General features: G+C 70.4%; 51 protein-coding genes and 2 pseudogenes (2 of these 53 cut by a window edge). 27 read left to right on the top strand and 26 right to left on the bottom strand.

Translation table 11 applies throughout. From position 1 onward, the window contains the following. Positions 1–696: the final stretch of a maltokinase N-terminal cap-like domain-containing protein gene (locus tag AC07DS_RS38750; protein ID WP_479153220.1), read on the top strand. Its footprint begins 729 nt before the window's first position; 696 of the gene's 1425 nt are visible here — the last part of the coding sequence; its start codon lies beyond the left edge, outside the window; it ends in the stop codon at positions 694–696. Continuing rightward, a complete protein-coding gene (gene glgB / locus AC07DS_RS38745; RefSeq protein ID WP_479153218.1) occupies positions 693–3203 on the top strand; it encodes a 1,4-alpha-glucan branching enzyme in 2511 nt (836 codons plus the stop codon). The genes AC07DS_RS38750 and glgB overlap by 4 nt, the downstream gene beginning before the upstream one ends. A 9-nt stretch (positions 3204–3212) precedes the next feature. Here the strand turns inward: glgB and AC07DS_RS38740 are convergent, their stop codons facing one another. The 5 genes from AC07DS_RS38740 to AC07DS_RS38720 all read right to left on the bottom strand — a co-directional run bounded on the left by AC07DS_RS38740 (position 3213) and on the right by AC07DS_RS38720 (position 7658). Further along, positions 3213–3692, bottom strand: a complete 480-nt coding sequence (locus tag AC07DS_RS38740) for a CAP domain-containing protein (protein WP_479153217.1) — start codon at positions 3690–3692, stop codon at positions 3213–3215. A 239-nt stretch (positions 3693–3931) separates the two neighbouring features. Next, positions 3932–6166: a HelD family protein gene (locus AC07DS_RS38735; RefSeq protein WP_479153216.1), complete on the bottom strand. Its 2235-nt coding sequence runs from the start codon at positions 6164–6166 to the stop codon at positions 3932–3934. A 183-nt stretch (positions 6167–6349) separates the two neighbouring features. Then, the gene (gene trxA, locus AC07DS_RS38730) at positions 6350–6664 is read right to left on the bottom strand and encodes a thioredoxin (RefSeq protein WP_479153233.1); all 315 of its coding nucleotides are present in this window, start codon (positions 6662–6664) and stop codon (positions 6350–6352) included. A gap of 14 nt (positions 6665–6678) precedes the next feature. After that, positions 6679–7107, bottom strand: coding sequence for a MerR family transcriptional regulator (locus AC07DS_RS38725; protein WP_479153214.1), 429 nt, complete (start codon positions 7105–7107; stop codon positions 6679–6681). A 29-nt stretch (positions 7108–7136) separates the two neighbouring features. Continuing rightward, complete coding sequence (locus tag AC07DS_RS38720) at positions 7137–7658, bottom strand: Lrp/AsnC family transcriptional regulator (protein ID WP_479153212.1); 522 nt, start codon at positions 7656–7658, stop codon at positions 7137–7139. A gap of 45 nt (positions 7659–7703) precedes the next feature. Between AC07DS_RS38720 and AC07DS_RS38715 the strand changes: the two genes are divergently transcribed. Together AC07DS_RS38715 and AC07DS_RS38710 are read left to right on the top strand one after the other, a co-directional pair. Beyond that, positions 7704–8615: an NAD-dependent epimerase/dehydratase family protein gene (locus tag AC07DS_RS38715; RefSeq protein WP_479153210.1), complete on the top strand. Its 912-nt coding sequence runs from the start codon at positions 7704–7706 to the stop codon at positions 8613–8615. A gap of 1 nt (position 8616) precedes the next feature. Then, on the top strand, positions 8617–9510 hold the full coding sequence (locus tag AC07DS_RS38710) for an aldo/keto reductase (RefSeq protein ID WP_479153208.1): 894 nt from the start codon (positions 8617–8619) through the stop codon (positions 9508–9510). A gap of 21 nt (positions 9511–9531) precedes the next feature. Here the strand turns inward: AC07DS_RS38710 and AC07DS_RS38705 are convergent, their stop codons facing one another. Continuing rightward, positions 9532–10299 (bottom strand): DUF2127 domain-containing protein, encoded by a 768-nt coding sequence (locus AC07DS_RS38705; RefSeq protein WP_479153206.1) that lies wholly within the window; start codon positions 10297–10299, stop codon positions 9532–9534. Positions 10300–10399: 100 nt separating this feature from the next. After that, positions 10400–11070: pseudogene (locus tag AC07DS_RS38700) on the bottom strand (MFS transporter); the annotation flags it as partial. 21 nt (positions 11071–11091) lie between these two features. Between AC07DS_RS38700 and AC07DS_RS38695 the strand changes: the two are divergent. Beyond that, a complete protein-coding gene (locus AC07DS_RS38695; protein WP_479153204.1) occupies positions 11092–11253 on the top strand; it encodes a hypothetical protein in 162 nt (53 codons plus the stop codon). Between the two features lie 122 nt (positions 11254–11375). On the opposite strand, the gene AC07DS_RS38690 is transcribed toward AC07DS_RS38695, so the two are convergent. Next, positions 11376–12794, bottom strand: coding sequence for a cation:dicarboxylate symporter family transporter (locus AC07DS_RS38690; RefSeq protein WP_479153231.1), 1419 nt, complete (start codon positions 12792–12794; stop codon positions 11376–11378). 121 nt (positions 12795–12915) lie between these two features. On the opposite strand from AC07DS_RS38690, the gene AC07DS_RS38685 reads away from it, so the two are divergent. Then, on the top strand, positions 12916–14544 hold the full coding sequence (locus tag AC07DS_RS38685) for a sensor histidine kinase (protein WP_479153203.1): 1629 nt from the start codon (positions 12916–12918) through the stop codon (positions 14542–14544). Further along, on the top strand, positions 14541–15236 hold the full coding sequence (locus tag AC07DS_RS38680) for a response regulator (protein ID WP_479153201.1): 696 nt from the start codon (positions 14541–14543) through the stop codon (positions 15234–15236). Before AC07DS_RS38685 ends, AC07DS_RS38680 begins: the two co-directional genes overlap by 4 nt. Here AC07DS_RS38680 and AC07DS_RS38675 read toward each other — a convergent pair. Both AC07DS_RS38675 and AC07DS_RS38670 read right to left on the bottom strand, forming a co-directional pair. After that, on the bottom strand, positions 15118–17307 hold the full coding sequence (locus AC07DS_RS38675; RefSeq protein WP_479153200.1) for a tetratricopeptide repeat protein: 2190 nt from the start codon (positions 17305–17307) through the stop codon (positions 15118–15120). The genes AC07DS_RS38680 and AC07DS_RS38675 overlap by 119 nt on opposite strands. Next, positions 17304–17861 carry a hypothetical protein gene (locus AC07DS_RS38670; protein WP_479153198.1) on the bottom strand — a complete coding sequence of 186 codons (558 nt, stop codon included), beginning with the start codon at positions 17859–17861 and terminating at the stop codon, positions 17304–17306. The genes AC07DS_RS38675 and AC07DS_RS38670 overlap by 4 nt, the downstream gene beginning before the upstream one ends. 26 nt (positions 17862–17887) lie before the next feature. Between AC07DS_RS38670 and AC07DS_RS38665 the strand changes: the two genes are divergently transcribed. From AC07DS_RS38665 to AC07DS_RS38640, 6 genes are all read left to right on the top strand, one after another. Next, on the top strand, positions 17888–18736 hold the full coding sequence (locus AC07DS_RS38665) for a 5'-methylthioadenosine/S-adenosylhomocysteine nucleosidase family protein (protein ID WP_479153197.1): 849 nt from the start codon (positions 17888–17890) through the stop codon (positions 18734–18736). Positions 18737–18884: 148 nt separating this feature from the next. Beyond that, entirely contained in the window at positions 18885–20780 is a 1896-nt protein-coding gene (locus tag AC07DS_RS38660) for a tetratricopeptide repeat protein (RefSeq protein ID WP_479153229.1), read from the top strand. 70 nt (positions 20781–20850) lie between these two features. After that, positions 20851–22224 (top strand): extracellular solute-binding protein, encoded by a 1374-nt coding sequence (locus AC07DS_RS38655; RefSeq protein ID WP_479153195.1) that lies wholly within the window; start codon positions 20851–20853, stop codon positions 22222–22224. Beyond that, positions 22221–23084: a carbohydrate ABC transporter permease gene (locus AC07DS_RS38650; RefSeq protein WP_479153193.1), complete on the top strand. Its 864-nt coding sequence runs from the start codon at positions 22221–22223 to the stop codon at positions 23082–23084. The genes AC07DS_RS38655 and AC07DS_RS38650 overlap by 4 nt, the downstream gene beginning before the upstream one ends. 8 nt (positions 23085–23092) lie before the next feature. Further along, entirely contained in the window at positions 23093–23920 is an 828-nt protein-coding gene (locus AC07DS_RS38645; RefSeq protein ID WP_479153191.1) for a carbohydrate ABC transporter permease, read from the top strand. Between the two features lie 137 nt (positions 23921–24057). Then, entirely contained in the window at positions 24058–24765 is a 708-nt protein-coding gene (locus tag AC07DS_RS38640; protein ID WP_479153189.1) for a helix-turn-helix domain-containing protein, read from the top strand. Positions 24766–24801: 36 nt separating this feature from the next. Here the strand turns inward: AC07DS_RS38640 and AC07DS_RS38635 are convergent, their stop codons facing one another. Beyond that, on the bottom strand, positions 24802–25827 hold the full coding sequence (locus AC07DS_RS38635; protein ID WP_479153187.1) for an ATP-dependent 6-phosphofructokinase: 1026 nt from the start codon (positions 25825–25827) through the stop codon (positions 24802–24804). A gap of 231 nt (positions 25828–26058) precedes the next feature. Between AC07DS_RS38635 and pta the strand changes: the two genes are divergently transcribed. The 3 genes from pta (at position 26059) to pyk (ending at position 30917) form a co-directional block, all read left to right on the top strand. Further along, complete coding sequence (gene pta / locus AC07DS_RS38630) at positions 26059–28149, top strand: phosphate acetyltransferase (RefSeq protein ID WP_479153185.1); 2091 nt, start codon at positions 26059–26061, stop codon at positions 28147–28149. Continuing rightward, positions 28146–29357 (top strand): acetate kinase, encoded by a 1212-nt coding sequence (locus tag AC07DS_RS38625; RefSeq protein ID WP_479153184.1) that lies wholly within the window; start codon positions 28146–28148, stop codon positions 29355–29357. Before pta ends, AC07DS_RS38625 begins: the two co-directional genes overlap by 4 nt. A gap of 132 nt (positions 29358–29489) precedes the next feature. Continuing rightward, complete coding sequence (pyk, locus tag AC07DS_RS38620; protein ID WP_479153183.1) at positions 29490–30917, top strand: pyruvate kinase; 1428 nt, start codon at positions 29490–29492, stop codon at positions 30915–30917. 182 nt (positions 30918–31099) lie between these two features. Here pyk and AC07DS_RS38615 read toward each other — a convergent pair whose 3' ends face one another. The 4 genes from AC07DS_RS38615 to AC07DS_RS38600 form a co-directional block, all read right to left on the bottom strand. Further along, positions 31100–32452, bottom strand: a complete 1353-nt coding sequence (locus AC07DS_RS38615; RefSeq protein ID WP_479153182.1) for a hypothetical protein — start codon at positions 32450–32452, stop codon at positions 31100–31102. Further along, the gene (locus tag AC07DS_RS38610) at positions 32442–32993 is read right to left on the bottom strand and encodes a DUF6114 domain-containing protein (protein ID WP_479153181.1); all 552 of its coding nucleotides are present in this window, start codon (positions 32991–32993) and stop codon (positions 32442–32444) included. The genes AC07DS_RS38615 and AC07DS_RS38610 overlap by 11 nt, the downstream gene beginning before the upstream one ends. Positions 32994–33112: 119 nt before the next feature. Next, a complete protein-coding gene (locus AC07DS_RS38605; protein WP_479153180.1) occupies positions 33113–33760 on the bottom strand; it encodes a DUF6230 family protein in 648 nt (215 codons plus the stop codon). A gap of 621 nt (positions 33761–34381) precedes the next feature. Then, a complete protein-coding gene (locus AC07DS_RS38600; RefSeq protein ID WP_479153179.1) occupies positions 34382–35353 on the bottom strand; it encodes a tetratricopeptide repeat protein in 972 nt (323 codons plus the stop codon). Between the two features lie 210 nt (positions 35354–35563). Between AC07DS_RS38600 and AC07DS_RS38595 the strand changes: the two genes are divergently transcribed. After that, positions 35564–36181, top strand: a complete 618-nt coding sequence (locus AC07DS_RS38595; RefSeq protein ID WP_479153178.1) for a TetR/AcrR family transcriptional regulator — start codon at positions 35564–35566, stop codon at positions 36179–36181. A gap of 81 nt (positions 36182–36262) precedes the next feature. Here the strand turns inward: AC07DS_RS38595 and AC07DS_RS38590 are convergent, their stop codons facing one another. The 8 genes and pseudogenes from AC07DS_RS38590 to AC07DS_RS38555 all read right to left on the bottom strand — a co-directional run bounded on the left by AC07DS_RS38590 (position 36263) and on the right by AC07DS_RS38555 (position 41527). Then, positions 36263–37963, bottom strand: a complete 1701-nt coding sequence (locus AC07DS_RS38590; RefSeq protein WP_479153177.1) for an acyl-CoA mutase large subunit family protein — start codon at positions 37961–37963, stop codon at positions 36263–36265. Between the two features lie 96 nt (positions 37964–38059). Next, on the bottom strand, positions 38060–38398 hold the full coding sequence (locus AC07DS_RS38585; protein WP_479153176.1) for a DUF3817 domain-containing protein: 339 nt from the start codon (positions 38396–38398) through the stop codon (positions 38060–38062). Between the two features lie 43 nt (positions 38399–38441). After that, positions 38442–38951, bottom strand: coding sequence for a MarR family winged helix-turn-helix transcriptional regulator (locus AC07DS_RS38580; RefSeq protein ID WP_393469612.1), 510 nt, complete (start codon positions 38949–38951; stop codon positions 38442–38444). 150 nt (positions 38952–39101) lie between these two features. After that, positions 39102–39752, bottom strand: coding sequence for a TetR/AcrR family transcriptional regulator (locus AC07DS_RS38575; protein ID WP_479153175.1), 651 nt, complete (start codon positions 39750–39752; stop codon positions 39102–39104). A 23-nt stretch (positions 39753–39775) separates the two neighbouring features. After that, a pseudogene (locus AC07DS_RS38570) lies at positions 39776–39934 on the bottom strand (DUF4166 domain-containing protein); the annotation flags it as partial. 44 nt (positions 39935–39978) lie between these two features. Then, on the bottom strand, positions 39979–40737 hold the full coding sequence (locus AC07DS_RS38565) for a hypothetical protein (protein WP_479153174.1): 759 nt from the start codon (positions 40735–40737) through the stop codon (positions 39979–39981). A 149-nt stretch (positions 40738–40886) separates the two neighbouring features. Next, the gene (locus AC07DS_RS38560) at positions 40887–41180 is read right to left on the bottom strand and encodes an MTH1187 family thiamine-binding protein (protein ID WP_386578940.1); all 294 of its coding nucleotides are present in this window, start codon (positions 41178–41180) and stop codon (positions 40887–40889) included. Next, a complete protein-coding gene (locus AC07DS_RS38555) occupies positions 41177–41527 on the bottom strand; it encodes a DUF3817 domain-containing protein (protein WP_479153173.1) in 351 nt (116 codons plus the stop codon). Before AC07DS_RS38555 ends, AC07DS_RS38560 begins: the two co-directional genes overlap by 4 nt. 244 nt (positions 41528–41771) lie before the next feature. Between AC07DS_RS38555 and AC07DS_RS38550 the strand changes: the two genes are divergently transcribed. From AC07DS_RS38550 to AC07DS_RS38535, 4 genes are all read left to right on the top strand, one after another. Then, positions 41772–42365, top strand: a complete 594-nt coding sequence (locus tag AC07DS_RS38550; protein ID WP_479153227.1) for an AIM24 family protein — start codon at positions 41772–41774, stop codon at positions 42363–42365. Position 42366: 1 nt separating this feature from the next. Continuing rightward, a complete protein-coding gene (locus AC07DS_RS38545; RefSeq protein ID WP_479153172.1) occupies positions 42367–43017 on the top strand; it encodes an AIM24 family protein in 651 nt (216 codons plus the stop codon). A gap of 41 nt (positions 43018–43058) precedes the next feature. Beyond that, entirely contained in the window at positions 43059–43820 is a 762-nt protein-coding gene (locus AC07DS_RS38540) for an AIM24 family protein (protein ID WP_479153171.1), read from the top strand. Between the two features lie 92 nt (positions 43821–43912). Further along, a complete protein-coding gene (locus tag AC07DS_RS38535; protein WP_479153170.1) occupies positions 43913–44389 on the top strand; it encodes a MarR family winged helix-turn-helix transcriptional regulator in 477 nt (158 codons plus the stop codon). Positions 44390–44448: 59 nt separating this feature from the next. On the opposite strand, the gene AC07DS_RS38530 is transcribed toward AC07DS_RS38535, so the two are convergent. The 3 genes from AC07DS_RS38530 to AC07DS_RS38520 all read right to left on the bottom strand — a co-directional run bounded on the left by AC07DS_RS38530 (position 44449) and on the right by AC07DS_RS38520 (position 48076). Next, positions 44449–45678: an MFS transporter gene (locus AC07DS_RS38530; protein ID WP_479153169.1), complete on the bottom strand. Its 1230-nt coding sequence runs from the start codon at positions 45676–45678 to the stop codon at positions 44449–44451. 204 nt (positions 45679–45882) lie between these two features. Next, entirely contained in the window at positions 45883–46839 is a 957-nt protein-coding gene (gene meaB, locus AC07DS_RS38525; RefSeq protein WP_479153168.1) for a methylmalonyl Co-A mutase-associated GTPase MeaB, read from the bottom strand. A gap of 37 nt (positions 46840–46876) precedes the next feature. Next, the gene (locus tag AC07DS_RS38520; RefSeq protein ID WP_479153167.1) at positions 46877–48076 is read right to left on the bottom strand and encodes an acetyl-CoA C-acetyltransferase; all 1200 of its coding nucleotides are present in this window, start codon (positions 48074–48076) and stop codon (positions 46877–46879) included. 149 nt (positions 48077–48225) lie between these two features. Here AC07DS_RS38520 and mce point away from each other — a divergent pair, with 149 nt between their 5' ends. From mce to AC07DS_RS38490, 6 genes are all read left to right on the top strand, one after another. Then, positions 48226–48666 (top strand): methylmalonyl-CoA epimerase, encoded by a 441-nt coding sequence (gene mce / locus AC07DS_RS38515; protein ID WP_145883619.1) that lies wholly within the window; start codon positions 48226–48228, stop codon positions 48664–48666. 206 nt (positions 48667–48872) lie between these two features. After that, positions 48873–52721, top strand: coding sequence for a polarized growth protein Scy (gene scy, locus AC07DS_RS38510; protein WP_479153166.1), 3849 nt, complete (start codon positions 48873–48875; stop codon positions 52719–52721). A 183-nt stretch (positions 52722–52904) separates the two neighbouring features. Then, positions 52905–53840 carry a cellulose-binding protein gene (locus AC07DS_RS38505; RefSeq protein ID WP_479153164.1) on the top strand — a complete coding sequence of 312 codons (936 nt, stop codon included), beginning with the start codon at positions 52905–52907 and terminating at the stop codon, positions 53838–53840. Positions 53841–54138: 298 nt separating this feature from the next. Beyond that, a complete protein-coding gene (locus AC07DS_RS38500; protein WP_479153162.1) occupies positions 54139–55092 on the top strand; it encodes an ATP-binding cassette domain-containing protein in 954 nt (317 codons plus the stop codon). A 5-nt stretch (positions 55093–55097) separates the two neighbouring features. Continuing rightward, complete coding sequence (locus AC07DS_RS38495; RefSeq protein WP_479153159.1) at positions 55098–55871, top strand: ABC transporter permease; 774 nt, start codon at positions 55098–55100, stop codon at positions 55869–55871. A gap of 131 nt (positions 55872–56002) precedes the next feature. After that, positions 56003–56740: the 5' portion of an ABC transporter ATP-binding protein gene (locus AC07DS_RS38490; RefSeq protein ID WP_479153155.1), read on the top strand. 510 nt of this gene lie beyond the right edge of the window; the window shows 738 of its 1248 coding nt (coding positions 1–738); its start codon is at positions 56003–56005; the stop codon falls past the right edge of the window.

Genomic DNA, 56740 nt, shown 5'->3' with positions numbered 1-56740 from the left:
CTGGCACTGCGCGAGCTGGCCAAGGGCGAGGACTTCGCCGCCGAGGCCCGGGCCCTGGGCCGGGCCACCGCCGAGGTGCACACCGCCCTCGCCCATGCCCTGCCGACGGTCACCCTGGGCCATGCCCAGCTGCGGCTGCTGGTGGACGGCATGACCGAGCGGCTGACGGCCGCCGTCCAGGCGGTGCCGGCGCTCCGGCCGTACGAGCAGGGGCTGCGCTCCGCCTATGCGGCGCTGGACGACCTGGCCGCCGAGGGGCGCACCTGGACCGCCCAGCGCATCCACGGCGACCTGCATCTCGGCCAGTGTCTGCGCTCGCCGTCCGGCACCTGGTCGCTGATCGACTTCGAGGGCGAACCGGCCCGGCCGCTGGCCGAACGGCGCCTGCCGCAGCCGCCGGTGCGGGACATCGCCGGGATGCTGCGCTCCTTCGACTACGCCGCCCGCTCGGCCGGCCCGCCCGCACCGGGCTGGGCCGAGCGCTGCCGGGCCGCGTACTGCTCCGGTTACGCGGAGACGGCCGGCCGCGACCCTCGCACCGACCCCGTGCTGCTGCGGGCCTACGAGACCGACAAGGCCGTCTACGAAGTCGTCTACGAGGCCCGCCACCGCCCCGACTGGCTGCCCGTACCCCTTGCCGCGGTCCGCCGCCTCGCCACGTCCGACCCGACCCTCGCCCGGGAGACCCGTCCGTGACGTCCAAGAAGCCTGCCACCTCGAAGACCGACAAGTCCGGCACCAGCAAGGCCGAGCAGAGCAGAGAGGAGAAGAGCACGGCCGAGCAGGCCAGGGCCCCGAAGAAGGCCACAGCCAAGAAGGTCACGGCCAAGAAGACCGCAGCCAAGAAGACCGCAGCCAAAAAGGCCCCCGCCGGAAAGGGCACGGCCACAACGGGCACGGCCAAGAGGACCGGTGCCGCCGGGAAGTCCGGTTCTGCCGCGAAGAGCGGTTCCGCCGCCGTCCCTCGCGCCCGCAAGCCCGAACCGCCCGCCCGGGAGCGCCCTGCCGAGGTCGCCGTCTCCCCCGCGCTCGACGCCGGCGACCGCGAGCGGCTGCTGCACGGCGCCCACCACGACCCGCACTCCGTCCTCGGCGCCCATCCGGTCCCGGGCGGGATCGCCTTCCGCGCCTTCCGGCCCTACGCGCAGGCGGTCACCGTGGTCTCCGGCGACCTGCGGGCGGACCTGCACGACGACGGGGACGGCTTCTTCTCCGGGCTGCTCCCGCTCTCCGAGGTCCCCGCCCACCGGCTGCTGGTGACGTACGACGGCACCGTCCACGAGACCGAGGACGCCTACCGTTTCCTGCCCACGCTCGGCGAACTGGACCTGCACCTGATCGGCGAGGGCCGGCACGAGCGGCTGTGGCGGGTGCTCGGCGCGCACGTCCTGACCCACCAGGGCGTGACCGGGACCCGGTTCTCGGTGTGGGCACCGAACGCGCGGGGTGTGCGCGTAGCGGGGAACTTCAACTTCTGGGACGCCGGCGGGCACGCGATGCGCTCGCTCGGCTCCTCGGGGGTGTGGGAGCTGTTCGTGCCCGGCATCGGCGAGGGCGAGCTGTACAAGTTCGAGATCACCCGCCCGGACGGCTCGCGCACCCTGCGCGCCGATCCGCTGGCCCGCCGTACGGAGGTCCCGCCGGCCACCTCGTCGATCGTGCACGCCTTGCACCACGAGTGGGGCGACGCGGAGTGGCTGGCCCACCGCGCCGACACGCCCGTGCACGAGTCACCGTTGTCCGTGTACGAGGTCCATCTGGCCTCCTGGCGGCCCGGCCTGACGTACCGCCAGCTGGCCGAGCAACTCCCCGCCTACGTCACGGAGATGGGCTTCACGCACGTGGAGCTGATGCCGGTGGCCGAGCACCCCTTCGGCGGCTCCTGGGGCTACCAGGTCACCGGCTTCTACGCCCCGACGGCCCGGCTCGGCACCCCGGACGACTTCAAGTACCTGGTGGACCGGCTGCACCAGGCCGGCATCGGTGTCCTGATGGACTGGGTGCCGGCGCACTTCCCGCGCGACGACTGGGCGCTGGCCGAGTTCGACGGGCGCCCCCTGTACGAGCACCACGATCCGCTGCGGGCCGCGCACCCCGACTGGGGCACCCTGGAGTTCGACTTCGGCCGTCGCGAGGTGCGCAACTTCCTGGTGGCGAACGCCGTGTTCTGGTGCGAGGAGTTCCACATCGACGGGCTGCGGGTGGACGCCGTCGCCTCCATGCTCTACCTCGACTACTCGCGCGAGCCCGGCCAGTGGACGCCCAACGAGCACGGCGGCCGGGAGAACCTGGACGCGGTGGCCTTCCTGCAGGAGATGAACGCCACCGTCTACCGGCGCTGCCCCGGGGTGGTGACCATCGCGGAGGAGTCCACCGCCTGGGACGGGGTCACCCGCCCCACCCACCACAGGGGTCCGAGCGGCTTCGGCGGTCTGGGCTTCGGCCTGAAGTGGAACATGGGCTGGATGCACGACTCGCTCCAGTACATGAGCCACGACCCCGTCCACCGCAGGTACCACCACCACGAGATGACCTTCTCGATGGTGTACGCGTACAGCGAGAACTACGTGCTGCCGATCTCCCACGACGAGGTCGTGCACGGCAAGCGGTCCCTCGTCTCGAAGATGCCGGGCGACTGGTGGCAGCAGCGCGCCAACCATCGCGCCTACCTCGGCTTCATGTGGGCCCACCCCGGCAAGCAACTGCTCTTCATGGGGCAGGAGTTCGCCCAGGGTGCCGAGTGGTCCGAGGCGCACGGCCCGGACTGGTGGCTGCTCGACCCGTCGTACGGCGCGGAGGCGGACCACCGGGGCGTCCGGGACCTGGTCCGCGACCTGAACGCCGGCTACCGCGCCGCCCCGGCCCTGTGGCAGCGCGACACCGATCCGGCGGGCTTCCAGTGGATCACGGGCGACTCGGCGGACGACAACGTCTTCGCGTTCCTGCGTCGCTCCGCCGACGGGACCCCGCTGCTGGCGGTCTCCCACCTGGCCCCCGTGGTCCGCCACGACTACCGCATCGGCGTCCCCGAAGACGTCCCGGCCTGGCTGGAGGTCCTGAACACCGACGCGGCCCGTTACGGCGGCAGCGACGTGGTCCACCCCGACCCGGTCAAACCGGAGCCGCCGGGCGCCCATGGACGTCCGGCGAGCATCCGGCTCACCCTGCCTCCGCTGGCCACGGTGTGGCTGCGGCCGGCCTAGCGGCCCGCGTCACCCGGGCGACGCGAAGACCTGGACGGCGTAGTCACCGCTGACGGCGACGCCGGTGTCCTTGTAGCTGCAGTTGAGGATGTTGCCTTTGTGGCCCGAGCTGTTCATCCAGCCGTCGACGATCGTCTTGGCGTCCGTGGTGCCCCAGGACATGTTCTCCGCCGACGGTCCCGCGTTGTAGCCGGCGTTCTTGATGCGCTGGGTGTAGCTGGAGCCGTCGGAACCGGTGTGGTTGGTCAGGTGGTTCTTGCTCGCGTCGTCCGCGAACGTCTGGGCGGCCTTGGTCAGCTGTCCGTTCTCCTGCAGGGCGGGGCAGTTGGCCTTGGACCGCTCGGCATTGACCAGCTGCAGGATCTCGCCGGGCGAGGCGGCGGGGGCGAGGGTCACCGCGGCCCCGGCGCCGGCCGCTCCGGCGAACAGCAGGGGGGCCGCGCAGGCGGCGGCGCACAGACGGCGTATGAGTGTGGTCGTGGTCCGCATGGAAATGCCTTCGTTCGGAAGTGACGGCGAGAAATCCCCCCGGAACTCCGTGAGACGTGTGAAGGGTTCGCGCGGTGGCACGGACACGGCAAGCGAGCGCCCGCAGAACCCTGGGTCACCGGCGGTTCCTCGGATGGTGCCCGGCGCCTGCGCTCGTACCTCTCCACCGTACGCCCGTCACGGTGGACCCACGAGTCCGGCGGCCGGGGCACCACCTGTCACCTCCCGCTGCCTGCGCGTTACCCGAAGGCCTCGGCCAGCGCCTTCGGCAACCCCTTGGTGTGCACCACGCCCAGTCGCTGCGTGGCCCTGGTCAGGGCCACGTACAGGTCGCTGGTGCCGTACCGCCTGGGTTCGACCACCAGAACGGAGTCGAATTCGAGCCCCTTGGACTGACGCGGGTCGAGCAGGACGACCTTCCGCGTCAGGTCGGGTTCGGTACCCGCCGTGACGCCGTCCAGCCGGGCCGCCAGCCGGCGGTGCAGTTCGCGCGGGGCGATCACTGCCAACCGGCCCTCCACCGGGGTCAGTTCGGCGACTGCCTCGGCAACCGCGCCGGGCAGATCGTCGCCCGCGTCCCACACCCGGGGCCGTACCCCCGTGGAGCGGACCGAGCCCGGGGGCTCGAACTCCGGGTTCTCGGCGCGGACCACGGCCGCGGCCAGGTCCATGACCTCGGACGGGGTGCGGTAGTTGACGCCCAGCCGGGTGTGCTCCCAGCGGTCCTCGACATACGGCTCGAGGATGTCGGCCCAGGAGCCGACACCGGCCGGCTCCGCAGTCTGGGCCGGATCGCCGACCAGGGTCATCGAGCGGGTCGGGCTGCGCCGCATGAGCAGCCGCCACGCCATCGGCGACAGCTCCTGCGCCTCGTCGACGATGATGTGCCCGAACGCCCAGGTCCGGTCGGCCGCGGCCCGCTCGGCGGCGCTGCGGTGGTCCGCCTCCTCGTGGCGCTCGGCGAACCGCTCGGCGTCGATGATGTCGTGGGCGGACAGGACCTCGGAGGCTTCGGGGTCACCGTCCTCCTTGTCCTCGAACTCAAAGGTGCGGGAAGCGTAGGAGACGTCGAGCACGCCCTGCGCGTAGGCCACCTGTGTCTCCCGCTCGCGCTCCGCCCGCGCCCGCGCCCACCGCTCGTCCACGCCGAGCAGTTCGGCCGCCTCGTCCAGCAGCGGTACGTCCGCCACGGTCCATTCCCGGGTCACCGGCCGGCGGATGGCGGCCGCGTCGTCGTCGGAGACGTAGCCCACCGGGTCGGCCAGGAAGTCCGCGACCAGGCGCTGCGGCGTCAGACGCGGCCACAGCTGGTCGATGGCCGCCCAGACCTCGCGGTTCTCGGCCAGCTCGTCGCGGATCTGGGTGATGTCGGAGGCGTCCAGCAGGCTGCTGCCGTCGTACGGGTCGGTGCCCACGCGCTCGGCGTACAGCTCGGTGAGCGTGTTGAGGATGTGGCCCTCGAAGTACTCCCGGGCCACGTTGTGCGGCAGCTTGGCGGCGCGGGTGCGCTCGCGGGCGACCCTCACCAGGCCGTCGTCGAGCATCAGGATCTCGCGGTCGTGCTCGATCGCGATCACCGGATCGGGCAGCGACTGCCAGTCCTGTACGACCTCGGCGAGTACGGCCGCCATGTCGGCGCGGCCCTTCACCGCGGCCGCCTCCCGGCCGTCGGCCGCCGTCGCCCGCACGCCGGGGAACAGCTCACCGACCGTGGCCAGCAGCACTCCGGTCTCGCCGAGGGAGGGCAGCACCTCGCCGATGTAGCCGAGGAAGGCCGGGTTGGGTCCGACGATGAGGACCGCACGGCGGGCCAGCAGCTCCCGGTGTTCGTAGAGGAGGTACGCCGCCCGGTGCAGCGCCACCGCCGTCTTGCCGGTGCCGGGGCCGCCCTCGACGACCAGCACCCCGCGGTGCGGCGCCCGGATGATGCGGTCCTGGTCGGCCTGGATGGTCTGCACGATGTCGCCCATCCGGCCGGTGCGCGCCGAGTTGAGCGCGGCCAGCAGCACGGCGTCCCCGGTCGGGTCCTCGTGGCCGGTGCGGGTGGCGTCGCCGAGGTCCAGGATCTCGTCGTGCAGCGAGGTCACCGTCCGGTCCTCGGTGGCGATGTGCCGGCGGCGGCGCAGGCACATCGGGGTGTGACCGGTGGCCAGATAGAAGGGCCGGGCGACGTCGGCCCGCCAGTCGATGAGGACGGGGGTGTGTTCGGCGTCGTCCTCGCGCAGCCCGATCCGGCCGATGTGGTGGACCGTGCCGTCGGCCAGGTCGATCCGGCCGAAGCAGAGCGAGCCGTCGACGGCGTTCAGCGCGGCGAGCAGGCCCGAGCGCTCGGCGACCAGGATGTCCCGCTCCAGCCGGGCCTGCATGGGCTTGTCGCCCTGGGCGAGCGCGTCCGCGACCGAGGTCTCGGCCTCGCCGAGCAGCACGTCCACGCGCGCGTACAGTCCATCGATGAATTCCTGTTCGTGGCGCAATTCATCATCTGGAAATTCGGTGTTTGACAATTCCGCTCCCGCCCGGATATACTGTGCTCACTGAACTTCTCCGCGACCACTCCGAATTGAAGTCGCGAACCACTGAATATACGCACAGAAATCCCCCGAGCGCAATTACTCGGGGGATTTTTTCGTGACCGGTCCCGCTTTACCGCACAGGCGTCACAGCACGTCGGCCAGCTCCTCCAGCAGCCGCCGCTTGGGCCGGGCCCCCACCATCGACCGCACCGGCTCACCGTCCCGGAAGACCATGAGGGTCGGCGTGGACAGCACGCCGTAGGCGACCGTCGTCTGCGGATTGCGGTCCACGTCCAGCTGGACGATCTTCAGCCGGTCGCCCTCCTCGAAGGCGACGTCCTTCAGCACGGGCGCCAGCTGCCGGCACGGCCCGCACCAGTCGGCGGTGAACTGCACCAGCACCGGAAGGTCCGCGCCGATCACCTCCGCCTCGAAGTCCGCGTCCGTCACCTCGCCCAGTCCGCTCACCAAACTCACCGCGTCAGCCCTCCCAGTTCGCATGCCGGTTCCGGACCTCCCGGAACCCGCGCCTCGGCGGCCAGCTCGTCCCGGGCCTCCTCGGCCCGCCGCAACTGCCCCGCGACCTGCTCCCGCACCGCCGCCAGCTGTCCGATGAGCGCGTCCAGCTCGTCCAGCTTGCGCCGGTAGACCACGAGGGACGCCGGGCAGGAGTCGCCCTCCGGGTGCCCGGACCGCAGGCAGTCCACGAACGGCCGCGTCTCCTCCAGGTCGAACCCGAAGTCCTGCAGCGTCCGGATCTGCCGGAGCAGCCTGACGTCGGCCTCGTCGTAGGTGCGGTGTCCCTTGTCGTCGCGCCGGGCGGGCAGCAGCCCCCGCGCCTCGTAGTAGCGCAGGGTGCGGGTGGTGGTCCCGGCCCGTGCGGCCAGCTCGCCGATTCGCATGTCCACGACCGTAGGTGTTGACGTCGGCGTCAAGGCAAGAGGGGCGGCAGCAGCGGCTTCCGGCGCACCGGTGAGGACAGCACGATCGAGGTCGTCGTACGGCCCAGCGCCGAGGTCTGCTCCAGGACGTCCTCCAGGTGCACGGTGTCGGTCACGGCGACCTTGAGGATCCAGCAGTCCTCCCCGACGACGTGGTGCACCTCGGTGATCTCCGGGCGGTCGAGCAGCTCCAGGGTCCTCGGGTGCTTGAGGGTGTAGCCGCCGTGCGGGTTGACCCGGATGAAGGCCTGGATGCCGTAGCCGAGGCGGGCTGCCGCGACCTGCGCGCCGTACCCCTCGACCACCCCGGCCGCCTCCAGCCGGCGCACCCGCTCGGCGACGGCCGCAGGGCTCAGGCTGATCCGCCGGCCCAGCTCGCTGAGCTTGATCCGGCCGTCGGTCTGGAGCAGTTCGAGAAGCTGCCGGTCCACCGCGTCGAAGGCCAGTGGTGTTTCGTTGGTGACGGCCCGCAGATGCCGTTGTTCTTTCGGTGCGGTGACCGTATCTCCCATGTCTCCCCCTTCAGGAACGGATGTGTGGCCCGGAGAATTATGGCCATGCGAAAGGTACGAGAGGTACTGGTCATCGGCGGCAACCGCTATTTCGGCAAGCGGCTGATCGCCCGTCTGCTGGCGGCCGGCGACCGGGTCACGGTCCTGAATCGGGGTTCGTCCGCACCGCCGCCGGGTGTGGTGCACCTGGTGGCCGACCGCGACGACGAGAAGGCCCTGGCCGAGGCCGTCGGCACCCGCGTGTTCGACGTCGTCCTCGACCAGGTCTGCTACACCCCGCGCCAGGCGGCCGTCGCCCGCCGCGTCTTCGCCGGACGCACCGGCCGCTATGTGATGACCTCGACGGTCGAGGTGTACGAGCACGAGGACTCCGCGGAACCGGTGCCCGAGCATGCGGTGGACCCGGCGACGGTCGCCGTGGACCTGGAACTGCCGTGGGACGAACCCGGGTTCCTGGAGTCCCATTACGGCGAGGGCAAGCGGCAGGCGGAGGCGGTGTTCACGACGGACCCCGCGTTCCCGTTCGTGTCCGTCCGGGTGGCCCACGTCCTCGGCGGCGACGACGACTTCACCGGCCGCCTCCAGCACTACGCCGACCGCATCCGCTCCGGCGCCCCCCTCGCCGTACCACCGGTCACGCACCCGGCGACGTACATCCATGTCGAGGAGATCGCGGACTTCCTGTACTGGGCGGCCGGCGAGGACTTCACGGGCCCGGTGAACGCCGCCTCCCACGGCCTGCTGGCACTGGAGGAGCTGACGACGGCCGTGGCGGCAGCGCTGCCCGGCGGCGCGCCGGTGTTCGAGGTGGCCGAGACCGGCGAGGTCTCCCCCTTCGCCTTCCGCCGCCGCTACGGCATGGACAACTCCCGGGCCACGCGGCTCGGTTTCACCTTCGGTGACGTACGGCAGTGGCTGCCGAAGGCCGTCGCCGAGACTCTCGGAGAGGACGACTGACGTGCGGTACCGCACCCTTGGCGGACTGAAGGTGAGCGCGGTCGGGCTCGGTGCCATGCCGCTGTCGATCGAGGGCCGGCCGGACGAACGGCGCGCCCTGGACACGGTGCACGCGGCCCTCGACGCCGGCGTGACCCTGCTGGACACGGCCGACTCCTACCATCTGCCGGGCCGGGATCCCGGCCACAACGAGCTCCTCCTCGCCCGCGCCCTCGCGGCCTACGGCGGCGACACCGACGGCGTGCTCGTGGCCACCAAGGGCGGCCGGGGCCGCCCCGCCGACGGCAGCTGGACGGTGACGGGCTCGCCCCGGCACCTCAAGGCGGCCGCCGAGGCCTCCCTGCAGCGGCTCGGTGTCGAGGCGATCGGCCTCTACCAACTGCACAAGCCCGACCCGGCCGTGCCGTTCGAGGACTCCGTCGGCGCCCTTCGCGACCTGCTGGACGAGGGCAAGATCCGCCTGGCCGGCCTCTCCAACGTGACCACGGACCAGATCCACCGCGCCCGCGCGATCCTCGGCGACCGGCTGGCGTCGGTCCAGAATCGCTACTCCCCCGAGATCCGCTCCAGCGAGGCCGAGTTGCGGCTGTGCGCGGAGCTGGGGCTGGCGTTCCTTCCCTGGAGCCCGCTGGGCGGGATCTCGCGCAGCTCACTGGACGGGCCGTCGATGCTGGAGGGCGGCGCACGGTTCGCGGCGTTCCACGAGGTGGCCGAGGAACGCGGGGCGAGCCCCCAGCAGGTCGCCCTCGCCTGGCTGCTGTCCCTCTCCCCGGCCGTGGTCCCGATCCCGGGCGCGAGCCGCCCGGAGACGGTCCGGAACTCGGCCGGGGCGGCGGACCTGGTACTGGGCGAAGAGGAGCTGACCCGGCTGACGCGGTCCACGCGGACGCGGTGAATCCCCGGTGCGGGGGCCGGCTCAGCCGACGCCCACTCCGGCCGACTCCTCCACCTCCATGAGGGACGCGCTGTGCCGCTCCTCCTCGAACTTCCTGCGGCCGCCGCGCAGCCCGAACAGGCGCTTGGCCAGGGCGATGTAGAGGACCGCGAGGACGTTGAGGACGAGGGTGGCGATCTTCAGCCAGCTGATGTGCTCGGTGAGTTCGTAGATCTCCAGCGGGAGGAAGGCGGCGGTGGCCACCACCGTCAGATACTCCGCCCAGCGCTTGGCGTACCAGAGGCCGACCGCCTCGACCAGCTCGACCAGCGCGTACGCGAGGAGCAGGGCCGCGACCAGCATCAGCGTGGAGTGCTTGTAGCCGAAGGCCTTCTGGATGGAGCCGACGACCGGTGAGTGGTCGAGGTCGTAGTGGAAGTGCCGGAACACCGGCCGGAAGACGTCCAGGTAGTTGTTGAAGAGCTTCCGTACCGCGTCCTGGCTGTTGCTGAACTTCCACACCGCGACCGCGACCAGCACGATGAACACCCCGCGCACCGCCCGCTCGATCGCGAGGAAGCGCAGGATGAACAGGTCCCGCAGCACCTTCCCGCGCGCCACCAGCGGCGCCTCGTCGGCCGGTCCCGTGCCGTGCGGCTCGCCCAGCACGAAGTCCCCGCAGCGCAGGCAGCGCCACACGTCGCCGAGCGCGGTCTGCGCGTGCAGCCGTACCCGCAGCCGGGGGTCGTCGGGCGCGTAGGTCACATGGCCCTTCCGCGCGCAGGTCCGCCGGTCCCAGTCGATCTTCATCCCCCGTGCCTCCATGCTCGTTCGGGAACACGCACGAACGTGCCGTTCCGGTTCCGGCACGGCACGCTAGTGGACGCGGGGGAGAAGACGCCGTGCGGGGTCAGCCGGCTGCGCTCTCCGCCAGTTCCTTCTCCTCGGCATTCTGCTCCGCCACGGCTGCCTCGTCCTGTACGGCGGACTCGTGGCGCGGCAGCAGCACGGCCACCAGGAGCGTGCCGATGCCGAGGACCACCGTGCCGATCATGCTGGTGCGGGCGACGGCGTCGGAGAAGGCGGAGCCGACCGCGTCGGCCATCCGGTGGGCGCCGGAGGCTAGCTGCCCGGCCTGCTGCTGGAGCTGGGCGGCCTGCTGCGGGTCGCTCGTCCGTGCGGCCTGTGCGGCCGGCTGGTGCGCCTTGCCGCCGATGCCCTGCGCGACGGCGTACCCGGCGCCGACGGAGTCCTGTGCGGTCGCGAGGGCGCTCGCCGGGAGCCTGCTGCCGGCGGTGGCGTCGGTGAGGTGGTCGCCGTACGAGGTGGCGAGCAGGGAGCCGAGGATGGCGATGCCGAGCGAGCCGCCCAGCTCCAGCGAGGTGTCGTCGACCGCGCCGCCGAGGCCCGGCTCGGACTCCGGGAAGGCGCCCGTGATCGCGTCGGTGCAGGGCGAGAGGGCGGGCCGATGGCGAGGCCCAGGATGATCAGCGGGGCCAGGAAGTCGGTGTACATCGAGCCCGCGTCGACCCGCGTGAGCAGTGCCAGGGCCGTCGTACCGCCGACCATGGCACTGCTCACGCCGGTCTCCAGGGCGCATTCGTGCAGGAGCAGATGCTGTTCGCGGTGACGGAGGCGGTGAACGACGGCCTGGTGACAGCCGTGGAGGCGGGCCGCTCGGCCACGGTCACCGTACGGACCGCGGCGGGCGTACCCGCCTCCACGGCCACCGAGCCGGTGGCCGAGGTGAGCGCGGAGTCGTAGACCCCGAAAGACATGGAAGCCGGGCGGCTGGGTGAACGGGGGAGACCCAGCCGCCCGGCGGCGGTTCCCGGACGCCCGGCCCGGGTTCAGGCGGGGCCGGACGTCCGGAGCTTTCTCGGGGCTCAGGCCTTGGCCAGCTCCTTCTCCCCGTCCTCGCGGGGCTCGGGAAGGTCCTTGACCGCGGCCTGGTGCTCGTCCAGCAGGGTCGTCTCGTCGAACGGCAGCTCACCTGCGAGGACCTGCCTGACCCGGGCCTTGTCGATCTCCTTCGTCCAGGTACCGACCAGCACCGTCGCCACCGCGTTGCCCGCGAAGTTGGTCAGCGCACGCGCCTCGCTCATGAAGCGGTCGATGCCGACGATCAGGCCGACGCCGTCGACCAGGGCGGGCTTGTGCGACTGGAGACCGCCGGCCAGCGTGGCCAGACCCGCACCGCTGACGCCCGCCGCGCCCTTGGAGGCCAGCAGCAGGAAGAGCAGCAGCGGGATCTGCTCGCCGATGGACATCGGGGTGCCCAGGGCGTCGGCGATGTAGAGGGACGCCATGGTCATGTAGATCATGGTGCCGTCGAGGTTGAAGGAGTAGCCGGTCGGCACGGTGATGCCGACGACCGGCTTGCTGACGCCCAGGTGCTCCATCTTCGCGATGAGCCGCGGCAGCGCGGACTCCGAGGACGAGGTCGACAGGATCAGCAGGAACTCGCGGGCGAGGTACTTGAACAGCGAGAAGACGTTCAGTCCGGCGACGATCCGCAGCAGCGCGCCGAGCACGATGAAGACGAACAGGAAGCAGGTCACGTAGAACCCGAGCATCAGCACCGCGAGGCTCTTGAGCGCGTCCAGGCCTGCCGAGCCGACGACGGCCGCGATGGCACCGAAGGCACCGATCGGCGCGGCCCACATGACCATGGACAGGATGCGGAAGACCAGCCGCTGGATGTGCTCGACGCCCCGCAGCACCGGCTGCCCGACCGGCCCCATGGCCTGCAGCGCGAATCCGGCGAGCAGCGCGACCAGCAGGGTCTGCAGCACCTGGCCCTCGGTGAACGCGGACACGAAGGTGGTCGGGATGATCGACAGGACGAAGTCGACCGGCGGCAGCGCGTCGGGAGACACCTGGCCGTGCCCGGTCGCCTTGATGGCGTCGGTGATGTGCAGCCCTTCACCCGGGTGCAGGACGTTGCCGACGACGAGGCCGATGGCGAGGGCGACGAGCGACATCACCAGGAAGTAGCCGAGCGCGATACCGCCGACGGCACCGACCTTCGCGGCCTTCCGTACGGAGCCGATGCCGAGCACGATCGTGCAGAAGATGATCGGCGAGATCATCATCTTGATCAGGTTCACGAAGCCGGTGCCCAGCGGCTTCAGCTCGACTCCGGCATCGGGCCAGATGAGCCCCACGGCGATACCGAGAGCGACCGCCACAATGACGGCGATGTACAGGTAGTGGGTCCGGTCCCGCTTCACGCGGGGTGCGGCAGGTGCCGTATCGGGGGAACTGGCGGCCACGGCTGCCCTCCTTGACGTCTTCGTCGGCATCACCGGCGTGCGGCTCACGTCCGGGGGTTGTGGGGGATGCCGTGACTATCTCCCGGTCTGTGAGGGCGGTCACCCTTCCGTTCATTTAGTTCATGCTTGACCCGAGGGGCACACTGCTGACATGCGCTTCCCGCCCCTCCCCCGCCCGCGCAGCCTGGCCGGCCAGCTGTTCGCCATGCAGGCCGTGCTGATAGCGGTGGTCGTGGCCGGGTACGCGCTGTTCACCTACGTCAGCGACGAACGGCAGGCCGAGGACGCGGCCGCCCGGCACGCGACGGCCGTGGCCCGCTCGATCGCCGACTCCCCCTCGGTCCGCTCGGCGATCCACACCCCCGATCCGACCGAGCGGCTCCAGCCCTACGCGATGCAGGTCATGCGGGACGCGAACGTCGACTTCGTGACGATCATGACCCCGTCCGGGATCCGCTGGACCCACCCCGACGAGAAGCAGATCGGCAAGCACTTCCTCGGCCGCATCGGCCCCGCCCAGCACGGCCGCACCTTCACCGAGACCTACACCGGCACCCTCGGCGCGTCCGTCCGCGCGGTCACCCCGGTGGAGGAGAACGGCAGGGTCATCGGCCTGGTCAGCGCCGGCATCAAGGTCGAGGCGATCAGCGAACGGGTCCGGGGCCAGGTCGCGGCCCTGCTCGGGGTGGCCGGCGTCGCACTGCTGCTGGGCGGCGTCGGCACCTACGTGGTCAACGCCCGCCTGCGCCGCCACACCCACGGCATGAACGCCGCCGAGCTGAGCCGGATGCACGACTACCACCAGGCGGCGCTGCACGCGGTCCGCGAGGGGCTGCTGATGCTGGACGGGCAGTTCAGGGTGGCACTGATCAACGACGGCGGCCGGGAGCTGCTCGGGGTCGGCGACGAGGAGGACGTGATCGGCAGCTCGGTGGCCGACCTCGGGCTGCCCGCTCCGCTGACCGGGGCGCTGCTGTCGTCGGAGCCGCGCGTGGACGAGGTGCACCTGACGGCGTCCCGGGTGCTGGTGGTGAACACCTCACCGGTGTCGGGGGGAGAGCGGCGCGGGACGGTGGCGACGCTCAGGGATGTCACAGAACTCCAGTCCCTCATGGGCGAGTTGGACTCGGAACGGGGCTTCACACAGGCCCTGCGCTCGCAGGCCCACGAGGCGGCGAACCGCCTCCACACGGTCGTCTCGCTGATCGAGCTGGGCCGGGCTCAGGAAGCCGTGGACTTCGCGACGGCGGAACTGGAGCTGGCCCAGGCCCTCACCGACCAGGTGGTGGCCGCCGTGAGCGAGCCGGTGCTGGCCGCCCTGCTGCTGGGCAAGACGGCCCAGGCGAACGAGCGGGGTGTCGAGCTGGTGGTGTCGCCGGACAGCCGGCTCGACGACGGGGTGCTCCCCGCCGAGCTGTCGCCCCGGGACCTGGTCACCGTCCTCGGCAACCTGATCGACAACGCGGTCGACGCGGCCCAGGGCAGCGTGCGGGCGCGGGTGACCGTGACGGCGTACGCCTCGGCCGCCGAACTGGTGCTGCGCGTGTCCGACACGGGACCTGGTGTCGACCCCGCCCATGCCGACCTGGTATTCCAACGGGGGTTCACGACGAAGCCGGCGGGACCCGGCGGGCGGGGCCTCGGTCTGGCCCTGGTCCGGCAGGCGGTGACCCGTCTCGACGGAACGTTGACGGTGGCGGAGTCCGACGAGGAAGGGGCGGGCGGAGCGGTGTTCGAGGTGCGGTTGCCGTTGCGCACATCGGTGGGTGACGGCGGATGACGGGTTCGGTTTCGCAACCCATTCGGGTCCTCGTCGTCGAGGACGACCCGGTGGCCGCCGACGCGCATGTCATGTACGTCGGCCGGGTGCCGGGATTCGTCGCGGTGGGCAAGGCGCACACGGGCGCGGAGGCGCGCCGCTTCCTGGACCGCACACCCGTGGACCTGCTCTTGCTGGACCTGCATCTGCCGGATGTGCACGGGCTGCAGCTGGCGCGGTCGCTGCGCGCGGCGGGGCATCAGGCGGATGTCATAGCGGTCACCTCGGCGCGAGATCTCGCGGTGGTGCGGGAGGGGGTTTCCCTGGGGGTGGTCCAGTACGTCCTCAAGCCGTTCACCTTCGCGACGCTGCGCGACCGGCTGGTGCGGTACGCCGAGTTCCATGCGGCGGTGGGGGAGGCGAGCGGGCAGGACGAGGTGGACCGGGCGCTGGCTTCGCTGCGTGCGCCTTCGCCCGCGGCGCTGCCGAAGGGGTTGAGCGGGCCGACGCTGGAACGGGTCACCGGGGTGCTTCGGGAGGCGTCACAGGGGCTTACGGCGGCAGGGGTCGCGGAGGCGGTCGGGATCTCGCGGATCACTGCGCGGCGGTACCTGGAGCACCTTGTGGAGGCGGGGCGGGCTGGGCGGAGTCCGTTGTACGGGCAGGTGGGGAGGCCGGAGTTGGTTTATCGGTGGGCTTCTCAGGGGCGGTGAGGGCGGCTGCCCGGGCACGGGCTCCGTCGGCTTCGGTGGGGGCGTTGGCCAGCGTGAAGGCGTCGGCGGACTGAAGCCAGAAGCTGCGGGCTTCGGCTGGGCGGTGGGCTTGCTGATGAGCGCGAGCCAGGCCATCGAGAGTCACGCCTGCCCCGTACCAGTCCTCGAACTCCCGGCACACTTCGAGGTCCTTGGCGTACGCCTCGATCGCCGAGTCCACCCGGCCCACGGCACACAAGGAGTTGCCCAGGTTGTGCCACACCTGGGCCTCACGATGACGGTCCCCGATGGCCTGGTAGAGGTCGCGGGCGCGGATGTGGACCTCGATCGCTTCTTCCACTTTGCCCGCCTCGTGCAGAGCGTTGCCAAGGTTCTGCCACGCCACAGCCTCCCCCAGGCGGCCCCCGATCGCCTGGAAAAGGCGGCGAGCCCGGATGTGGGCCTCTATTGCCTCCTCCGCCCGGCCCGAATCCTGCAGGGCGATGCCGAGATAGTCCCACACTCCGGCCTCTCCCTCACGGTCCCCCACGGTCTGACAGAGGTCACGGGCACAAGTCAGGGCATCCATTGCCTCCTTCACCGCGCCCGTCTCCAAGAGGCCGTAGCCGAGGTTGGCCCAGGACGTGGCCTCATTGATGACGTCACCGGCGCGGTGCGCCGCCTCCTGCGAGGCACGGCTGACGGCAATCCACTCCTCGTAATACCGCCGCCAGTCCAGATAGACCCCCAGGGTCATGGACAGCCTCACCGCCGTGTCCGCGTACCGCGCCTCCCGAGCCCACGACACCGCCGCCACCAGCCCCGCCCGCTCCTCGTCGAACCATGACAGCGCCTGGCGCCGGTCCGCGAACAGCTCCGGCTCCGGCCTGCCCGGCAGCCACCGCAACCAGTCATCGGCGGCATCCGCCCACCGCACGTAGAACCGCAGAACGCGCTCCCGTGCGGCCTCGACCTCCTCCTGCGACGCGGCATTCCGGGCCGCCATCCCCGCCCCGAAGGCCCGTACCAGGTCATGCATCCGCCACCGTCCACTCCCCCGCTCCACAAGGTGTGCGCGAGCCAGCGCCCTGAGTTCCCGAACCGGCGGTTCTTCGGCTCCGACCAGCGCGGCGGCCACCTCCTCGCTCACCTCCGGGCCCGGCGCCAGGGCCAGCAAACGCAGGAGACGGGCCTGTCCGGCCGGCAGCCGGCGATACGACAGCTCAAAGGTCGCCCGGACACTGCGGTCACCGTCGCTGAGAGGGGCGAGACGGTCGTACGACGTGCTCAGCTCGGCGACGAGCTCCGTCACGGACATGCAGGAGTCCTCGGCGAGCAGCGCGGCCGCGATCTGCAACGCCAGTGGCAGATGCCCGCAGAGGCCTGCGAGGCGGGCGGCTGCCGTGGACCCGTCGGCGACTCGGCTGTCCTCCGGATTCGCGATTCTCAGGGCGCGGTCGAGGAGTTCGTAGGCTGCCGCAGGCGTGAGTTCGTACAGCGGCACGAGTCGGGCGCCAAGTTGGGAGAGCCGGTCCCGCGACGTCACGAGTACCCTGTGCCGGTTCCCTCCCGGCAACAGAGACCGTACCTGCTCGGTGGAGGACGCGTTGTCGGCGAGAATCAGTACTGCGTCCCGTGCGGCCAGCACCGACCGATACAGCCCCGCCCGCTCGTCCGCCGTGGCCGGAATGTGCTTCGGCTCCACCCCGAGAGCCCGGAGCAGCGACTGAAGCGCCTGGTCCGCCGTAACGGGAGCATCGTCGTAACCATGGAGGTCCACGAAGAGAACCCCACCCGGAAACCATTCCTCTGCCCGAGCCGCGTACGCCGCTTCCACCGCAAGTGCGGTCTTGCCGATGCCTCCCAGCCCTGACACTGCGGTGACGAGTACGGCCTGGGGCTCACCGGGACCGGCCGCCGGGTTCAGCGCGTCGCGTAGCCGGCTCAACTCCCCGTCGCGCCCCGTGAACCCCGCCGCTCTCGGAGGCAACGCATCCAATGCCGTAGGCGCCGGAGCCTCCTGCAGGTACTCCGCCTTCCCGATGACCGTTCCTCTGAACTCCCCGCCCTGGAAGTCGATGTGATCGCTCACTCCGCATTGCCCCCCACCCCGAAGGGCACGGCGTACTGAACGATGTACACCCCCAACCCGACCACCGAGACCGCCTCCAGCACGGACAGAACCAGCAGCCCCGGCGAGACGTCGTCCCCCACCCAGTACACGGCGAGCGCGCTCAGCGGCACGACGCAGAAGGCCAGCAGGTCCACCACACACTGCGCGACCTTCCGCGAGACCCGTCGCGCATCCCCTCGGTGGGCGACCTCCCACCGGAAGACCTCGGCCTCCTCCACCTGAACCATCTCGGCGAGCCGAGGCCCCAACTCCCCCCGCACATAAGCCCCGATCGCCGAGATCTTCTGGTCATTGACGAGGTACGTCCACCCGAGGACGACACACACCGGCGGCAACGCCAGCAGCATCTCGGTCTGCTTGGCCTGCGCCGCGGCAGCGATCACCGCGGCCACGACCGTGAGCGTGACGTACAGCAGATTGTCCCGGAACCCGATCCGGGTCTTCTGCTCGTCCTTGATCGTCTCGTACTCGGTGAGCAACAACTGCCCTGCGCTCACGTCACGTTCGGCCACTAGGTCCCCTTTCCCAGCAGTACCTTATGAGTGTGCCGGAGACGAAACCCACTGTTCTGGTCCTGACCGCGCTGTCGTTGGAGTACGCGGCGGTGCGTCCGTACATCGCGGACCGTGAGGAACGCGTCCACCCGAAAGGAACCCGCGTCGAGATCGGCAGGCTCCACGACAGCCCCTGGCAGGTCGCGGTCAGCGAGTTGGGCGTGGGCGCCGAGCGGGCCGCAGCGCTCGCGACGCAGCTCATCGAGTGGCTGCATCCACAGGCCGTGTTCTTCGTGGGGGTGGCCGGCAGCCTGAAGGACGACATCGCCATCGGTGACGTCGTGGTCGGCACCCAGGTGTACGAGATCCACAGCGGCAAGCAGACGGACAAGGGCTTCAAGGTGCGCCCCAAGGCCTTGCCCAGCTCCCACGCACTGGAGCAGGCGGCGCGTTCGGCGGCGCGGGACCTGGAGGGCGTGGAGGTGCACTTCGCGCCGATCGCCACCGGTGACGTGGTGCTGGCAGACGCCGAGTCCGACATCGCACGGCACATCGAGTCGCACTACAACGACGCCGGGGCGATCGAGATGGAGGGATCGGGCGCGGCCAACGCAGCCCACTTCAGCGGTCGGCTGGACGCCCTCGTCATCCGGGGCATCAGCGACCGCGCGGACGCGAACAAGCGCAAGGCCGATGCCGGCGGTTCGCAGAAGCGGGCGGCGGCACAGGCGGCTTCGGTGACGGTGGCGGTGCTGCGCAAGCATCTGCCTCGCGACGGCGGCTCCGACGGCTCCGAGGAGGGGCCCCAAGGGGGATACGGGGGCGACCACATCGACTTCCGGGGCGGGACCTTCCACGGGCCCGTCATCGGCAAGCAGACCGGAAACCGGTAGGGGCCCGGTACCCCGCGCGAGCGCCACCTTGCCGCCCCGGCCCATCGGCTTCACGGGCCGGGAGGACGAGCTGCGCCGCCTGCTTCCCCTACTCGCTCCTGCACCCGATGGCGCCACGACGCCCATCCTGATCTCGGCGCTCGCCGGCATGGGCGGCATCGGCAAGACCGCGCTCGCGATCGAGACGGCGCACCGGGCGTGCGCGCAGGGTTGGTTCCCGGGCGGAACGCTGTTCGTGGACCTGCGCGGCTACGACGACAACCCGGTCACCGCCGACCAGGCGGTCCTGGCCCTGCTCGACGCGCTCGGCGTGCAGGGTGCGGATCTGCCTACGACGTCGGCACGTCAGTACGACGTGTACCGTGACCGCCTCACCGGCCGTGCCCGGACACTGCTCATACTCGACAACGCGTCGGACCCGGCACAGTTCCGCGAGCTGCTGCCCGGCGCCGACCACCACAGGGTCCTGATCACCTCACGAGACCGCCAGGACACCCTGCCCATCCGGCACGTCGACCTTGAGACGCTGGACCCGGCCGACTCGGTGGCCCTGCTGACCCGCGCGCTGCACAACGCCGACGAGCGCGACGACCGACCGGAGCGGGAGCCGTCAGCGCTGTACGAACTCACCTCTCTGTGCGGCCACTTGCCCATGGCGCTGCAGATCGCCGCCGCGATGCTCCGGCGCCGCCGGCTGCGGGACATCGCCTCACTGGTGACAGAGATCAGGACGGCCGGGGACCCGACCCGAGTGCTGGACAACGGCAGCCCCGGCACGGATCTGTACGGCCGGTCCTTGGCCCTGCGTCCGGTGCTGGAGACGTCGTACCGCCGGTTGCCGTCCGAACAGGCCCGGCTGCTGCGCCTGCTCGCCCTCGCCCCCGGCGAGGACGCGCGTACGGAAACCGCTGCCGCGTTGGCAGACCTGACCGAGGATGCCGCGCTGCGCCTGCTGGAGGACCTGGCCGCCACCTATCTCGTGACCCCGGTGCGGGCAACCTCCACGATTCGATGGCGGCTGCACGACCTGGTCCGGTTGTTCGGGGCAGGAGTGGCGGACGGCAACGCCAGGCTGCGTGAGGAGGCAGAGGCGGCACGGGAACGGCTGCTGTCCTTCTACTGGCGGTGGGCCGATGCAGCCGACGACCGGCTGCACTGGCTGCCCGGCAGGAAGGAGCCGGAGAGGTTCGCGGACCGGGCACAGGCACTGACGTGGCTGGACGAGGAACGAGCAGGACTGGTGGGCGCAGTGCAGTGGGCGCGGGAGAAGCGGTACGCGGCACTGGCGGGGAGACTGGCCGCGTGCCTGAGCGAGTACCTGGACTGGCGGCGATATTTCGACGACTGGCTCACTGTGGCCGAGGCAGCCCTGGAAGCCGCCGGTCACACCCGTGACCGGGCTGCCGAGGCCGGCGCTTGGCTCAGCCTGGGTAACGCCCTGCTGGAAACCGATCGAACGCAGGCGACCATCGAGGCCTTCACGCGGGCTCGCGACCTCTACCAGGCCGAGGGCGAACAGCGCGGCGAGGCCAGCGCGTGGGGTGGTCTCGGTCTTGCTCTGCAGGACACGGACGCGGCAGAGCAGGCCATCGATGCACATACGCACGCACGCGAGTTGCTCCGAGCCATCGGCGAACGTCGCGACGAGGCCATGACAACCAACAACCTCGGCCTCGCTCTCCGGTTCGCCGGCCGACCGTACGAGGCGGTGGAGGCTCATGCCCAAGCTCGTGATCTGTTCCAGGCCGAGGAGGACCGTTACCTCGAGGCCACCGCGTGGAACAACCTGGGCCTGGCCCTTGAAGCCATAGATCAGATGGCAGAGGCCATCGCGGCGTTCGAGGCGTCACTGCGCATCAAGCGGGAGTTCGGGCACTGGTACGAAATCGGCAAGACGGCCAACAACCTGGCCATCGCATGCGAGTCCGCCGGCCTCCTCGTTCAAGCCCGCACCCACTACCTCGAGGCCGCCGACGCGTACGCCCGAGGAGACGCCCTCCGCGAAGCCACCAACGCCCAATCCGCCGCAGACGCATTGACCTGACTAGACCACTCCTCTTACGTTCACACGGCAGCCATCCCCGCGCCACCACCCAGTGCGTTCGCAGGAGGTCATGCCCGTGCGCCCCACCGCCACCGCCACCGCCCTCGTAGCACTCACCCTCGCCGCAACCGCCCTCACCGCCTGCGGCAACGGTTCCGGCAGCAGCCCCAACACCATCAAGGTCTCCTTCAAGCAGTCGACGGACAACTCCATCAAGGTGATGGACACCTACCTCGCCGGCATCAAGAAGCAGTTCGAGAAGAAGTACCCCGGCAAGAAGGTGGAGCTGGTCCCCATCAAGGCGCCGGACTCGGAGTACTACACCAAACTGCAGCAGATGCTCCGCTCCCCAAGGACCGCCCCGGACCTGGTGTACGAGGACACCTTCCTCATCAACTCGGACATCACCAGCGGGTACTTGAAGCCCCTCGACCCGTACCTCGCCAAGTGGCCGGACTGGCAGCAGTTCATCGGCACGGCGAAGAGCGCGGCGAAGGGCGAGGACGGGAAGACGTACGGCGTGCCCGACGGCACCGACACCCGGGGCCTGTGGTTCGACAAACGCGTCTTCCGCAAAGCCGGTCTCCCCACCGACTGGCAGCCCAAGACCTGGGACGACGTACTCGCGGCCGCGCGCACCATCAAGCAGAAGGTCCCCGGCGTCACCCCACTCAACGTCTACACCGGCAAGCCGGCGGGCGAGCGGGCCACCATGCAGGGGTTCGAGATGCTCCTGTACGGCACCGGCGACGGGACGTCGGACCCCCTGTACGACAGCGGCAGCAAGAAGTGGATCGCCGGGAGCCAGGGGTTCAAGGACTCGCTGAAGTTCGTCGAGACCGTGTACAAGGAGAAGCTCGGCCCCGACGTCTCCGACGCGCTCGATCCCAACTTCGCCACCACCGTCAACGGCGAGCTCCTCCCCCAGGGCAGGCTCGGCATCGATCTCGACGGCTCCTGGCTCCCGCAGGCCTGGCTGCCGGGCAGCGGGCACGAGTGGAAGGACTGGTCCGGGCAACTGGGGCTCGCGTACATGCCCACCCAGCGCGGCCAGGCCCCGGGGAAGGTGAGCATGTCCGGCGGCTGGACCTGGGCCGTCCCGGCCAAGGCCGCCCATCCGGACCTCGCCTTCGACTTCATCAGGACCATGCAGACGAAGGACAACGCCCGGAAGTGGTACATCGCCAACTCTGGCATCGCGGTGCGCAAGGACGTGGCGAGCGACCCGGCGTACGCCACCGCCCAGCCCGGCATCAAGTTCTTCACCGACCTCGTGGCCAGCACCCACTACCGGCCCGCCTACCCCGCGTACCCGAAGGTGTCGACCGCCGTCCAGGACGCCATGGAGGGGGTCAGCACCGGCGACCGGTCGGTGGGAGAGGCGGCAAGCGGCTACGACGCCGCCCTCAAGGACGTCACCGGCGACCAAGTCGTCCGGAAGTGAGGCGTCGCCAGGGGGTCGTCCGCGCCCTCCCCCTCGCCCCCGGACTGGTCCTGCTGCTTCTCTTTCTCGCCGGTCCCATCGCCTACTGCGTCTACATCGCCTTCACCGATCTCCAGCTGACCGGCCAGGCCCACTCCTCCTTCGTCGGCCTCGACAACTTCCGCAGGGCGTTCCACGACGACGCGTTCCTCAACGCGGTGTGGCTGACACTGGTGTTCACGGTGCTGTCGTCGCTCGTCGGGCAGAACACCCTGGGCCTCGCCCTCGCGGCGCTGATGAAGCGGGCCTCCAAGCCCGTGCGCACCATCACCGGCGCGGTCGTGATCACCGCCTGGGTGCTTCCGGAGGTCGTCGCCGGGTTCCTGCTCTACGCCTTCTTCCGGCGCGAGGGCACCTTGAACGCCATCCTTCAGCACCTCCATCTGCCCGCGCAGAACTGGCTGTTCACTCTCCCCATCCTCGCCGTCTCCTTCGCCAACGTATGGCGCGGTACGGCGTTCTCGATGCTCGTCTACTCGGCCGCGCTCGACGAGATACCGAGCGAGATCAGCGAGGCCGCGGAAGTGGACGGTGCCGGCGGATGGCGGCGCATGTGGCACATCACCCTGCCGATGATCCGGCGTTCCATCGGCACCAACCTCATGCTCAACACCCTGCAGACGCTCTCCGTCTTCGGGCTGATCTGGGTGATGACCAGGGGCGGGCCCGGCGACCGGAGCCAGACCCTGCCGCTGTTCATGTACGAACAGGCCTTCCAGAACAGCATGATCGGGTACGGCACCGCCGTCGCCCTGCTCCTGCTGCTCGTGGGCTCCCTGTTCTCCGTCGTCTATCTGCGTCTGCTGCGGACGGAGGTGTAGTACCGGTCATGCCCCGACATCGTCCCTCGCGTCGCCTCGCCGCCGACGCCGGGCTGCTCGTCGTCGCCCTCGCCTTCGCGCTGCCGCTCGCCTGGGTGCTGCTGTCCTCCGTGGACCCGCACGCGGACCTGAAGGTCAAGGTGCCCGACGGGCTCACGCTCGGCAACTTCGACGCGATCCTCACCCCGGACATCACCTACACCCCGCTGCTCAACAGCCTGATCCTGTGCGGCGGCGCCACTGCGCTGACCGTCGTCTGCGCGGCCCTCGCCGCCTATCCGCTCTCCCGGTTCCGGTCCCGGCTGAACCGGCCGTTCCTGCTGACGATCCTGTTCGCGACGAGTCTGCCGATCACCGCGATCATGGTGCCGGTGTACGCGCTGTTCGTGCGGGTGAACCTGATCGACACGCTGCAGGGGACGATCTTCTTCTTCGCCGCGTCCCAACTCCCGTTCGCCATCTGGCTGATGAAGAACTTCATGGACGGCGTACCGAAGGAGCTGGAGGAGGCGGCCTGGACCGACGGGGCGTCGTCGTTGCAGTCCCTCGTCCGGATCGTGCTGCCGTTGATGGGGCCGGGGCTCGCGGTCGTGACCGTCTTCTCGTTCGTGATGATGTGGGGGAACTTCTTCGTCCCCTTCATGCTGCTGCTCAGCCCGGACCAGATGCCGGCCTCGGTCAGCATCAACGACTTCTTCGGCAACCGGGGCATGGTGGCGTACGGGCAGCTGGCCGCGTTCTCCGTGATCTACTCGACGCCGGTGATCCTTCTGTACGTGCTCGTGGCGCGGCGGCTAGGGGGCGGATTCGCACTCGGTGGCGCGGTCAAGGGATAGCGGGCAGAGGTGTTCCGTCCGTTACCTACCGAACGGCCGGAACGTACCGAACGGCCGGAACCGTACGTTCCTACAATTAGTGATCCTGTCCGAACGGCCCGTAGTCACCGCCCCGGCGCGCCCCTAGCTTGTGCGGGGTGCGCCAACCCTCACCCCAGCCCAACCTCTCGACTCCCCCGTTCAACGCCCCGGCCGCCCGCAGGCTCCGCGCCGCCCTCGGCATGGGGCCCGAGCACGTCGCCTACGGCATGCGGGCCTCGTACGGGCTGCCGTACGTCACACCCGACCTGGTGACCGCCTGGGAGCGCGGGATCGCCTCGCCCAGCAATCCCGAACTCACCGCCCTCGCGGGCGTGCTGTGGTGCTCTCCGGGCGAACTCATCGGCAGGCCCCGGACCCTGCGCGAGCACCGCGTCGCACGTGGGATCGCACCGGAGGACGTCGCCCGTGCCGTCGGCCTGGACCTGCCCGGGTATCTGCGGACGGAGGAGAGCGGGGCGTGGCAGGGCAACGAGCGCCAGTCGGCGGCGCTCGCCGACGTGCTGCAGCTGTCCCTGCCCGACTTCGTGACCGTCACGGGCCGCGAGAAGAAGCTCGCCGAGCTGCTGCACAGCGCGGTGACCACCCGCTGGCAGGCCTATGTGCGCCCGGTGGCGAAGATCGCGCCCCTGGACCGGGCAGTCCTGGAGCATGTGCTGCAGGAGCTGCACCAGGACTACCAGGGGCACATGGCCGCCACCCTGAGCTGGGGCGGCGGCACCAGCGACGCCAGCGAGTCCGGCCAGGACTTCATCGGCCGGATCGTGGAGAACTTCTGGACGGCCGTCGAGAACAGGAACGGCTAGCCGGGAACAGGTACAGCCGGAAGAGAACAGGAACGGCTAAAAGACCGACTCGGCCTCGTCCATGCGGTCCTTCGGGACCGTCTTCAGCTCGGTGACCGCCTCCGCGAGCGGCACCATCCGGACGTCGGTGCCGCGCAGCGCGGTCATCTTGCCGAAGTCGCCGCGGTGTGCGGCCTCGACGGCGTGCCAGCCGAAGCGGGTGGCGAGGACGCGGTCGTACGCGGTCGGGACGCCGCCGCGCTGGACGTGGCCGAGGATGACCGGCTTGGCCTCCTTGCCGAGGCGCCGCTCCAGCTCGTAGGCGAGCGCGGTGCCGATGCCCTGGAAGCGCTCGTGGCCGTACTGGTCGATCTCGCCCTTGCCGTAGTCCATGGTGCCGTCGACGGGGTGGGCACCCTCGGCGACGCAGACGACCGCGAACTTCTTGCCCCGGGAGAACCGCTCCTCGACCATCTTGATCAGGTCGGCGGGGTCGAAGGGGCGCTCGGGCAGGCAGATGCCGTGGGCGCCGGCGGCCATGCCGGACTCCAGGGCGATCCAGCCGGCGTGCCGGCCCATGACCTCGACGACCATCACACGCTGGTGGGACTCGGCGGTGGTCTTCAGACGGTCCATGGCCTCGGTGGCGACGCCGACGGCGGTGTCGAAGCCGAAGGTGCGGTCCGTGGAGGAGATGTCGTTGTCGATGGTCTTGGGGACGCCGACGACCGGCAGGCCCGCGTCGGAGAGCATGCGGGCCGCGGTCAGCGTGCCCTCGCCGCCGATCGGGATCAGCGCGTCGATGCCGAACTCCTCGACCATGTCGGTGGCGCGCTCGCAGGCCTCGCGCAGCCGGTCGCGCTCCAGGCGGGAGGAGCCGAGGATGGTGCCGCCGCGGGCCAGGATGCCGCTGACCGCGTCCAGGTCGAGGGTGCGGTAGTGGCGGTCGAGCAGACCCCGGTAGCCGTCCTCGAAGCCGATGACCTCGTCGCCGTACTGCGCCACCGCCCGGTGCACGACCGACCGGATCACGGCGTTCAGGCCGGGGCAGTCGCCGCCTGCGGTGAGAACTCCGATGCGCATCGTGCTGTGTCTCCTGCTCGCTTTCGGTGCCGGTGAGCCAGTGCCGATTCTTTCACGTTCACCGGAGCGGTGAAGTCCTGACGGGCGCCTTATCCGGCACCGGGGGTATTGTCAAGAGGGTTCTGCTCACCTTGGTGGGCGATTTTTATGCCGTAGACATGACAGCGTCGCCGTAGGCATGACAGCACCGCCGAAGCATCACCGACGAGCCACAGGAAACGGAGTGCACACGTGACGCGCAGCGTGTACGTGACCGGGATCGACCGCGGCGACGGCCGCCAGGTCGTGGAGCTGGGGATCATGGAGCTCCTGACCCGGCAGGTCGACCGGGTGGGCGTGTTCCGCCCGCTCGTGCACGACCGGCCCGACCGGATGTTCGAACTGCTGCGGTCGCGGTACCGCCTCTCCCAGGACCCGGCGACCGTCTACGGCATGGACTATCTGGAGGCGTCCGCGCTCCAGGCCGAGCAGGGCACGGACGAGCTGGTCTCCGCGCTGGTCGACCGCTTCCACCTGGTGGCCCGGGACTACGACGTCGTCCTCGTCCTCGGCACCGACTTCGCCGGCACCCAGCTGCCGGACGAGCTGTCCCTGAACGCCCGCCTCGCCAACGAGTTCGGCGCGTCCGTGATCCCGGTGGTCGGCGGCCGCAGGCACACGGCCGAGTCCGTGCTGGCCGAGACGCGCAACGCCTACCGCGCGTACGACGGACTGGGCTGCGACGTCCTCGCCATGGTCACCAACCGGGTGGCCCGCGAGGACCGCGACGCGATCGCCGAGCGGCTCGCGGACCGTCTGCCGGTGCCCTGCTACGTGGTGCCCGACGAGCCCGCCCTGTCCGCGCCGACCGTCGCGCAGATCTCCCAGACCCTCGGGGCCAAGGTGCTGCTCGGGGACGACTCCGGGCTCGCCCGGGACGCGCTGGGCTTCGTCTTCGGCGGTGCGATGCTGCCGAACTTCCTCGGCGCCCTGACCCCGGGCTGCCTGGTCGTGACCCCCGGCGACCGCGCCGACCTGGTCGTCGGCTCGCTGGCCGCGCACAGCGCCGGCACCCCGCCGATAGCCGGCGTGCTGCTCACCCTGAACGAGGTGCCGAGCCAGGAGATCCTCACGCTGGCCGCCCGGCTCGCCCCGGGCACCCCGGTGCTCTCCGTGTCCGGCACCAGTTTCCCCACCGCCGAGCACCTCTTCTCCCTCGAGGGGAAGATGACCGCGGCCACCCCGCGCAAGGCGGAGACCGCGCTCGGCCTGTTCGAGCGGTACGCCGACACCGCCGAGCTGGCCGGCCGGGTCTCGGCACCGAGCGGCGACCGCGTCACCCCGATGATGTTCGAGCACAAGCTGCTCGAACAGGCCCGCTCCGACAAGCGAAGGGTCGTCCTCCCGGAGGGCACCGAGGAGCGGGTGCTGCACGCGGCCGAGGTGCTGCTGCGCCGGGGCGTGTGCGACCTGACCCTGCTCGGCCCGGTCGACCTGATCCGCAAGAAGGCCGCCGACCTCGGCATCGACCTCGGCGACACCCAGCTCATCGACCCGGCCACCAGCGAGCTGCGCGACGCCTTCGCCGAGCAGTACTCCCTGCTCCGCGCCCACAAGGGCGTGACGGTGGAACTGGCCTACGACGTCGTCTCCGACGTGAACTACTTCGGCACCCTGATGGTCCAGGAGGGGCTGGCCGACGGCATGGTGTCGGGGTCGGTGCACTCCACTGCGGCCACCATCCGGCCCGCCTTCGAGATCATCAAGACCAGGCCGGACTCCTCGATCGTGTCGTCCGTCTTCTTCATGTGCCTGGCCGACAAGGTGCTGGTCTACGGCGACTGCGCGGTGAACCCGGACCCGAACGCCGAGCAGCTGGCGGACATCGCCATCCAGTCGGCGGCCACGGCGGCGCAGTTCGGCGTGGAGCCCCGGATCGCGATGCTGTCGTACTCGACCGGTACGTCGGGCTCGGGTGCCGACGTCGACAAGGTGCGCGAGGCCACCGAGCTGGCGCGCTCGCGCCGGCCCGACCTGAAGATCGAGGGGCCGATCCAGTACGACGCCGCGGTCGAGCCGTCCATCGCCGCGACCAAGCTGCCGGACTCCGATGTCGCCGGGCAGGCCAGCGTGCTGATCTTCCCGGACCTCAACACCGGCAACAACACCTACAAGGCCGTGCAGCGCTCGGCCGGCGCGATCGCCGTCGGACCGGTCCTGCAGGGGCTGCGCAAGCCGGTCAACGACCTGTCCCGGGGCGCACTCGTCCAGGACATCGTCTCCACCGTCGCCATCACGGCGATCCAGGCCCAGAACCCGAGCGAGAAGGCGTCCGAGCTGTGACCTCCCCGACCCGTGTCCTCGTCCTCAACTCCGGCTCCTCGTCGCTGAAGTACCAGCTGCTGGACATGCGGGACAGCAGCCGGCTGGCGGTGGGTCTGGTCGAGCGGATCGGCGAGCAGACCTCCCGGCTCAAGCACACCTGCCGCACCACGGGCGAGACCCGTGAGCACACCGGCCCGATCGCCGACCACGACGCGGCCCTCAAGGCGGTCGCCGAAGAGCTGGGCCGGGACGGTCTGGGCCTGGACTCGCCGGAGCTGGCCGCGATCGGGCACCGGGTGGTGCACGGCGGCATGTTCTTCACCGAGCCCACCGTCGTCGACGACGAGGTGCTCGCCGAGGTCGAGCGGCTGATCCCCGTCGCGCCGCTGCACAACCCGGCCAACCTCACGGGAATCCGTACCGCACAGGCGCTGCGCCCCGATCTGCCGCAGGTCGCGGTGTTCGACACGGCGTTCCACACGACGATGCCGGAGTCCGCGGCCCGCTACGCGATCGACCCGAAGATCGCGGACCGGCACCGCATCCGCCGTTACGGCTTCCACGGCACCTCGCACGCGTACGTCTCCCGCGAGACCGCGCGGCTGCTGGGCAAGGACCCGTCCGAGGTGAACGTGATCGTGCTGCACCTCGGCAACGGCGCCTCGGCGTCGGCGGTGGAGAAGGGCCGGTGCGTGGACACCTCCATGGGGCTGACGCCGCTGGAGGGCCTCGTCATGGGTACCCGCTCCGGCGACCTGGATCCCGCCGTCATCTTCCATTTGGCGCGTGTTGGCGGAATGTCCATGGATGAGATCGACACTCTTCTCAACAAGAGGAGCGGTCTGTTCGGCCTGTGCGGGGACAATGACATGCGGGAGATCCGCCGCCGCGTCGACGAGGGCGACGATGCGGCCGCGCTCGCCTTCGACATTTACATTCACCGGCTCAAGAAGTACATCGGCGCCTATTACGCGGTGCTCGGCCGGGTGGACGCGGTCGCGTTCACGGCGGGGGTCGGTGAGAACGCGGCGCCGGTGCGGGAGGCTGCGATCGCGGGCCTGCAGGGGCTGGGCCTGGCGGTCGACGGCGAGCTGAACGCCGTACGCGGCGACGAGCCGCGACTGATCTCGCCCGAGTCCGCGCGGGTCGCGGTCGCCGTGGTGCCGACCGACGAGGAACTGGAGATCGCCACGCAGACCTACGCACTGGTCGGAAAGAGCAGTTGAGCAAAAGGCAGTACAGCTGAGCAGTAGAGCTGAGTAATACACGGCAGTAACACGCCTGAGCGCATGTCCGCCCATTTGTATCTTCCGCCAGACGGAATATTCCGCAGCGAAACAAACCGATAGGATCGCCCCATGCGCCGTTCGAAAATCGTCTGTACTCTCGGCCCCGCGGTCGACTCCCACGAGATGCTCGTCGCCATGATCGAGGCGGGCATGAATGTGGCCCGTTTCAATTTCAGCCACGGCACCCACGCCGAGCACCAGTCGCGGTACGACCGCGTCCGTGCGGCCTCGAAGGAGACCGGCCGGGCCATCGGTGTCCTCGCCGACCTGCAGGGCCCGAAGATCCGCCTGGAGACCTTCGCCGAGGGTCCGGTCGAGCTGGAGCGGGGTGACGAGTTCGTCATCACGACCGAGGACGTGCCGGGCGACAAGCACATCTGCGGTACGACGTACAAGGGGCTGCCGGGCGACGTCTCGCGCGGTGACCAGGTCCTCATCAACGACGGCAACGTCGAGCTGAAGGTCCTGGACGTCGAGGGTCCGCGGGTGCGGACGATCGTCATCGAGGGCGGTGTCGTCTCCGACCACAAGGGCATCAACCTGCCCGGCGCGGCGGTCAACGTCCCGGCGCTGTCCGAGAAGGACATCGAGGACCTGCGCTTCGCCCTCCGCATGGGCTGCGACATGGTCGCACTGTCCTTCGTCCGCGACGCCAAGGACGTGCAGGACGTCCACCGCGTGATGGACGAGGAGGGCCGCCGGGTCCCGGTGATCGCCAAGGTGGAGAAGCCGCAGGCGGTCGAGAACATGGAGGACGTCGTCCTGGCGTTCGACGGCGTGATGGTCGCCCGTGGTGACCTCGCCGTCGAGTACCCGCTGGAGAAGGTCCCGATGGTGCAGAAGCGCCTGGTGGAGTTGTGCCGGCGCAACGCCAAGCCGGTGATCGTGGCGACCCAGATGATGGAGTCGATGATCACCAACTCGCGGCCGACCCGCGCCGAGGCCTCCGACGTGGCCAACGCGATCCTGGACGGTGCCGACGCGGTCATGCTGTCGGCGGAGTCCTCGGTGGGCGCCTACCCGGTCGAGACGGTCAAGACGATGTCGAAGATCGTCACCGCGGCCGAGCAGGAGCTGCTCTCCAAGGGCCTGCAGCCCCTGGTCCCGGGCAAGAAGCCGCGCACCCAGGGTGGTTCGGTCGCCCGCGCGGCCTGCGAGATCGCCGACTTCCTCGGCGGCAAGGGGCTGATCGCCTTCACCCAGTCCGGTGACACGGCCCGCCGCCTGTCCCGCTACCGTGCGGCCCAGCCGATCCTCGCCTTCACCACCGACGAGGGCACCCGCAACCAGCTGACCCTCAGCTGGGGCGTGGAGCCCCACGTCGTCCCCTTCGTCAACACCACCGACGAGATGGTGGACATGGTCGACCAGGAGCTGGCCCAGCTGGGCCGCTTCAACCCCGGCGACACGGTCGTCATCACCGCCGGCTCGCCCCCCGGCGTCCCCGGCACCACCAACATGGTCCGGGTCCACCACGTGGGCGGCGTGAGCAAGTAACGCTCCCCGCAAGGCCTTGTACGACGCCGAGGGCGCCCCCTGTGACAGGGGGCGCCCTCGGCGGTTCATCCGTAATGAGGAAGGCGTGGAGGCTGCAGAGGTCGTGCATGGCCGTGGCCCGGCCCCTCACAAGTGGAGGACCGGGCCACGGCGTGCGGCTCCCGAACGGGTCGAGGGGGTGCTCAGTTGTCGGTGGTGTACACGTGCATGCCGGGCACGTGCAGATCGCCACCGAACTGGGCCGCCTGCGTCACCTTCACGTTGGTGAAGTAGATCAGCGGGATGTTGAGCGGGGGCGGGCTGTCGGGGCTGAACGTCACCGGGATCAGGCCGAACAGGTTGCCCGAGATGCTCTGGGTGTACATCACGGTGTCGCCGTTGCGGATGGTGGACGTCGAGCCACCGGCGGCCTGCACGTGGTAGACCTTGCCGGACTGCTTGTCGTTGACCGTCTGGTGCAGGTCACCGATGTCGGTCCCGCCGGAGATGACGTACTTCAGCACCTTCTTCTTGGTGCCGTTGGCCGTCTTCACCTCGACGATGCCCTGGTAGTCGGCGCCCTTCAGCAGCAGCGAGCTGGCGTTCAGGTACCAGGGCTCGTCCGCCACCGGCACCTTGTTGTCGACACCGCTCACGTCGTCGGTGGCCGCCGGACAGTCGTCCGGGGACGTCGAGGAGCTCGCGGAGGGACTGGGCGTCGCCGACTCGGTCGCGTCCTTGACCGCCTGGGTGGCGTCCCCGGCTGTCTTGGAGACCGTGTCGGTGGTGTTCTTCACCGTGTCCGTGACCGTCTTGGCGGCCTTGGTCGCGGTGTCCTTGACGGTGTCGGCGGCGCCGCCCGTGCCCGAGGAGCCGGACGAGGACGACGTGGCCGGCGACGAGGACTCGGACGCGGACGGCGTCGGGCTCGCGGACGTACCGGAGTCCTTCTTGCCGCCGGTGAGGACGTCACCGATGTCGCCGATCGTGTCGCCGATCGTGTCCAGGATGTTGCCACCGCTGCTCTGGGACGCCGACGGGGCCGGCGTGGCGGTGCTGCCGCCACCGGAGCCCGAGGAGCCGGAGTCCGAGGAGCCGGAGTCCGAACCCGAGCCGGAGGTCGCCGTCGGGGTGGGCGTGGCCTGGTCGCCGGAACCTGAATCCGACGAAGAGGTCTTGCCCGTCGTCTTGCCGGCCTGGGTCTCGGCGGACGCCGTGGGGGTCGGCGTGGCCGTGGCGGTGGACGCGCTCGCGGACGGCGACGGCGAGGCCGTTGCGTCGTCGGAGCCGTCCAGCGCCTTGACGCAGTCCTTGTAGTCCGCGGCCTTCTGGCTGTTGGACGTCGACGGCGTGCTGCCGTTGTCGGCGAGGGCGAGGGTCGAGGTGAAACCCATGCCCATGATGACCGCCGTGGGCATGGCCACGGAAGCTATCGCCTTGCCGCCCGGCATGTGAAATCTGGTGAACAGCGGCTTCCTGGGTGCCGCGTGGCGTGGCCCGGTTCTTGCACGGGACCCGTCCACGTCGGTCCCGCGGGCCACCTCGTCAGCCGGCACTGTGCCTCCCGTTCGCCTCGTTGGCCGGGCTCGTCCCTGACAGGTCGTACGACTCGCTCACCCCGTCCGCGGCCTGCGGCGGCAGCGGTGCGGCTTCGGGGGCTGCGCCCTCGACCGGGCCGGGCCCGGCCTGCGCCTCCGGCTCCGCGCCCGGCACCCACGCCACGGCCATCGCTCCGCCGACGAGGGCGAGCAGGAAGCCCACGATAAAGCCGCCGAAGTTGGATACGGGGAGTGACACCAGCGCCAGCAGGATCGCGGCGACTCCCGCGAACGTCCGTACGTGCTTCTGGAACCAGAGGCTGACGCCCAGCACGATGAGCAGCACGCCGATGATCAGGGAGCCGGCCCCCGCCGTGGTCGCCATCGCCAGCGTCAGATGACCGAGCTGGAGGTGGAAGTACGGGAAGTACATGATCGGAAGGCCGCTGAGCAGGACGTACAGCCCGGCCCAGAACGGACGGGCGCCCCGCCATGCGCGGAACTGCAGCCTCCGGTGGGTGAACTGGCCGGGGTCGGCGGCAGGAGTCTCGGCGCTCATGGAAAACAGCTCCCTGGTGCAGCGTTGCTGTGGTGGTGATGTGTGCCGCGTGTGAAGACGCGGCCGGAGTGCGGGTCGGGCGGGGGTGCCGTCGGCGCCCCCGCCCGATCACCGAGTGCCTAGTAGCACTCGATTCCCTTGCCGTCGCCCTTGTGCAGCGACATGTGCAGACCGCTGAGCTTGAACGTGCCGGCGGTGGTGGCCCACGCCGTCTGCTGCACGCCGGTCAGGTCCGCCGAGTCCGCCTGCTGAGCGAAGCCGAACGGGTTGGCCTGCTCACCGTTGCCCTTCATGCCCGGACCCTTGCTGGCGTCCTTGGCGGCCACACCGATGTCGATGTTGTTGAAGACCGCATCGGCCTTCAGGTCGTCGACGTCGATGTAGAGGTTGTGGGCCTGGACCTTGTCGTGACCCGGGCCGCCGGCCTCCAGACGGAGGGTGATCGACCCGAGGAACGGCACGTCCGGGGTGACCACGGACTGGCACATGTTGGTGATCGTGGCGTCGTTGAACGACGAGACGGCGACCGCGTGGGCCGTCTTCTTCCCGTCGAGCGTGTAGCCGCTGTCGACCGCCCCGTACTGGGCGAAGCCCTCGCCGTGGAGGCTGTCGGCCGTCACCTTGAACTGCTGACCCGAAACGCTGAACGAAGCTGCGAGAGCGCCCTGCGCGAGGGCGACACCTATCGCGGCCGTAGCGGCGACGCTGGGCACCATGACCACAGCGAACCGCTTCCATCTGGTCCCGCCACGCACCTGGGACTCCATATTTCCTCCTTCTCGGACGTACATCTCCTGGCCCGGACTCGCCCCAGTCGGCGGCTCAGCCAGGCAGGGATGGGAGAAGTGCTACGTCCTCGGGAAGGAGAGCGCCTGTACCCGGAGGCGCGAACTGCGCCCGAATCACCGGCGATCACCCCCGAGCGACAACCACTGGTCGCGCCTGACACACATCACGCACAACCTCTGGACAGGCTTCGCCGGCGAGGCGAAGACCCCCCTGCCCTAGAGCCGGCGCCACTGCCGCCGGCTCTGCTCGGTGGGGACCCAGAGTCTCCCGCGACCCGACCGGTTGTCGGGGTACGGGAATGGACCGAGCGTCGCCGATCGTGGTGCATTCTCGCGCCGGACACAAGGGGGTTCGTTACTCGCTAGTAACGGCCGGATAACCGAACAACGACCCGCTGGTCTCGGAAGGCCACCCTGGGTGGCTTCAGGGGGCAGAGCAATGCCATTTATTTCAGGACAAAACCAGACAGGTCAAAGGCCCTGATTTACTGCGAGTAACAGCGGCCGCGATTACCAAGATTTGGTAAAGCGCGGCCGCCCTGGCGCCTCGTCGGCAAATCTTTCACCCCGGCATCACAAGCCGTGGCGTTTAGTAACTGGTCAGAACAGGGCCCGGGCCAGCGCCCGGCGCGCCCCGATCACCCGCGGATCCTCGGGTCCCACGACCTCGAACAGCTCCAGCAGCCGACGCCGCACCGCGTCCCGGTCGTCACCCACCGTGCGCTGCACGGTCTCGATGAGCCGGCCGAAGGCGTCCTCCACATGACCGCCCACCAGGTCGAGGTCGGCGGCCGCGATCTGCGCGTCCGCGTCGCCCGGCTTCTCGGCGGCCTCCTTGCGCACCTGCTGCGGGTCCGCGCCCTGCACCCGCTGGAGCAACTCGGCCTGCGCGAGACCGAGGTTGGCCTCCGTGTTGCCCGGGTCGTCGGCCAGTACGTTCTTGTACGCCTGGATCGCCCCGCCCAGGTCGCCCGCGTCCAGCGCCTGCACGGCGGCCTCCAGCAGGGCGTCGTACGGGCCGGCCGGCACCTCGCGCTCGACGACGGCGCCGGGCTGCGCATCCGGGTCGACGGTCAGGCCGGTCAGCCCGAAGCGCTGCTCCGCGACCTGCACCAGCTGGTCGAGGGTCTGCCGGATCTGCTGCTCCGCGGCGGCACCCTGGAAGAGCGGCAGCGCCTGCCCGGCGACGACCGCGAACACGGCGGGGATGCCCTGCACCCCGAACTGCTGCATCAACATCTGGTTGGCGTCGACGTCGATCTTGGCGAGCAGGAAGCGCCCGTCGTACTCGACGGCCAGTCGCTCCAGGACCGGGCTCAGCTGCTTGCAGGGCTGACACCACTCGGCCCAGAAGTCGATGACGACGGGGACTTCGGCGGAGCGCTGCAGGACATCGCGCTCAAAGCCGGCTTCGTCGACGTCGATGACGAGGTCGGCCGGAGAGACGGCCCCCGCGCCGCCCTGGCGGGCGGCTTCGGCGCGCGCCTGCTCGGCCTTGCTCTTGGCCTCCTGGGCCGCCTTCACCGCGGCGAGGTCGACGACGCCGCTCATGGACATGTTCCGTGGCTGCATGCGTCTATCCTCCCCCGTTCCCGCGTATGAATGAAAAAGCGTTGTGGTCGGCGCCGGGGTCCCCACCCCACGCCGGCCGTCGTCGCCCGTGTACGTCCCTCACGAGCTTTCGCTACGAGTCGTAGCGTAATGGCACGGGGGGTCGCCGCGACACCACACCCCGGTGATCTCCCTCACGGCAGCACGGAAACGGCCGGTTATGGTCGTGGGATGCAGAGCCGCACCCCCGCCAGCCGTACCGGACGTCCGCGCAGCGCCGCCGCTGACGCCGCGATCCTTGCGGCCACGCGCGCGGCGCTGGTGGAACTCGGCTGGTCCAAGCTCACTCTCGGAGACGTGGCGACGCGGGCCGGGGTTGCAAAGACGACGCTCTACCGTCGCTGGGCCGGCAAACACGAACTGGTGGTCGACGCGGTCGCCGAACTCTTCGACGAACTGGAACTGCCCGACCGCGGCAGCCTGGCCGCCGACATCGAGGGCGTGGTCCTGCAGTTCGCGTCGATCCTGGACCGCCCGGAGGCCCGCAGCGGCCTGATGGCGGTGGTTGCGGAGTCGACCCGGGACGACGACCTGCGGGAACGTATCCGCGCCTCCATCGTGGACCGCCAGATGCGCCTGGTCCTGGAGGGCCGCGCCCGCGCCCAGCGCCGCGGGGAACTGCCCCCGGAGCCGGACCCCCTGGAATCCGCCCGAACGGGGGACCTCATCTTCGACATGGTCGCGGGTGCGGTGGTCCACCGCACCCTGGTGAGCGGCAAGCCGGCGGACGAGGAATGGGTCCGGAGCTTCACCCGGGTACTGCTGACGGGCCTCGCGTCCCAGGAGTGAGCCCGTCTCGGGACGGGTGGACAAGAGAACGGGCGTACCACGGGGCGGGGCCCCTGGTACGCCCGTACGAGGCGACGGCGCCTAGAAGCCGGCGGGCTCCGTGTACACCCCCCACTCCTCCCGCAGCACGCCGCAGATCTCACCGAGGGTCGCCTCGGCCCGTACCGCGTCCAGCATCGGCTCGATCATGTTCGCGCCGGAGCGAGCCGCAGCCAGCATCTCGTCCAGCGCTCCCCGGACCGCCGCCTCGTCCCGCGCGTCCTTCCGGGCGCCCAGCTCCCGGACCTGCTCCCGCTCCACCTCATGGCTGACCCGCAGGATCTCCAGGTCCCCGGTCACCGAGCCGGTGTTGACATTGACGCCGACGACCTTCTTCTCACCCTTCTCCAGCGACTGCTGGTACCGGAACGCGGACTCCGCGATCTCCCCGGTGAACCAGCCGTCCTCGATCCCGCGCAGGATTCCGGAGGTGATCGGCCCGATCGGGTGTCGCCCGTCCGGGTGAGCCCTGAGCCCCCGCTCCCTGATCTGCTCGAAGATCTTCTCCGCGTCCGCCTCGATCCGGTCCGTCAGCTGCTCGATGTACCACGAACCGCCCAGCGGGTCGGCCACGTTGGCGACCCCGGTCTCCTCCATCAGCACCTGCTGCGTCCGCAGGGCGATCTCCGCGGCCTGCTCGCTCGGCAGCGCGAGGGTCTCGTCCAGGGCGTTGGTGTGCAGCGAGTTGGTCCCGCCGAGCACGGCGGCGAGCGCCTCCACGGCGGTACGCACCACGTTGTTGTACGGCTGCTGCGCGGTCAGGGAGACACCGGCGGTCTGCGTGTGGAACCGCAGCCACTGCGCCTTCTCGCTCTTCGCCCCGTACACGTCCCGCATCCAGCGGGCCCAGATGCGCCGGGCCGCACGGAACTTGGCGATCTCCTCGAAGAAGTCGAGGTGGGCGTCGAAGAAGAAGGACAATCCTGGTGCGAACACGTCCACGTCGAGCCCGCGCGAGAGTCCCAGCTCCACGTACCCGAACCCGTCGGCGAGGGTGTACGCCAGCTCCTGTGCGGCCGTGGCCCCGGCCTCACGGATGTGGTAGCCGGAGACGGAGAGCGGCTTGTAGGCGGGGATGCCGGCGGCGCAGTACTCCATGAGGTCGCCGATGAGGCGCAGATGGGGCTCCGGCTGGAAGAGCCACTCCTTCTGCGCGATGTACTCCTTGAAGATGTCGGTCTGGAGGGTCCCGTTGAGCACCCCCGGATCCACACCCTGCCGTTCGGCGGCGACCAGGTACATGCAGAAGACGGGGACGGCGGGCCCGCTGATGGTCATCGACGTCGTGACCTCACCGAGCGGGATGTCCTTGAACAGGACCTCCATGTCGGCGGCCGAGTCGATCGCCACCCCGCAGTGCCCGACCTCGCCCAGCGAGCGCGACTCGTCGGAGTCGCGGCCCATCAGGGTCGGCATGTCGAAGGCCACACTCAGACCCCCGCCGCCGGCGGCGAGGATCATCTTGTAGCGCTCGTTGGTCTGCTCGGCGTTGCCGAACCCGGCGAACTGGCGGATCGTCCAGGTGCGGCCCCGGTAGCCGGTCGGATGGAGCCCGCGCGTGAAGGGGTACTCCCCGGGCCAGCCGATCCTCTCGAATCCCTCGTACGTGTCACCCGGTCGGGGGCCGTACACCGGCTCCACGGGATCGCCGGAGAGCGTGGTGAAGTCTGCGTCGCGCTTGCGCGCGGCGTCGTATCGGGCCTGCCAGCGTCGGCGGCCTTCCTCGATGGCGTGAGCGTCCATACCATCGAATTTACTTGGACGTCCTAGTAAATGTCGATGGGCAACCGCCGTACGGGGGTCGTACGGCGGTGGAACCGCAGCGGATCGCGGCGGGAACTACGCCTTGGCGACGGCCGGGGCCGGCTCGGTGACCTTGGCCTCCAGCTCGCGGCTGATCTTCCGCTCGACGAAGAAGGCGGCCGTCGGGATCGTCCCCGCCAGCAGCACCCACAGCTGCTTGCCGACCGGCCACTTCGCCTTGGAGCCCAGGTCGAAGGCGAAGACCAGGTAGACGACGTACAGCCAGCCGTGCGCGATGGCGACGACCCGGGTGAAGTCGGCGGCACCGTCGACGTCCATCCCGTACTTGGCGATCATGCTCAGGCACAGCAGGACCAGCAGCACACCGGTGACGTAGGCCAGGACGCGGTAGCGGGTCAGCACGCTCTTCTTCATGCGGTCGAGCGTAACCGTCCGTTCCGGGAGATCTTGCCCCGGGTCACTCCTCGTCGAAGTCGTGTGCCGAGATCCGCAGCGGACGCAGCATCGCGAAGATCTCCGCGCATTCCTCGGCGTCGTAGGCCCCGAGGCCGAAGTCCATCGCCATCAGGTCGCGGGTGGCCGCGTCGACCACCTCGCGGCCCTTGTCGGTGATGACGGCGAGCGTGCCACGGCCGTCGTTGGGGTTGGGGCGCTTGGCCACCAGGCCGGACCGCACCAGCCGGTCCACGGTGTTCGTCACGGACGTGGGGTGCACCATCAGCCGCTCGCCGATCTTGGACATCGGCAGCTCACCGGCCTTGGAGAAGGTGAGCAGCACCAGCGCCTCGTAGCGCGCGAAGGTCAGTCCGTACGGCTTGACCACCGCGTCGACCTCGGCCAGCAGGATCTGCTGGGCCCGCATGATCGAGGTGATCGCGGCCATCGAGGGCACGTTTCCCCAGCGCTGCTTCCAGAGCTCGTCGGCACGGGCGATGGGGTCGAAGGGGAGGCTGAGAGGCTTCGGCACGTCATCAGACCCTACCGGCCGGTCATATGCCGGTCAGCCCCGTCTCGGTCTTCGGTCGCCCGGCCGGCACTCCGGTGATGCCCGTCACGACGATCCGGCGAAGATACGTCACGTTTCGTCACGGAAAGCGGCTCAATGTGCATCCGGTGGTCAGCGGCGGCCGGTGCGGCGCAGGTGGTGGCGGACCGCGCGCTGGGCGACCGGGCCCAGCTCCTCCAGGGCCGCGACCAGCGCGCCCAGCTGCTCCAGGGCGTCCAGGGCCGCGTGCGCGCCGGCCTCGTCCACGCCCTCGTACAGCTCCATGCCGACGAAGCAGGCGGCGACGGCGCGGGCCAGACCCGTCGGGTCGGCGAACCCGTCTAAGGGAGTCGAGGCGAGCACCCGGCGCAGCACCTGCTCGATCTCGGCGATCCACAGGTCGAGGCCGGCGGCTGTGGCCGGACCGAGGACGGCGTGGGTCTGGGCGCCCGCCAGGAGCTGGCCGAGGAGGGTGACGTGCCCGCCGGCCCGCTCCTGCTCGTGTATCTCCCGGCCGACGGCGAGCAGGTCGGAGAGGGAGGCCACGGAGGCGAGCCGGCCGCGGTGCCGCGCCACGGACTTCTCGGCGCCGTAGCGGCAGGCGGCGGCGAGCAGCTCGTCGACCGAGCCGAAGTGATAGAAGACCAGCGCCTGGTTGACCCCGGCCGCGGAGGCCACCGTACGGGCCGACGTCCTGGCGATGCCCAGCTCGGTGAGCGTGCGCAGCGCGCCCTCCAGGAGCCGGGTCTTGGTCTCCTGGGCCTTCACCGTCTCCGGGGTCATGCGCGCGTCTCCTCCCGTACGGCGAGGCTGCGGTCGCCCCGGGGGCCGAGCACTGTCCGGGGGGCGAAGCCGCGGGAGCGGCCGGGCAGGTCGAAGGTGCGCACGAGGGTCACCGTCTCACGGCCGAGGGGGTCGGCGTACGGCATGTTCTCGATCACGACGGGGATGTCCCGGCCGGTGCGGACCTCCCCGCTCGCCGGACCCGCCGGGGAGCGGCGCGCCGGGATCACCCGTGCTTCTCCAGGGTCAGGGTGCGCAGGAGGCGGGGGGTGCGGGCCTGGGTGACCGGGGCGCGCAGGCAGCGGCGGGCGGCCGGGGTGCAGGCGAGCGGCGCCTTGAGGAGGGCGAGCGAGAGCGCGATCATCAGCAGCAGCGGGCACAGGAAGGCCGCGGTCGCCGCGAACGGGCCGAAGACGCGGATGCCGGGCTCCAGGCCCAGACCGGACAGGCACGCCGTGAGCACCAGCGCGCGCACGGCCAGCTCGGTCAGCCAGTTGGCCAGGGCGCGCTCGGGGGTGATGCCGCGCTCCAGCCACAGCCGCAGCCGGTCGAAGGACCAGGCGGTGGCCCAGCCCATCAGCGGCCGGAACACCAGCCGGTCGGCGAGCACGCCGAAGGCGCCCCAGCGGGGGCGGTAGTCGTAGCCGGTGAGGAAGCGGACGCCCTGCGCCTCGGGCACGTAGCGCCAGTAGCCGCTGCCCTCGGCGGGCAGGGAGAAGGGGTGCGCCGAGGCGAAGCGCAGGGCGGCGGTGCGGGTGCCGTCGGGACGCTCCTTCTCGCCCGCGGCGACGCCGGAGCCGGACACCGTCAGGAACGGCAGCACACGCGCGGCGTACCGGAAGCGCTGCGGTTCGCCCTCAGTCCGCGGGAGGCAGTCGATCTCGCTCACCCGCAGGTCCCAGCGCAGGTGCTGGGCGGGGTCCTGGGTGCGCGCCCAGAGATCGTCCAGGTCGGTGCGGATATGCGTCTCTATGTAGAGACCCATGGTGTTCCCCCACGTCAGAGTGGCGCTTGAGCGACTGCTCAAACTGTCTGGGTGGGAAAGTACCCCCCTTTGAGCGACCGCTCAAAGAAAGCGGTTGACAAAACCCCGGTCCTTGAGGGCCGGGGTTCTGTGCGCGGGTCGGCCGGTGTTCAGCCGGCCAGGTGCCGCTCGACGGTCTCGACCTTGGAGGTGAGCCCGTCGGTCACGCCGGGCCGGATGTCGGCCTTGAGGACGAGGGACACGCGCGGTGCCCGCTCCTCGACTGCGGCCACGGCCCGCTTGATCACGTCCATGACCTCGTCCCACTCCCCCTCGACGGAGGTGAACATCGCGTCGGTGCGGTTGGGCAGGCCCGACTCGCGCACCACACGGACGGCGTCGGCGACGTACTCCCCCACGTCCTCGCCGACACCCAGCGGTGTCACGGAGAAGGCGACGATCATGCGTTCACGGCGCCTTCCTTGCGGGCGCGGGCCGCGATGACGGCGTCCTCGGCCTCACGGCGCAGCGAGCGCTCGATGATGAAGCCGCCGCCCGGGATGATCGAGTACGCGAAGTAGAGGGCGGCCTTGCCCTTGGCCCACTTGGTGCGGTTCCAGGCGTCCGCCCAGAAGAGCACGTAGAGGATGAACAGCACGCCGTGGATCGGGCCCAGCACCGGTGCGACGTCGAAGCCCGAAGCGACCGTGTACTTGATGATCGTGCAGGTCGCGAGAACGATCCAGGAGATGCCCTCCGGCACGGAGATCAGACGGAGGCGGCGGATGGCGGATGCTGTCTTGAGGTCCACGGGTCACCTTCGGTGGGAGTGTCGCTGAGGGCGCGGTCACTTGGTGATCGGCTTGCTGATCGGCTTGGCGGTCCGCTTTGTGAACGGAAGCACAAGCGCTCGCCCATTGTGGCAAACGGCGCCCCTAGGGGTGCGCTCAGGGTCGCTCTCCACCCGCGGGCCCTGTTCCGCCCACCCGTGGCGCCGCTACTTTCGCAGCGTGGCGACGTTCCGGCTCCAAGGGAGCAAGGTGCTCGCCGTCGACATGACCGGGGACGCCGTGAAGGCGAAGAACGGCTCGATGGTCGCGTACGACGGGCAGATGGCCTTCAAGAAGCTGAGTGGTGGTGGCGAGGGGCTGCGCGGGATGGTGACCCGGCGGCTCACCGGCGAGCAGATGACGGTGATGGAGGTGAGAGGCCACGGGACGTGCTGGTTCGCGGACCGTGCGTCGGAGATCAACCTGGTCGGCCTCCAGGGCGACAAGCTCTACGTCGAGTCGAGCAATCTGCTCGCGACGGACGCCGGGCTGCGGACGGGCACGACGTTCACCGGGCTGCGCGGCGCCTCGCAGGGCAACGGGCTGTTCACGACGACCGTCGAGGGACACGGCCAGGCGGCGATCGTCTCCGACGGCCCGGCCGTGGTGCTGCGGGTCAGCCCGCAGTACCCCCTGACCGTCGACCCGGGCGCCTACATCGCCCACCAGGGGAACGTACGGCAGTCCTTCCAGTCCGGTGTGACGTTCCGCACGTTCTTCGGGGAGGGCGGCGGCGAGGCCTTCCAGATCCGCTTCGAGGGCGACGGACTGGTCTATGTGCAGCCGAGCGAGCGGAACACGATCGCGGGGGACCTGTGAGATGAGCTTCCGGGAGATCAACTCCAAGATGGTCGAGGCGATCGTGCAGCCCGGCCGACGGCTGTACAGCCAGCGCGGCGCCATGCTCGCGTACAAGGGGGACGTGTCCTTCACGCCCAATCTCCAGGGCGGCCAGGGCGGGCTGATGTCCATGCTCGGGCGGCGGGTGGCCGGCGAGGCGACCCCGCTGATGACCGTCGAGGGCAGCGGCACCGTCTTCTTCGGGCACGGCGGCCACCACGTGCACGTCATCGGCCTTACCGGCGACACCCTGTACGTCGAGGCCGACCGGCTGCTCGCCTTCGAGGGCACCCTGCAGCAGGGCACGATGTTCATGGGCTCGCAGGGCGGGGTCATGGGCCTGGTCCGGGGCCAGGTCACCGGGCAGGGCCTGTTCACCACCACCCTCCAGGGGCACGGATCGGTGGCCGTGATGGCGCACGGCGGCGTCTTCGAGATCCCCGTCACACCCCAGCGCCCGGTCCATGTGGACCCGCAGGCGTACGTCGCCCACCACGGTGACGTGCGCAACAAGCTGTCCACGGCGCTCGGCTGGCGCGACATGGTGGGCCGCGGCTCCGGCGAGGCGTTCCAGCTGGAGCTGAGCGGCAGCGGCACGGTCTACGTCCAGGCCTCGGAGGAGAAGCTGTGAGCGCGTACGGAGCCCCCGGCGGCCCGGTGGTGCACGACCCGATGACGCTGCCCGTCGACGACAACGTGAACAGGTACACCTTCTGCGTCGAGCTCAAGAGCGGACAGTGGTTCCTGCAGAAGGGGAAGATGATCGCCTACTACGGGGCGATCGAGTTCAACGGCATCGGGCACGGCCGACTCGACCGACTTGTCCGTTCGTCGTTCCATTCGCCACTGCACGCGAGCGACTGGGTCGTGGCGCAGGGCTCGGGCAAGATGCTGCTGGCCGACCGGGCCTTCGACGTCAACTCCTACGACCTGGACGACGGGAACTTGACCATTCGCGCGGGCAACCTGCTCGCTTTTCAGCCAAGTCTCGCGCTCAAACAGTCGATCGTTCCAGGTTTTCTGACCCTTATCGGAACCGGAAAGTTTGTGGCCGCATCTAACGGTCCGGTGGTGTTCATGGAACCTCCGATCCGGGTGGACCCCCAGGCGCTGGTCGGGTGGGCCGACTGCCCGTCACCGTGTCACCACTACGACCACGGGTACCTGACGGGCGTGATGGGCGGTCTACGTGCAATGACGGGCCTGGGCGGAGCTTCCGGCGAGGAGCACCAGTTCGAGTTCGTGGGCGCCGGGACGGTCCTGCTGCAGTCGAGCGAGACCCTGATGGCCGAGCCGGCGACGGGTGCGGTTCCGCCCGAACCGGGGGTGCCCGGCGGTGGCGGAGCGACACCGTCCGGACACGGTCCGCAATCGGCGGGCGTACCGCGCCTTCCCGGACAGCTGGGGGACCTCCAGCGTCGCTTCGGGCTGTGAGCGGTAGTCTGCGGAGTGTGACGTCGAACGCGTGCGCACAGTCACACCACCCGAAGTAGTTCGTCATTCAACTTCTTAGGTAGACTTCATTCATGGAGACCGAGACGGCCACGCGCTGGCTGACCGATGCGGAGCAGTGCGCCTGGCGCACCCACCTGGAGGTCAACAGGCTGTTGACGTACCAGCTCGAAAAGGATCTGCAGCCGTTCGGCCTGACTATGAACGACTACGAGATCCTCGTGAACCTGTCCGAGTCGGAAGACGTACGGATGCGGATGAGCGATCTGGCCTCCGCGACACTGCAGTCCAAGAGCCGGCTCTCGCACCAGATCACGCGGATGGAGAACGCGAACCTGGTGCGCCGCGAGAACTGCGAGTCCGACCGGCGGGGTCTGTTCGCCGTGCTGACGGACCACGGCATGGAGACGATGAAGAAGGTCGCGCCGCATCACGTGGCGTCGGTGCGGAAGCACTTCATCGATCTGCTGTCGCCGGAGGCGTTGATAGAGCTGGACAAGGGACTGAAGCCGATCGCCGACCATCTGAGGGGGCAGCGGGGGCGCCCCTGAGGCTCTCCGGGAACCTCAGGGAGCAGCAGCTGGGCGGGGGTGGGGCGCGCGACCCGGCGTCAACGGCCCACCCGCGCCGCCTGGGGGTCCCCCCAGGCCCTTGAGGCACCGAGGGAGGCACGGCCGCCCGCAGCCACGGCGGCGACCAGGGCGGTCCCGCCCGCCAGAGCGAAGCACAGTGCCAGCGGCATGCGGCCGATCAGCATCCCCGTCACCAGCGCTCCCCCCGAGCTCCCCGCGTTCACCCCGGTGTTCACCCATGCCCCGGCCCGGGTTCGGGCACCCTCCGCCGCGCTCTCGTCGGCGAGGAGATAGGCCGTCGTCAGGGCCGGAGCGATGAACGCGCCCGCGCAGGCCATGGCCGCCGTGAGGGTCCACAGGTCCGGTGCGAGCCCCGCGGCGGCGATCGTCACGCCGAGGCCCGCCGCGAAGCGGCACAGCCTGGCCCGGGCGGGCGTACGCCACCGCACGGCCCCGTTGACCAGCCCGCCCACCGCGCTGCCCGCCGAGAGCGCGCCCAGCACCCAGGGCACCAGGGCGTTGTCGTACGACCGTTCGGCGGCGAAGGCCAGCACCAGCAGTTCGACGCCACTGAGGGTCAGCCCGACGCCCGTGGCCACGGCAACCGGGGGCAGCAGGCCGCGGACGCCGCCGAGGCCCTTCCCGCGGGGCGCGGGACGTGGTCCGGGCATCGTCGGGGACGTCACGAACGCGCAGGTACCGGCGGTGTTCAGCAGCGCGCTCAGCAGGATGCCGGAGGCCGGCGGCGCACATCCCACCAGCACGCCGACCAGCGCCGGACCGGAGACGAACAGCAGTTCCTCGGCGACGCCGTCGAGGCTGTAGGCACGCGGCAGCAGGCTCCGGTCGGTGACCAGCTCGGCCCACAGGGCGCGCATGGTGGGACCCAGTGGGGGTGCGCAGGCGCCGGCGAGGACGGCGGCCACGGCGATGAGGGGCGCCGGTGCCCCGGGCCGCCAGGTGAGGGCTGCCAGAACGCACAGAAAAGTGCCGTGGAGGGCGGCCATCGGGAGCAGGGCCCGGCGCGGACCGTGCCGGTCGACCAGGGACGCCCGCAGGGGCATCAGGAAGACCGTCGCGCCGCCGAACAGGGACATCACGACACCGGAGACGGCGTAGGACCCGGTGGCGCGGGCGACGGAGAGCAGGACGGCCAGGGAGACCGTGCCGTAGGACAGGCGTGCCACCAGGGCGGCGCCGAAGGTGCGGCGCGCGTGCGGGACACGCAGGACGGCGGCGTACGAGGGCCGCGCCAGGTGCGTGGACAACGCTGGAGTTCCTCTGCGTGAGGCGGAGAAGGGACACCGGAGGGACACGGCAGCCTGTTGTCAGGCCCCGCGATCCGGTGCGCTCTACGCCAAGGAGAGGGACATGCCGGTCAACCTAGCAGCAGCTCGCCCGAGTCGACGACCGAATTGAACGGGCGAGCGGGCGGGTGCACGACCGGGCCGACGCCCTTCGGCCCCCGGTCCTCAGCCCTCGGTGAGCCCCGTCACCAGTTCGTCCGCCGCGCGGTACGGGTCCAGTTCGCCCGCCACGATGCGTTCCGCGAGGGTGCTCAGGCGGCGGTCGCCGTGGAGGTCGCCGATGCGTTCGCGCAGGGCCGTGACCGCGATGGTCTCCACCTCGCGGGCCGCGCGTACCCGGCGGCGCTCGTCGAGGACGCCGTGCTCCTCCATCCAGGCGCGGTGCTTCTCCAGGGCCTCGACCACCTCGTCGACGCCCTCGGCGCGGGCCGCGACCGTCTTGACGATGGGCGGGCGCCAGTCGCCGGGACCGCGGGCCTCGCCCAGGCCCAGCATGTGGTTCAGCTCGCGGGCGGTGGCGTCGGCACCGTCCCGGTCCGCCTTGTTGACGACGTAGACGTCGCCGATCTCGAGGATGCCGGCCTTCGCCGCCTGGATGCCGTCACCCATGCCGGGGGCCAGCAGGACCACCGAGGTGTCCGCCTGGGAGGCGATCTCCACCTCCGACTGGCCCACACCGACCGTCTCGACCAGGATCACGTCGCAGCCCGCCGCATCCAGGACACGGATCGCCTGGGGCGCGGCCCAGGCGAGCCCGCCGAGGTGGCCGCGCGTGGCCATGGAGCGAATGTAGACGCCGGGGTCGGAGGCGTGGTCCGACATGCGCACCCGGTCGCCGAGCAGGGCGCCGCCGGAGAACGGGGACGACGGGTCGACGGCCAGGACGCCGACCCGCCTGCCCTGCTTGCGGTACGCCGTGACGAGCGCGGAGGTCGAGGTCGACTTGCCGACACCGGGCGAACCGGTCAGACCAACCACGTAGGCGTTGCCGGTCAGCGGAGCCAGCGCCGCCATGACCTCCCTGAGCTGCGGGGACGCCCCCTCCACCAGGGAGATGAGCCGGGCCACGGCCCGCGGCCGGCCTTCCCTGGCCTGGGCCACCAGAGAGGAGACGTCCTGCATCAAACAGCTCCGTTCACTTCACAGACGTAACTGAAAATCAGGCCTTCGGTACGCGCACGATCAGTGCGTCGCCCTGACCGCCGCCACCGCACAGCGCGGCCGCGCCGACGCCGCCGCCCCGGCGCCTCAGCTCCAGCGCCAAGTGGAGCACGACACGGGCGCCGGACATACCGATGGGGTGGCCCAGTGCGATGGCGCCACCGTTGACGTTCACCTTTTCCGTGGAAACGCCGAGGTCCTTCATTGACTGCACGGCGACCGCCGCGAAGGCCTCGTTGATCTCGATGAGGTCCAGGTCGGAGACCTCCAGGCCCTCCTTCTTCAGGGCGTGCTGGATGGCGTTGGACGGCTGGGACTGCAGCGAGTTGTCCGGCCCGGCCACGTTGCCGTGGGCGCCGATCTCGGCGAGCCACTCCAGGCCCAGCTCCTCGGCCTTGGCCTTGCTCATCACGACCACGGCCGCCGCACCGTCCGAGATCTGGGAGGAGGAGCCGGCGGTGATCGTGCCGTCCTTGGCGAAGGCCGGGCGCAGCTTGGCCAGGGACTCCACGGTGGTGTCACCGCGGATGCCCTCGTCCTTGCTGAAGACGACCGGCTCGCCCTTGCGCTGCGGGATCTCGACCGGGGTGATCTCGGCCTCGAAGACGCCGTTCTTCTGCGCGGCGGCGGCCCGCTGGTGGGACAGGGCGGCGATCTCGTCCTGCTCGGGGCGCCGGATGCCGAGGCGCGTGTTGTGCTTCTCCGTCGACTCGCCCATGGCGACGCCCTCGAAGGAGTCGGTCAGGCCGTCGTAGGCCATCGCGTCGAGCATCTCCACCGCGCCGTACTTGAAGCCCTCGCGGGACTTCGACAGCAGGTGGGGGGCGTTGGTCATGGACTCCTGGCCGCCCGCGACCACGATGTCGAACTCGCCCGCGCGGATCAGCTGGTCGGCGAGGGCGATCGCGTCCAGACCGGAGAGACACACCTTGTTGATGGTGAGCGCCGGGACGTTCATCGGGATGCCGGCCTTGACCGCGGCCTGGCGGGCCGGGATCTGCCCCGCCCCGGCCTGGAGCACCTGCCCCATGATCACGTACTGCACCTGGTCGCCGCCGATCCCCGCACGGTCGAGGGCGGCCTTGATCGCGAAGCCGCCGAGGTCGGCTCCGGAGAAGGACTTCAGCGAGCCCAGCAGTCGCCCCATGGGCGTACGGGCGCCCGCGACGATCACCGAGCTGGTCGTTCCAGAAGACATGAGCTGCGATCCCCTTCCAGCTGCAAAAAGCCGAGGAGTGAACGAGGGTTTACTTCGAATGTACTGAGTGGCACTCCGTGCCGTCATCGGCCCGTCGGTGTGATCGCGCGCACGTTGCGTAACCACCTCCGTAGCGCTGCACTGAATCCATGCTGACGCGAATCGACCACATCGGGATCGCCTGTCACGACCTCGACGCCACCGTCGAGTTCTACAAGGCCACCTACGGCTTCGAGGTGTTCCACACCGAGGTCAACGAAGAGCAGGGCGTGCGGGAGGCCATGCTCAAGATCAACGAGACGTCCGACGGCGGCGCCTCCTACCTCCAGCTGCTGGAGCCGACCCGCGAGGACTCCGCGGTCGGCAAGTGGCTGGCGAAGAACGGGGAGGGCGTCCACCACATCGCTTTCGGTACGGCAGATGTGGACGGGGACTCCGAGGAGATCCGCGGCAAGGGCGTACGCGTTCTGTACGACGAGCCACGACGCGGCTCCATGGGGTCGCGGATCACCTTCCTGCACCCCAAGGATTGTCACGGTGTCCTGACAGAACTGGTCACTTCGGCCCCGGTTGAGTCGCCCGAGCACTGACCCACGTACATAAGGGCCGGTAGGGTTGGGGGCGGTCGTCGCCACAACCGGGACGACCGCATGCCGGGGTCCGGGTTTCGGGGGACGAGCGTCGGGGCGGCAGCCCGTGCTCCGCCGTTGATCTGACACCATTCCCCGGGGGCCCCGTTCGGCGGATGGACGGTGCTCGTTGGAGAAGCTGACCAGGGGACGGATGGGACCGCGCAGTGCGGGGCTACGAGAGCCAGGAGCGAGAGCCGGCGGCTGACGTCGACCACCTCTCTCGGTTCGAGGCCGAGATGAAGCGGCTGAAGACCGAGCGGGAAAAGGCGATCCAGCACGCCGAGGACCTCGGCTACCAGGTCGAGGTGCTGCGCGCCAAGCTGCACGAGGCGCGGCGCACTCTGATGACCCGGCCCGCCTATGACGGCGGTGACATCGGTTATCAGGCCGAGCAATTGCTCCGTAATGCCCAGATCCAGGCCGACCAGCTGCGCCAGGACGCCGAGCGGGAGCTGAGCCAGGCCCGGGCGCAGACCCAGCGCATCCTGCAGGAGCACGCCGAGCAGGCCGCCCGGCTCCAGGCCGAGCTGCACCAGGAGGCGGTCACCCGCCGGCAGCAGCTGGACCAGGAACTGGCCGAGCGCCGGCAGACCGTCGAGTCGCACGTCAACGAGAACGTGGCGTGGGCCGAGCAGCTGCGTGCCCGCAGCGAGTCGCAGGCCCGGCGGCTCCTCGACGAGTCCCGCACCGAGGCCGATCAGGCCATGACCGCCGCCCGGACCGAGGCCGAACGGGTGACGAACGAGGCCCGGCAGCGGCTGCAGAACGACGCCGAGACGGCACGTGCCGAGGCCGAGCAGATCCTGCGCCGCGCCCGCACGGACGCCGAGCGGCTGCTGAACGCCGCCTCCACGCAGGCGCAGGAGGCCACCGACCACGCCGAGCAGCTGCGCAGCTCCACCGCCAACGAGTCGGACGCCGCCCGCCGGCAGGCCACCGAGCTGAGCCGGGCCGCCGAGGAGCGCATGGCGCAGGCCGAGGAGGCGCTTCGCAAGGCGCAGTCCGAGGCCGAGAAGCTGGTCACGGAGGCCGAGCAGGCCGCCGCCAAGACCCTGTCGAGCGCCGAGGCCGCCAACGAGACCCGTACGCGTACGGCCAAGGAGCAGGTCGCCCGACTGGTCAGCGAGGCCACCAAGGAGGCCGAGACCACCAAGGCGGACGCCGAGCAGCTGGTCGCGGACGCCCGTGCCGAGGCCGAGAAGATCGTCGCAGAGGCCTCGGAGAAGGCCCGCACGATCACCGCCGAGGAGAGCGCGACCCAGCTGTCCAAGGCCGCCAAGACCGCCGAGGACGTCCTCAACAGGGCCTCCGAGGAGGCCAAGAACACCACCAAGGCCGCCGCCGAGGAGGCCGAGCGGATCCGCACGGAGGCCGAGGCCGAGGCGGACCGGCTGCGCGCCGAGGCGCACGACATCGCCGTTCAGCTCAAGGGCGCGGCGAAGGACGACACCAAGGAGTACCGCGCCAAGACGGTCGAGCTGCAGGAGGAGGCCCGCCGGCTGCGCGGCGAGGCCGAGCAGCTGCGTGCCGACGCGGTGGCCGAGGGCGAGTCCATCCGCGCCGAGGCCCGCCGCGAGGCCGTGGTGCAGATCGAGGAGGCGGCGAAGTCCGCCGAGGAGCTGCTGGCCAAGGCCAAGGCCGACGCCGACGAGCTGCGGCAGAAGGCGACCACGGACAGCGAGAAGGTCCGCACCGAGGCCATCGAGCGGGCCACGGCGCTGCGCCGGCAGGCCGAGGAGACCCTGGACCGCACTCGCAAGGAGGCCGAGCGGCTCCGCGAGGAGGCCGGTGAGCAGGCCGAGACGGTCAGGTCGGACGCCGAGCAGGCCGCGCGTGAGCTGCGCGAGGAGACCGAGCGCGGGGTCGAGGCCCGGCGCGCCGAGGCCGCCGAGGAACTGACCCGGCTGCAGACGGAGACCCAGGAGCGGCTGGCGGCGGCCGAGCAGGCGCTCGTCGACGCCCGCGAGGAGGCTGCCCGGATCCGCCGGGAGGCCGCCGAGGAGACCGAGCGGCTACGCGCCGAGGCCGCCGAGCGGATCCGTACGCTCCAGCAGCAGGCCGAGGCCGAGGCCGACCGGCTGCGTACGGAGGCCGCGTCCGACGCGTCCGCCTCGCGCGCCGAGGGCGAGGCCATCGCCGTACGCCTGCGTTCGGAGGCCGCCGTCGAGGCCGAGCGGCTCAAGGCCGAGGCCCAGGACACCGCCGACCGGGTCCGTGCGGAGGCCCAGGCCGCCGCCGAGCGGCTCGGCACGGAGGCGTCCGAGACGCTGGCCGCCGCACAGGAGGAGGCCGCCCGGCGCCGCCGCGAGGCCGAGGAACTGCTCGGTGCCGCGCGGTCCGAGGCCGACCAGGAGCGCGAGCGGGCCCGCGAGCAGAGCGAGGAGCTGCTGGCCTCGGCGCGCAGGCGCGTGGAGGACGCGCAGACCGAGGCGACCCGGCTGGTCGAGGAGGCCGACCGGCGCGCCACCGAGATGGTGTCCGCCGCCGAGCAGCACGCGCAGCAGGTGCGGGACTCGGTCACCGGGCTGCACGAGCAGGCGCAGGAGGAGATCACCGGGCTGCGCTCGGCCGCCGAGCACGCGGCGGACCGTACCCGCAGGGAGGCCGAGGAGGAGGCGGACCGGGTCCGCGCCGACGCCTACGCCGAGCGGGAGCGGGCGAGCGAGGACGCATCGCGGGTCCGGCGCGAGGCGAGCGAGGAGGCGGAGGCCGCCAAGGCGCTCGCCGAGCGTACGGTCACCGAAGCGCTCGCGGAGTCCGAGCGGCTGCGCTCGGACGCGTCCGCGCACGCCCAGCGGGCGCGCACGGAGGCGTCGGACGCGCTCGCCGAGGCCGACCAGGCCGCGTCGCGCACCCGGGCGGACGCCCGCGAGGACGCCAACCGCATCCGCTCGGACGCGGCGACGCAGGCGGACACGCTCATCACCGAGGCGCGCAGCGAGGCGGAGCGGCTCCAGACGGAGACGGTCGCCGAGGCGGACCGGGTCCGTGCCGAGGCCCTCGCGGGCGCCGAGCAGCTGATGGCGGACGCCACCGACGACGCGGAGCGGCTGCGCGCCGAGGCCGCCGAGACGGTCGGCTCGGCCCAGCAGCACGCGGAGCGGCTGCGGGGCGAGGCCGAACGGCTGCGGGCGGACGCGGAGGCGGCGGCCGAGCGGCTCGTCAACTCGGCGCGCGAGGAGTCCGAGCGGACCCTCGACGAGGCCCGCAAGGACGCCAACAAGCGGCGCTCGGAGGCGGCCGAGCAGGTCGACACGCTCATCACGGAGACCACGGCCGAGGCGGACAAGCTGCTCACCGAGGCCCAGCAGCAGGCGCTGAAGACCACCGCGGACGCGGAGTCGCAGGCCGACACGATGGTGGGCGCGGCCCGCAGCGAGGCCGACCGGCTGGTCTCCGAGGCGACCGTCGAGGGCAACTCGCTGGTCGAGAAGTCCCGTACCGACGCGGACGAGCTGCTGGTCGGTGCCCGCCGGGACGCGACCGCCATAAGGGAACGCGCACAGGAGCTGCGCGACCGCATCACGACCGAGATCGAGGAGCTGCACGAGCGGGCCCGCCGCGAGGCCGCCGAGACCATGAAGTCCACCGGCGACCGCTGCGACGCGCTGATCAAGGCGGCCGAGGAGCAGCTGGCCAAGGCGCAGGCGAAGGCCAAGGAGCTGGTGTCGGATGCCAACTCCGAGGCGGGCAAGGTCCGGATCGCCGCCGTCAAGAAGGCGGAGGGTCTGCTCAAGGAGGCCGAGCAGAAGAAGGCGTCCTTGATCAAGGAGGCCGAGGAGCTGAAGGGCGAGGCGATCCGCGAGGCCAGGCGCACGGTCGAGGAAGGAAAGCGCGAACTGGAGATCCTGGTGCGCCGGCGCGAGGACATCAACGCCGAGATCTCGCGTGTCCAGGACGTGCTGGAGGCGCTGGAGTCCTTCGAGGCGCCGTCGGCCGGCAAGGACGGCGGAGTCAAGGCGGGCGCCAGCGTGGGAGCCCCCCGATCGGGTGGCAAGCCGTCGGACGGCTAGCGGGCGGCACGGATTCCGGTGCCTTGTGGGGGCTTTGTCCCGGTCTTTGGCAAGCCGTCCCGCGGTCAGCCACTCAAAAGAGGTGTCATTCTCCAGATCAAACACGTATCCGCTCGATGACACACCGCTTCGGCCCCTAGGATTCCCCCTATCACCTCACCGGTCTCTTTCGACAGGAACCCCATGAGCGACACTTCCCCCTACGGCTTCGAGCTTGTGCGGCGTGGGTACGACCGCGCTCAGGTGGACGAACGAATCTCCAAGCTCGTCTCCGACCGTGACAGCGCTCTCGCCCGCATCACCGCTCTGGAAAAGCGCATCGAGGAGCTCCACCTCGAGACGCAGAACGCCCAGGCCCAGGTGACCGACGCCGAGCCGTCGTACGCCGGTCTCGGTGCGCGTGTCGAGAAGATCCTGCGCCTCGCCGAGGAAGAGGCCAAGGATCTGCGCGAGGAGGCCCGGCGCGCGGCCGAGCAGCACCGCGAGCTGGCCGAGTCGGCGGCCCAGCAGGTGCGCAACGACGCAGAATCGTTCGCTGCGGAGCGCAAGGCCAAGGCCGAGGACGAGGGCGTCCGGATCGTCGAGAAGGCCAAGAGTGACGCCTCCCAGCTGCGTTCCGAGGCGCAGAAGGACGCGCAGTCCAAGCGTGAGGAGGCGGACGCCCTCTTCGAGGAGACCCGCGCCAAGGCCGCGCAGGCCGCCGCCGACTTCGAGACGAACCTCGCCAAGCGCCGCGAGCAGTCCGAGCGCGACCTGGCCTCCCGCCAGCAGAAGGCCGAGAAGCGCCTCGCCGAGATCGAGCACCGCGCCGAGCAGCTCCGCCTGGAGGCGGAGAAGCTGCGCACGGACGCCGAGCGCCGCGCCCGCCAGACGGTGGAGACGGCCCAGCGTCAGGCCGAGGACATCGTGGCCGACGCCAACGCCAAGGCCGACCGCATCCGCTCGGAATCCGAGCGCGAGCTCGCGGCCCTCACCAACCGCCGCGACAGCATCAACGCCCAGCTGACGAACGTCCGCGAGATGCTCGCCACGCTGACCGGCGCCGCGGTGGCCGCGGCCGGCTCCCCCGTCGAGGACGAGCCGATCTCCCGGGGCGTTCCGGCGCAGCAGTCCCGCTAGTCACGGGCAGTCGTACGACGCCGTGAGGGGCGGTGGGACCCTGTCCCGCCGCCCCTTCCGCATGCCCTGGCGGAGCCCCCGCCGCCAGAACCGCCGCCCCGGCCCACACCGCGCCCGGCCCCCTGCGCGATCTGCTGTCCTCAACCACTTCCACCCCGCCCGTGTTCTGTTTTCCGGCGCTCCCCAGCGCCGCCCCCGTTGATCATGGGAGCTGGAGCATAACCCGCCGGCCGGGGCCCACGGACTCCCTGCGACCGCCCGAGTGGCAGCCGCCCAACACCCGTCTTAGCGTGGCCGCATGATCGAGCTGGCGGGGCTGACCAAGCGGTACGGCGAGAAGCTGGCGGTCGACAGCCTCACCTTCACGGTCAGGCCGGGCATCGTCACCGGGTTTCTCGGGCCCAACGGCGCCGGCAAGTCCACGACCATGCGGATGATCCTCGGGCTGGACCGGCCCACCGCCGGGGACGTCCGGATCGACGGGCTGCACTACGCCCAGCTGAAGGACCCGCTGACGTACATCGGGGCGCTGCTGGACGCGAAGGCCGTGCACGGCGGGCGCACCGCGTTCAACCATCTGCTGTGTCTCGCGCAGAGCAACGGGATCCCGAGGCGGCGGGTGGACGAGGTGCTCGACGTCGTCGGGCTCACCGCCGTGGCCCGCAAGAAGGCCAAGGGGTTCTCGTACGGGATGGGCCAGCGGCTCGGGATCGCCGCCGCGCTGCTCGGTGATCCGCGGATCCTGATGTTCGACGAGCCCGTCAACGGGCTCGACCCCGAGGGCATCCACTGGATCCGGAACCTGATGAAGTCGCTGGCCGCGCAGGGGCGGACCGTGTTCGTCTCGAGTCATCTGATGAGCGAGATGGCGCTGACCGCGGATCATCTGGTGGTCATCGGGCAGGGGCGGCTGCTCGCCGACACCTCCATGAGGGACTTCGTCCGGCAGAACGCGCGCAGTTATGTACGTATCCGTTCTCCGCAGCGTGAACGGCTGCTGGACGTGCTGCACGAGGACGGCATCACCGTCGTGGAGGCGGGCGGCGCCGCGCTGGAGGTGGCGGGCGGCAAGGCCGAGCGGATCGGGGAGCTGGCCACGCGGTACGGGATCGTGCTGCACGAGCTGAGCCCGCAGCAGGCATCGCTGGAGGAGGCGTTCATGCAGCTGACGGCGGAGTCGGTGGAGTACCACGCGCACGCCGCGCCCGCTCCCGCCCCGCAGGACCGGGGCGCCGGCTGGAAGGGGGCCTGAGGCCCGTGGCAGCCCATCAGGTCGTCCGTTCGGAATGGACCAAGATCCGGTCCGTCGCCTCCACGGTGTGGACACTGTCGCTCGCCGTGGTGGTCACACTCGCCCTCGGGACGCTCATCTCCGCGCTGTCGAGGAGCCAGTACGAGAACATGCCGCTGCGCGAGCGGCTCTCCTTCGACCCGACGGTCATCAGCTTCGCGGGCATGACCCTCGGCCAGCTCGCCATGATCGTGTTCGGGGTGCTCGTCGTCTCCAACGAGTACAGCACCGGCATGATCCGCGTCTCACTGGCCGCCGTGCCCAGGCGCGGCACCTTCCTGTTCAGCAAGATCGCCGTGGCGGGCGGGCTCGCCCTGGCCGTCGGGATGGTCACCAGCTTCGCCGCCTTCTTCCTCGGGCAGGCGATGCTCGGCGGCCTCGGCACCCGTATCGACGCCCCCGGCGTACTGCGCGCGGTGATCGGCGGCGGGCTCTACATGGCCCTCATCGCGATGTTCTCCATGGGCATCGCCACGATGCTGCGCTCCCCCATGCTGTCGCTCGGCATCCTGATGCCGTTCTTCTTCCTGATCTCCAACATCCTCGGCAACGTCGACGCCACGAAGAAGGTCGGCCGCTTCCTGCCCGACCAGGCCGGGAGCCGGATCATGCAGGTGGTGCCGAGGATCGGCGACGACACGCCCTACGGCCCCTGGGGCGGGCTGGGGATCATGGCACTGTGGGTGATCGCCGCGGTCGCGGGCGGTTACGTCCTGCTGCAGCACCGGGACGCCCAGTAGGCGTCCGGGCCACGTTCCGCATCACCTCGGCTTTACTTACTCTTGGGCGGAACCGTCAGCGCCCGGATATCCTCCTAACCCTTACGGGGGCGTGTGCCCCGCTGTCCTGAACCTTTCGATGGGTGCGGAGCATGATCGAGGCTGTAGGCCTTACCAAGCGCTACGGCGACAAGACCGCCGTGTACAACCTTTCCTTCCAGGTGCGACCGGGAGCCGTGACCGGCTTCCTCGGGCCCAACGGATCGGGCAAGTCGACGACCATGCGGATGATCCTCGGGCTGGACAACCCGACGTCCGGCGCGGTGACCATCGGCGGCTACCCGTACCGCAAGCTGCCCAACGCCCCCCGCCAGGTGGGCGCGCTGCTCGACGCCAAGGCGGTGCACGGCGGCCGGTCCGCCCGCAGCCACCTGCTGAGCCTCGCCCAGCTGTCGGGCATCCCGGCCCGGCGGGTGGACGAGGTGCTCGGGGTCGTCGGCCTGCAGGACGTGGCGAAGAAACGATCCAAGGGCTTCTCGCTCGGCATGGGGCAGCGCCTCGGCATCGCCGCCGCGCTGCTCGGCGACCCCCAGGTGCTGCTCTTCGACGAGCCGGTCAACGGCCTCGACCCCGAGGGCATCCTCTGGGTGCGCAACCTGATGAAGGCGCTCGCGGCCGAAGGCCGTACGGTCTTCGTCTCCTCGCACCTGATGAGCGAGATGGCGCTGACCGCCGACCACCTCATCGTGATCGGGCGCGGACAGCTGCTCGCCGACATGAGCGTGACGGACTTCATCTCCGCCAACTCCGCCGACTTCGCGCGGGTGCGCACGCCGGACACCGAGCCCCAGCTGCGCGAGAAGCTGTCCTCCGCGCTCACCGAGGCGGGC

The sequence above is a fragment of the Streptomyces sp. NPDC044064 genome, from assembly GCF_056434245.1.
The sequence above is the reverse complement of the archived record's forward strand: the minus strand, read 5'-3'. Positions and strand labels throughout refer to the sequence as shown.

Excerpts from the sequence above, each read along its gene's own strand:
- AC07DS_RS38705 (WP_479153206.1), bottom strand. The coding sequence starts at position 10,299 with ATGAAGATCGACTGGGACCGGCGGACCTGCGCGCGGAAGGGCCATGTG.
- AC07DS_RS38545 (WP_479153172.1), top strand. The coding sequence starts at position 42,367 with ATGAGCTTCCGGGAGATCAACTCCAAGATGGTCGAGGCGATCGTGCAG.
- AC07DS_RS38635 (WP_479153187.1), bottom strand. The coding sequence starts at position 25,827 with ATGCGCATCGGAGTTCTCACCGCAGGCGGCGACTGCCCCGGCCTGAAC.
- AC07DS_RS38655 (WP_479153195.1), top strand. The coding sequence starts at position 20,851 with ATGCCCGTGCGCCCCACCGCCACCGCCACCGCCCTCGTAGCACTCACC.
- AC07DS_RS38550 (WP_479153227.1), top strand. The coding sequence starts at position 41,772 with ATGACCGGGGACGCCGTGAAGGCGAAGAACGGCTCGATGGTCGCGTAC.
- AC07DS_RS38720 (WP_479153212.1), bottom strand. The coding sequence starts at position 7,658 with ATGGGAGATACGGTCACCGCACCGAAAGAACAACGGCATCTGCGGGCC.
- AC07DS_RS38685 (WP_479153203.1), top strand. The coding sequence starts at position 12,916 with ATGCGCTTCCCGCCCCTCCCCCGCCCGCGCAGCCTGGCCGGCCAGCTG.
- AC07DS_RS38660 (WP_479153229.1), top strand. The coding sequence starts at position 18,885 with ATGGGCGGCATCGGCAAGACCGCGCTCGCGATCGAGACGGCGCACCGG.
- meaB (WP_479153168.1), bottom strand. The coding sequence starts at position 46,839 with ATGCAGGACGTCTCCTCTCTGGTGGCCCAGGCCAGGGAAGGCCGGCCG.
- AC07DS_RS38560 (WP_386578940.1), bottom strand. The coding sequence starts at position 41,180 with ATGATCGTCGCCTTCTCCGTGACACCGCTGGGTGTCGGCGAGGACGTG.
- AC07DS_RS38565 (WP_479153174.1), bottom strand. The coding sequence starts at position 40,737 with ATGGGTCTCTACATAGAGACGCATATCCGCACCGACCTGGACGATCTC.
- AC07DS_RS38590 (WP_479153177.1), bottom strand. The coding sequence starts at position 37,963 with ATGGACGCTCACGCCATCGAGGAAGGCCGCCGACGCTGGCAGGCCCGA.
- AC07DS_RS38505 (WP_479153164.1), top strand. The coding sequence starts at position 52,905 with ATGAGCGACACTTCCCCCTACGGCTTCGAGCTTGTGCGGCGTGGGTAC.
- AC07DS_RS38680 (WP_479153201.1), top strand. The coding sequence starts at position 14,541 with ATGACGGGTTCGGTTTCGCAACCCATTCGGGTCCTCGTCGTCGAGGAC.
- AC07DS_RS38600 (WP_479153179.1), bottom strand. The coding sequence starts at position 35,353 with ATGCAGCCACGGAACATGTCCATGAGCGGCGTCGTCGACCTCGCCGCG.
- AC07DS_RS38595 (WP_479153178.1), top strand. The coding sequence starts at position 35,564 with ATGCAGAGCCGCACCCCCGCCAGCCGTACCGGACGTCCGCGCAGCGCC.
- AC07DS_RS38605 (WP_479153180.1), bottom strand. The coding sequence starts at position 33,760 with ATGGAGTCCCAGGTGCGTGGCGGGACCAGATGGAAGCGGTTCGCTGTG.
- AC07DS_RS38690 (WP_479153231.1), bottom strand. The coding sequence starts at position 12,794 with ATGCCGACGAAGACGTCAAGGAGGGCAGCCGTGGCCGCCAGTTCCCCC.
- AC07DS_RS38715 (WP_479153210.1), top strand. The coding sequence starts at position 7,704 with ATGCGAAAGGTACGAGAGGTACTGGTCATCGGCGGCAACCGCTATTTC.
- pyk (WP_479153183.1), top strand. The coding sequence starts at position 29,490 with ATGCGCCGTTCGAAAATCGTCTGTACTCTCGGCCCCGCGGTCGACTCC.
- AC07DS_RS38535 (WP_479153170.1), top strand. The coding sequence starts at position 43,913 with ATGGAGACCGAGACGGCCACGCGCTGGCTGACCGATGCGGAGCAGTGC.
- AC07DS_RS38740 (WP_479153217.1), bottom strand. The coding sequence starts at position 3,692 with ATGCGGACCACGACCACACTCATACGCCGTCTGTGCGCCGCCGCCTGC.
- AC07DS_RS38725 (WP_479153214.1), bottom strand. The coding sequence starts at position 7,107 with ATGCGAATCGGCGAGCTGGCCGCACGGGCCGGGACCACCACCCGCACC.
- AC07DS_RS38520 (WP_479153167.1), bottom strand. The coding sequence starts at position 48,076 with ATGTCTTCTGGAACGACCAGCTCGGTGATCGTCGCGGGCGCCCGTACG.
- AC07DS_RS38500 (WP_479153162.1), top strand. The coding sequence starts at position 54,139 with ATGATCGAGCTGGCGGGGCTGACCAAGCGGTACGGCGAGAAGCTGGCG.
- AC07DS_RS38665 (WP_479153197.1), top strand. The coding sequence starts at position 17,888 with ATGAGTGTGCCGGAGACGAAACCCACTGTTCTGGTCCTGACCGCGCTG.
- AC07DS_RS38610 (WP_479153181.1), bottom strand. The coding sequence starts at position 32,993 with ATGAGCGCCGAGACTCCTGCCGCCGACCCCGGCCAGTTCACCCACCGG.
- mce (WP_145883619.1), top strand. The coding sequence starts at position 48,226 with ATGCTGACGCGAATCGACCACATCGGGATCGCCTGTCACGACCTCGAC.
- AC07DS_RS38645 (WP_479153191.1), top strand. The coding sequence starts at position 23,093 with ATGCCCCGACATCGTCCCTCGCGTCGCCTCGCCGCCGACGCCGGGCTG.
- AC07DS_RS38540 (WP_479153171.1), top strand. The coding sequence starts at position 43,059 with ATGACGCTGCCCGTCGACGACAACGTGAACAGGTACACCTTCTGCGTC.
- AC07DS_RS38575 (WP_479153175.1), bottom strand. The coding sequence starts at position 39,752 with ATGACCCCGGAGACGGTGAAGGCCCAGGAGACCAAGACCCGGCTCCTG.
- AC07DS_RS38585 (WP_479153176.1), bottom strand. The coding sequence starts at position 38,398 with ATGAAGAAGAGCGTGCTGACCCGCTACCGCGTCCTGGCCTACGTCACC.